The following is a 49,786-nucleotide window of genomic DNA, read 5'->3' as shown; positions in this document are numbered from 1 at the left end:
GCCGGCGACGACGCGGCGAGGAACTGCAGCGCGAGCATCCCGAGCGTGCCGGCGCCGACGACCGCGACGGTCTCGCCCGGACGCGGCGCCGCGTGCCGGACGGCCCCGGCGATGACCGCGGCCGGCTCCAGCAGCGCCGCCGCGCGCAGGTCGGCGCCGGGCGGCAGCACGTGCAGCAGCCGGGCGGGGACCAGCAGGTGGTCGGCGAACGCGCCGGGCCGGGTGAAGCCCGTCTCGTCGTAGCGGCTCGCGCACAGGTTCGGGGCGCCCTCCCGGCAACGCCCGCACGTCATGCAGCCGCGGAACCCCTCGCCGACGACGGCGGCGCCGACCAGCGACGGGTCGGTGTCGGGGCCGACCGCCTCGACCGTGCCGGACCACTCGTGCCCGGGGACGACGGGGTACCCGGCGAACCCCTCGGGGCGCGCGCCGTCGAACAGCTCGCGGTCGCTGCCGCACAGCCCGGCGGCGGCGACCCGGACCCGGGCCTCGCCGCGGCCCGGCTCCGGCGGGTCGCCGGCGTCGATCCGCCAGCGGCCCGGCGCCTCCACGACCACCGCGCGGCTCAACGGCGCGTCCCGCGGAAGTGCCAGCCGTCGGCGTACAGGTCGAAGTCGGCGTGCTGCTGGGGGAAGGCGGCGACCGCGTCGAGGTCCAGCTCGACGCCGAGGCCGGGCGCGTCCGGCAGGGCGAAGTGGCCGTCGACGACCTGCGGGGCGCCCTTCGCGACGTCCTTGACGGCGGCGTCGGCGAAGTCGTTGAAGTGCTCCAAGATTTTGAAGTTGGGGGTGCAGACGCCGAGCTGGAGGCTCGCGGCGGTCAGCACCGGCCCGCCGACGTTGTGCGGCGCGACCTGCACGTAGTAGGTCTCGGCGGTCGCGGCGAGCTTGCGGACCTCCGCGATGCCGCCGCTGTGCCCGACGTCGGGTTGCAGCACGTCGGCGGCCTGCAGTTCCAGCAGCTCGCGGAACTCGATGCGGTCGTGGACGCGCTCGCCCGTCGCGATGGGCAGCCCGGTGTGCGCCGCCACCTTGGCGAGCGCCTTGAGGTTCTCCGGCGGGACGGGCTCCTCCAGCCAGGCCGGGTCGAACGGGGCGAGCAGGCCGGCGAGCCGGATCGCGGTCGCGGGGGAGAAGCGGCCGTGCATCTCGATGAGCAGCTCGACGTCGGGGCCGACCGCGTCCCGCACCGCCTCGACCAGGTCGATGGCCAGCACCGTCCCGGCGTGGTCCAGGTCCATCCGGCCGGCGCCGAACGGGTCGAGCTTGAGCGCCCGGTAACCGCGGTCGACGACGCGCCTCGCCGCCGCGTGGAAGTCGTCCGGGGTCCGGTCGACGGTGTACCAGCCGTTCGCGTAGGCCTTGACCCGGTCGCGCACCTTGCCGCCGAGCAGCCGCCACACCGGCTGGCCGAGCGCCTTGCCGATGATGTCCCAGCACGCCATCTCGACGCACGCGATGCCGGACATGACGATCTCGCCCGCGCGGCCGAAGTCGCCGTACTTCATCCGGCGGACGAGGTCCTCGACGTCGAACGGGTCGCTGCCGGCGATGTGCCGGCGCTCCGCCTCGGCGAGGTAGCCGGCCAGGGCGTCGGTGCGGCCGAGCATCCGGGCCTCGCCGACGCCGGTGAGGCCCTCGTCGGTGCGGACGGTCACGAAGGTGAGGTTCCGCCACGGTGTCCCCAGGACATGGGTGCCGATCTCGGTGATGCGCAACGTGTGCCGCCCCTCTCGAATCAACCTGGCACTAGCTTGTGTTAGCGCTAACATTCGCGCCGCGCGATACGGGCCCCTCCCGCGGCCGGCGTCAGCGGCCGCCCGGCCGCACGGCCGTGCTCTCCCGCACCACCAGCTCCGGTTCCACGGTGCGGCGCGCCGGCGGGCCGGCGCCCTCGCCCGCGGGGTCGTCGACGCGTTCCAGCAGCAGCTGGAACGCGTGCCGCCCGACCTCGCCGAACGGCTGCCGGACGCTGGTCAGCGGCGGCGCGAAGTAGGGAGCCTCCGGAACGTCGTCGAAGCCCACCACGCTCACCTCCTCCGGGACGCGGCGGCCCGCCTCGCGCAGCGCGCGCAGCAGGCCGAGGGCCATCGGGTCGTTGGCGGCGAACACCGCGGTCACCGCCGGGTCGGCGGCCAGCCGCCGGCCGAGCTCGTACCCCGACCGGGCGCTCCAGTCGCCGGACAGCGGCTCGGGGGCCTCCCGGCCCTCCTCGGCGAGCACCGAGCGCCAGCCGTCCACGCGGGCGCTGGCGTCGATCCAGTCCGCCGGGCCGGCCATGTGCCACACCGTCTCGTGGCCGAGGCTCAGCAGGTGCCGGACGGCCCGCACCGCGCCCGCGCGGTGGTCCACCGACGCGACCGGCACCGGCAGGTCGTCGCCCGCGCCGACCGCCACCACCGGCATGTCCGGCGGCAGCCGCCGCAGCCCCTCGGCCGCCGACTGGTGCGGCGCGATGATGACGATCCCGTCCACCGACTGGGCGCGCAGCCGCTGCACGCCGTCCTCGATGGAGCGCCGGGTGAGCGAGCCGAGGCTGGCGATGTTGATCATGTAGTCGGCGCTGCGCGCGGCCCGCTCGATCCCGTACAGGGTCGAGGCGGGCCCGTACAGCGTCGTGTCGAAGCTGACCACGCCGAGCACCCCGGACCGGCCGGTCGCGAGGACGCGCGCCGCCGAGTTCGGCCGGTAGTCCAGCTCGCGCATGGCCGCGAGCACCCGCTCGCGGGTGCGCGGCGCGACCTTGCCCGGGTCGTTCAGCACCCGCGACACCGTCATCGCCGACACGCCCGCGAGCGCCGCGACGTCGTCCATGACCGCCGCGCGGGACCGCCCGCCGCCCGGGCCGGAACCGGACGGGCCGGTGCCGGACGGGGGAGGGGGCGCTGCGGTGGTCACTGTGATCTGCTCCACATCGGTCGGGTGTCCTGAATGTTTGCGCTAACGCCGACCCATGTCAATACCCAGTAAGCAATCGTGATAGCGCAAACATAGGCCGGTGCCATTGCGCGGGGATCACGGCTTCCGCGCAAGCCCGGCGCGACCCGTTTCAGCGGGCGGTCCGGCCCCCGCCGGCGGCGGGCGTCCGGCGGCGTGCGTCGCGATCGGGTAACGCCCTTCTCCCGGACGGGCCGGGCCGGGGACACTTCCGGTGCGTCCGGGAAAGCACGGTGCCCGCCCCCGTGGGATCCCGGTACCGGCGGACCGGCCCGGGCCCGAGCATGGAAAGGATGGTCGTGGTGATATCCGCCCCGCGGAGGCGCAGGTCGCCACCGTGGTTCGGCGCGGAGACGAGGCGCGCCCTCGCCGCCGGCCTCGCGGTGGCCGCGCTCGCCCTGGCAGCGGGGTGGCCGTACTGGCGCGACCACGCCGCCGCCGCGGCCCTCTCCCTGGCCAGCACCGGCGGGATCGCGGTCGTCGGCGTGCTGCTGGCGACCGGCGCCCGCACCCGGCGGACGGGCCTGCTGTTCCTCGCCGCGTCCCTGTCCTGGGCGGTGAACTGGCTGGCGAGCTGGGACGCCGGGCCGGGACCGGTGCTGTCCCCGTACGCCCAGGCCGACTTCTACCTCGCCCTCGCGGTGGGCGTGCTGCTGTACCCGGCCGGGCGGCTGGAGTACCTCGCCGACCGGATCTGGACGGTGTTCGCCTGCGCGGTCCTGTGGGGCTGCCCGACCGCGCTGTGGGTCACCTCGCGTCCGGAGTGGGCGGCGTTCCGGGGCCGGCACGTGTGGTGGCCGGCGCCGTTCCCCGACCACGCGGCGTTCCGCGCCGTCCTGGAGGTCGCCGCCGCGCTGTACATCGTGCTCGCGCTGTCCTTCGCCGTCGTCCTGCTGCTGCGGCTGCCGAGGATGAGCCGGATGCGGCGGGCGGTCACGCTGCCGGTGACCGTGGCGCTGGCGTTCGTCGGGATCTCCGCGGCGCTGACGCAGCGGCCCATCATGGAGGAGTCCATCTCGCTGGACGCGCTGCTGCGGGTGTACGCGGTGCAGGGCGCGGTGTCCGCCCTCATCCCGTTCGCGCTGCTGGCGTCGGGGCTGCGGATCCGGCTCGCGGAGCTGGCCGTCGCCGGCCGGATGCTGCGGCTGACCGCCCCGGTGTCGGTGGAGCGGATCCGCGACGCGCTGCGCGACGTCCTGCACGACCCCTCGCTGCAGTTGTGGTTCTGGGCGCCCGCCGAGCAGGTCTACGTCGACATCTCCGGACGCCCCGTCGCGATGGACGCCGAGGACGAGGTGCCGGCGGGCGAGGACGCCGGCGACCCGGCCGTGGGGGACGGGGGCCGGTGGCGCCGCCGCGTCGAGACCGCCGCGGGCGAGCCCCTCGCGATCGTGGAGCTGGGCGCGGCGCTGCGCGACCACGGGTCGCTGGTCGAGGCGGCGCTGGAGGCCGGCGGCCGGGCGCTGGAGACGGCGCGGCTGCAGTCCAACGTCCAGGCCGGCCTGGAGCAGGTGCGCCAGGCGTACGAGCGGCTCGTGCGCGCCGAGGCCGTGGAGCGCGAGCGGCTGGCCCGCGACCTGCACGACGGCGCGCAGCAGCGGCTGCTCGCGCTCGGCGCGATGCTCGGCACCCTGGAGGCCCTCGCCGAGGACCCGGACGTCAAGGAGCGGGCGCGCACGTGCCGCGCGGAGCTGATGGCGGCGCTGGCCGAGCTGCGCGCGCTCGCCCGCGAGGTGCAGCCGGCGCTGCTCGTCCAGGACGGCCTCGGCCCGGCGCTGGAGGTCGTCGCCGAACGGCTCGGCACCCGGGTGCTGCTGGACGTGACCGCCGAGCGCTACTCCCGCGAGATCGAGTCCACGCTTTACTCGGTGCTTTGCGAGGCATTGTCGTACGCTGTCGAGCGCGCGCGTGCGACCCGCGTGACCGTCCGGGTGCGCCCGGACGGTCACCTGCTGGTGGCCGAGGTCAGCGACGACGGGGAACGCCCGGGCGGGGAGTCCGGCGCGGTGCCCGGCGGGCTGGCCGGGCGGATCAGGGCGCTGCGCGGACACGTGGAAATCGACGGCGAGCCCACCCGGGGCACGACGGTAAGGATGGTCTTGCCATGCGAGTAGCCGTGGCGGAGGACAGCGGGATCTTCCGGCAGGCCCTGGTCACCCTGCTCACCACGGTCGGCGTCGAGGTGACGGTGTCCGCGGCCTCGGGCGAGGAGCTGCTCGCCCGCGTCGCCGAGGACCCGCCGGACGTCGCGGTCGTCGACCTGCACATGCCGCCGACGCACACCAACGAGGGCGTGGTCGCGGCGCGCGAGCTGATGCGGCGCCACCCGGGGATCGGCGTGCTGGTCCTGTCGGCCTACAACGAGACGCCGCAGGCGATGGAGCTGTTCCGCGACCAGCCGCGCCGCGTCGGGTACCTGCTGAAGGACCACGTCACCGACGTCGACAACCTGCGCGGCGCGCTGGAGCGGGTGGTGCGCGGCGAGGTCGTCATCGACCCGGACGTGGTGAGCCGGCTGGTCGAGGCCCGGCACCGGGAGCGGGAGCTGGCCCGGCTGTCCGGCCGCGAGCGGGAGGTGCTGGGCCTGATGGCCGAGGGGCACTCCAACGCCGGGATCGGCAAGCGGCTGCACCTGTCCGCCCGCACCGTGGAGGACCACGTCCGGGCCATCTTCACCAAGCTCAAGATCACCTCGTCGGGCGGCCCGCCCGGCCCGCAGGACAGCAACAAGCGGGTGCTGGCGGTGCTCACCTGGCTGCGCGCCGCCGAGACCCGGTGATCCCGGGGGCCCGGTGACCCGGCCGTCCCGCGCATCGATCGGGTAACGGCCTTTCGCGCACGGCGCCGCGCCGGAGAGAATTCGGCGTACGAGTCCGGTCGCGGAACGTGATGCCGGTGGTGGCCCCCGCACGCCACCGTGCCGCGCCGCGGGCCGTGCCCGTGGCCGTCCGGCGTACCCATCCTCCCGCCGCCGCGCCCCGGGCGCATCCGGGGAAACCCGAGGCCCGCCCGGTGGTTTCCCGGATCGCGGCCGCCGGCTCGCCGTGTGCGCGGTCGCGGCGCGGGCCCGCAGGGCCCCGACGAGGAAAGGGACGGCTGTTGAGGTCGGTGCGCGTGCGGGCGCCGTCGTGGTTCGGCGCCCCGCTGCGCCGCGCCGCCGCGGGGGGCGCGGCGGTGGCGGCGGGAGCGCTCGCCGCGGGCTGGCCGTACTGGCGCGGTCATCCCGCCGCCGCGGCGGTCACCCTGGCGTGCTGCGGCGGGTTCGCCGTCGCGGGCGGGCTGCTGGCGGCCGGGCCGCTCGGCCGCCGGACCGGCGCGGCGTTCACCGCCGGCGCGGCGGCGTGGGCGCTGACCTGGACGGGGAGCTGGAACGCGGGCGCCGGCCCGGTGGTGTCGGTGTTCGCGCAGTCGGTGTTCTTCGTCGCGATCGGGGTGGGCGTGCTGCTCTACCCCGGCGGCCGGCTCGACGGCGCCGTCGTCCGGCTGTGGACCGGTGCCACCGCGGTCGTCATGATCGGCGGCCAGGCCGCGCTGTGCGCGCTGTCGCGGCCCGCCTGGAACGGGTTCGGCGGCGCGGTCGCATGGCCGTCCGTCACCCCCCACCGGGAGGCGTTCGACTGCACGTACCGGGCCGTCACGACCCTGGAGGCGGTGCTGGCCGGGGTGCTCGTCATCATCCTGCTGCTGCGGCTGCCGGGGACAGGCCGGCTCGACCGCCGGTACACGGTGCCGGTCGCCGCCGCCGTCACGGTCGGCGTCGCCGGGGCGCTCGCGGTGCAGAACTCGCTCATCGGCCGCCACGTGACCCTGGACGACGTCATGGAGGTGTACCTCGTCCAGGGCGTGTTCGCGACGGTGCTGCCGCTGGCGTTCCTCGCCGCGGCGCTGCGCGCCCGGCTGGCCGAGCTGACCGCCGCCGAGCGGATGCAGCGCCTCACCGACCCGGTCTCGGTGGAGAAGGTGCGGGACGCGCTGCGCCGCGTCCTGCGCGACGGCACCCTCGACCTGTGGCTGTGGGCGGAGGACGGGTACGTCGACGTCGCCGGGCGCCGGGTCGCGGGCGGTGCCGGGCGGGCGCCGGGCCGGTGGCGGCACGAGGTGCGCACGTCCGCGGGGGAGCCGCTCGCGGCGGTGGACGCCGACGACCGGCTGCGCCGGCACGCGCCGCTCGTCGACGCGGCGCTCATCGCGGGCGGGCGGGCGCTGGAGACCGTCCGGCTGCAGGCCGCGGCGCGGGCGAACCTGGAGCGGGCGCGCGACGCGCGGGAGCGGCTCGTCCGCGTCCAGGCGGCGGAGCGCGAGCGCCTCGCCGGCGAGCTGCAGCGCAGTGCCCAGCAGCGGCTGCGCGCGCTGGAGGACCTGCTCGAAGGGCTGGAGGAGGCGGCCGGCCCGCGGGCCCGCGAGCAGGCGCGCGTGTGCCGCCGGGAGTTGGCGGAGGCGGCCGCCGAACTGGACGGCCTGGCCCGCGGCGTGCACCCGGCGATCCTCACCGACGCGGGGCTGGCCGCCGCGATGCGGCTCGTCGCCGCGCGGTCCGCGGCGCCCGTCCGGCTCGACCTGCCCGACCGCCGGTACCCGCCGGAGATCGAGTCGACGCTGTACTTCGCGCTCTGCGAGGCGCTGGCGAACGCGGCCAAGCACGCCGGCGCCGCGGAGATCCGGGTGGCGGTGCGGGACGAGGACGGCCGCGTGGTCGCCGAGGTCCGCGACGACGGCGCGGGCGGCGCGGGCGCCGTCCCCGGCGGCGGTCTCGCCGGCCTCACCGACCGGGTCCGCGCGCTGCGCGGCCGGGTCGACGTCGACAGCCCCCGCGGCGCGGGCACCACCGTCCGGATCACCCTCCCGGCGCCCCGGTGACCGGCGGGCGCGGCCGCCCGCCCGCTCCGGCCTCGCCGCGGACGTGACGTGGGGGTCCGTGCTTCTGGGACACTGGAACGCGCCGCCGCGACCCGGACCGCCGGGCGGCGGCGGGCGAAGAGGTGCGGACAGGGAGACATGGGCGAGCGGGTACGGGTGCGCAAGGACCGTGACGAGCGGCGCGAGCAGATCCTGGTGTGCGCGCGGGAGCTGTTCAGCGAACGGCCGTACGAGGAGGTCTCCAACACCGAGATCGCGGCGGTGGCGGGCGTCAGCCGGGGTTTGCTGAACCACTACTTCGGCACCAAGCGGGAGCTGTACCTCGCGGTCGTGGAGCGGATGCTGGACATCCCGCCGGTGCCGGTGCCCGCCTACGAGCCCGGCGCGAGCGTCCGCGAGCGCGTCACCGAGAGCATCACCGGCTGGCTGGAGCTGCTGGAGCGCAACGCCGGCACCTGGCTCGTCGCGCTGGACATGGCCGCCGGGACGGCGGGCGACGACGACCTCGCCCGGCTGGTGGACGCGGCGCGGGAGGGCGCGGTCGACCACATCACCGAGGTGGTGGGGCTGGCGCGGCTCGCCGCCGAGCACCCGGAGGTGCGCTCGGCGCTGCGCGGGTTCAGCGGGATGGCGGAGGCCGCCACCCGCGAGTGGCTGCGGCACGGCCGGCTCACCCGGCCGCAGGTGCACCTGCTGCTCGAAGAGACGCTCATGCACCTGATCGGCGAGACCGTGCCGAAGATGACGGCGCGAGTCTGAACCGGCCTGAGCGGCCGGGGCGGCGGTCAGAGCTCGACGCACTCCATCGACGCGTCGGCGATGCGGCGGGCCGGCGCCTCCCAGCGGCGGCGCAGCTCCATCAGCACCCGCTGGCCGCGGACGGCGGGCCAGCCCTCCGGCAGGTGCTCCACCGGAAGCCGCGGGTCGGCGCGGACGAGCTCCAGCCACTCGGCCGACATCCACAGGTAGCGGGCCAGGGCGTCGGGCGCGTCCGGCAGCGGGTCGGGGCGGTCCCAGCGGCGCAGGAAGGCCCGGTGGCCGGCGGCGAGGGGGCCGAGGTCGAACGCCTCGCGGAGCATCGCCGGGACGTCGGTCGGCGGCCGCGCCGGGCCGGTGAACACCTTGAGGCGCCCGTCCAGGCCGAGCCCGCCGACGAGCGCGGGGACGTCGACCGCCGACGGCGCGATCCAGGTGCCGTTGCCGAGCGACCCGAACCCCGCCCAGGCCAGCCGGGCGCGCAGGTCGTGCCGGACGCGGCGCCAGGACTCCGGCAGCGAGAACGCCAGCACCGTCCACGTTCCGTCCCAGTCGGTGTTCAGCACGCCGCGCCGCCAGACCCGGTCCTCGCCGTCGAGCAGGATCGCCTCGCAGCGCGGAGTGAGGCCGAAGTGCATGCGGCGGCCCGCGCGGTGCCGCGCCAGCAGCCCGCGGCCGACCATGCGGGCCAGCGTCGAGCGGACGGCGTGCTCGCCGACGCCGAGCCGGGCGAAGGCGTCGATGAAGCTGCCGGAGAACACCGCGACCCGGCGGCCGAGCACGTAGTTGCCGAGGTAGGTGAGCATCAGCGTCCGGGGCCGGAGCCGGGGCGGCGCCTGCTCGCCGTCCAGGGCGTCCGCCGCCGCGTCGCCCTGTCGTCCCATCCGCCCGGCTCCCGTCGTCCCGCCGCGCAGCGCGGCCCCGGAGGCCCGGGACCTCGATGTTCGGCACAAGCTTGACCGCTGTGAAGCCTACGCCTAACTTCAGGCCTGATGCCCGAGAGGACGGCCCGCATGCCCGACGACGCCTCCGGCGCGGCGTCGCAGGAGCACGGCGCCGTGCCCGCCGGCCGCGCCGTGCCCGGTCGGCGCCCCACCGTGACCAGCCGGGTCCTCGGCATCCTCGGCGCGTTCACCCCCGAGCGCCCGGCGCTGACCATCACGCAGCTCGCGCGCCGCGCCGGGCTGCCGCTGTCCACCGCCCACCGGCTCGTCGGCGAGCTGGCCTCCTGGGGCGCGCTCGAACGCGACGACGCGGGCCTCTACCGCGTCGGGCTGCGGCTGTGGGAGGTCGGCGCGCTCGCGCGCGGGCCGGCGCTCCGCGAGGCGGCGATGCCGTTCCTGGAGGACCTGTACGAGGCCACCCACGAGAACGTCCACCTCGCCGTCCTGGACGGCCTGGACGTCGTCTACATCGAGCGGATCTCCGCCCGCGACGCCGTGCACGTGTTCTCCCGCGTCGGGGGCCGCTGGCCCGCGCACGCGACCGGCGTCGGCCTCGCCATGCTCGCGCACTCCGACCGGGACCTGCAGGAACGGGCGATCGCCGGGCCGCTGCGCCGCTTCACGCGACGGACCATCGCCACCGGGCCCGAGCTGCGCCGCGCCCTCGCCGAGGTCCGGCGGACCGGGGCCGCGGTCAGCGACGGGCAGGTGGAGACGTTCGCGATGTCGGTCGGCGCGCCGGTGTTCGGCCCGGACGACGCGGTGGTGGCGGCCGTCGCGGTCGTCGTCCCGGCGTCCGGCTGGGAGGCGCGCTCGCTCGTCCCGGTCGTGCGGGCCGGCGCCCGGGGCATCTCCCGCGCGCTCGGCGCGCCGCGCGCCCTGCGGCCGCCGGAATCGGCGATGCGCGAGGTCTGACCCACGTCCGGGCGGCCCGCCCGCGGGTTCTTCCGCTGGACGGAATCGGGGTGGCCCGGGCTCACGGGCGGCGGCGAGGGTCGTCCCCACGATCCTTCGCCCACCCCGAAATGGAGCAGCCCATGGCCGTCGCACGCGACCAGTGGTACGTCGCCGCCTACAGCGAGGAGGTGGGCGAGGGACTGCTCGCCCGGACGATCTGCGGGGAGCCGCTCGTCATGTACCGGACGGGGGCGGGCCGGGCCGTCGCGCTCGCCGACCGCTGCGTGCACCGGCGCTTCCCGCTCTCGCGGAGCAACCGCGACGGCGACCGGATCGTCTGCGGCTACCACGGCTTCACCTACGCGCCCGACGGGGCATGCGTCGCGGTGCCGGGGCAGACCCGGATCCCGCGCACCGCCCGCGTCCCCGCCTACCAGGTCGTCGAGCAGGACTCCCTGGTCTGGGTGTGGATCGGCGACGGGACGGGCGACGCCGCCGCGATCCCGCGCGCCCCCTGGCTGACCTCGCCGGACTATGTGACCGTCCGCGGCATGGAGCCGCTCGCCGCGCGGTACGAGCTGCTCGTCGACAACCTGCTCGACCTGTCCCACGAGACGTACCTGCACGCCGGGTACATCGGCACGCCCGAGGTCGCGCAGACCCCGATCACGACGGAGGTCGACGACGAGGCCGGGATCGTCTACGTGAGCCGCCGCATGAAGGACGTCGAGTGCCCGCCGTTCTACGCGACGTCGACCGGCATCGAGGGCCGCATCGACCGGTGGCAGGACATCGAGTACCACCCGCCGTGCTTCTACCTGCTGCACAGCCGGATCGCGCCGGCCGGCGTGGAGCCCGGACCGGACGGCGACGACCCGCGCGCCTTCCACGTGGAGGTCGGGTACGCGATCGTCCCGGAGACCGGCACGACCACCCACGACTTCTGGTGGGTCGCCCGCGACTTCGCGCTGGACGACGCGGAGGTCTCGCGGTTCCTGCGCGACAGCAACCGGACCGTCGTCCTCCAGGACGTCGATGCCCTGAACGTCCTGGAGACGGTGATCGCCGCCGAGCCCGAGGGCTACCAGGAGCTGTCCATCAACATCGACACCGGCGGGCTGGCGGCCCGGCGCGTCCTGCAGCGGATCACGGGCGCGCGATGAGCGCGGGCCGCCTGCGGGTGGAGTGGTCGCCGGGCTCGGACCGGCTCACCGGCATCTGCCACTGCGGCGCCCGGCGCACCGCGGAGGACCCGGCGGCGATCTGGGCGTGGCTGCTGTCCCACCCCGACCACGACGCCTCATAAGCCGGGGTACCGGGACCGGCCCGGTACCCCGGCTCAGCCGATGTCGCGGCGCCGGAAGCCGAGCAGCGCCGCCGCGGCGACCGCGACCGCGACGGCGGTCAGGGCGGCGACCGGCAGGACGCCGAACCCGCCGCCGGGCAGCTTCGGCGTGTGCGTGAACGGCGAGACGTCCATGACCGCCTGCGGCAGCTTCAGCAGCGGCCCGACCTGCCCGAGCAGCAGGCAGGCGGCGAGCACGCCCCAGCCGGCGGCCGTCGCGCGGGGGAGCAGGCCGAAGACCAGCGCGGTGACCGCGGCGACGACCCACACCGCCGGCAGCTGCACGAGCGCGGCGCCGAGCTGCCGGGGGAGCTGGCCGCCCAGGTCGTGCGTGCGGGCGCCGTGCACCAGCCCGACGGCGAGCCCGCTGAGGCCGAGCAGCACCGCCGTGCCCGCGACGGTGACGGCGAGGTTCGCAGCGGCCCAGCGGGTCCGGCCGACGGCGGCCGCGAGCACCGGCTCGAGGCGCCCGCCGCTCTCCTCCGCCCGCATCCGCAGCACGCCCTGCACCGTGAAGGCCGACGCGAACAGGGCCATCAGGCCCATGGCGGTGGCGAGGAACGCGTCGGCGAGGTCCTGCTGCCCGCCCATCTCGCGGATGTCGTCGAGGACGGCGTCGCTGCCGTTGACCAGGTCGCCGACGCCGTCGGCGACGCCGCCGATGGCGAGCCCGTACACCAGGAACGCGGTGGACCAGCCGAGCAGCGTGCCGCGCTGCAGCCGCCACGCCAGCGAGAGCGGGCCGCGCAGCGACGCCGCCGCCCTGGCGGGGCCCGCCGACGGGGAGATGATCCCGGCGCCGAGGTCGCGCCGTCCGGCCAGCGCGTACGCGGCGGCGGCCAGGACCGCGAACGCCAGGAGCGAGAGCAGCAGCACGGCCCACTGCTCGCCGGCGTGCGGGCGCACCCGCTGGGCCCAGCCGATCGGGGACAGCCAGGACAGCCAGTGCGCGGAACCGGCGTCCGCCACGCCCCGGACCAGGTACGCGGCGGCGAGCACGCCGAACGCCAGCCCGTTGGCCAGCCGGGACGTCTCGCCGAGCTGCGCGGTGACGGCGGCGACCCCGGCGAACACCAGGCCCGCTCCGAACCAGGACAGCCCGAACGCGACCGACCCGGCGGCCGGCAGCCCGAACAGCAGCATGACGATCGCGGCCAGGGCCGCCGCCGTCGCGGCGGCCGTCACGGCGGCGGCGAGCGCGGCGGTCAGCGGGGCGCGGCGCCCGACGGCGGCGGCGCCGACCAGCTCCAGCCGGCCCGTCTCCTCCTCGGCGCGCGTGTGCCGGACGACGAGCAGCACGCACATCACGGCGGTGAGCGCGGCGCCGGTCGTGCCGACGCGCCACGCGCTGACGCCCGCGGCCGTGTGGCCGTTCAGCACCGGCCCGTACAGCGCCCGCATGGACGGGTTGCCGTTGATGCCGCGCGCGAAGCCCTCCAGCGAGGCGGGCGTGTCGTACCCGTTCTTGAAGCTGTAGACGGTGCTTGCCACCAGCGCGGTCAGCAGGTAGAGCCAGGACGGCACCATCACGCGGTCGCGGCGCAGCCACATCTTCAGCAGCGTGCCCGCGCCCGCGAGGCCGCCGTCCCCGCGGGCGGCCCGCGCCCGGGGCCGCAGCGTCGTGGCGGTCATGCCACGCCGCCTTCCTGCAGGGCCGCACCGTCTTCCCGGAGCGCCCGCCCGCCGTGGTCGTCCTCGTAGTGCCGCAGGAACAGCTCCTCGAGCGTGGGCGGCCGGCTGGTGAGGGACCGGACGCCGATCTCGGTGAGCTGCCGGAGCGCGGCGTCCAGCTCGGCCGTCTCGACCTCGAAGGAGATGGTGTCGCCGTCGATGCGCACGTCGTGCGCGCCGGGCAGCGGGACGCCGTCGGGCGGCCCGGCGAGCTCCGCGCGGATCGACGTGCGGGTCAGGTGGCGCAGCTCGGCGAGCGTGCCGGTCTCCACCGTGCGGCCCTTGCGGATGATGGTGACGCGGTCGCAGAGGGCCTCCACCTCGCTGAGGATGTGGCTGGACAGCAGGACCGTCCGGCCGGCGCGCCGCTCCTCCCGCACGCACTCCTGGAACGCCTCCTCCATGAGCGGGTCCAGGCCGGACGTGGGCTCGTCGAGGATGAGCAGCTCGGCGTCCGACGCGAACGCCGCGACGAGCGCGACCTTCTGCCGGTTGCCCTTGGAGTAGGCGCGGCCCCGCTTCCTCGGGTCCAGCTCGAAGCGGTCGAGGAGGTCGGCGCGGCGGCGGTCGTCCAGCCCGCCGCGCAGCCGCCCGAGCAGGTCGATGACCTCGCCGCCGGACAGGTTCGGCCACAGCGTGACGTCGCCGGGGACGTAGGCGAGGCGCCGGTGCAGGGCGGTCGCCTCCCGCCAGGGGTCCCCGCCGAGCAGCGCGGCGGTCCCGGCGTCGGCGCGCATCAGCCCGAGCAGGACGCGGACGGCGGTGGACTTCCCGGCGCCGTTCGGGCCGAGGAAGCCGTGCACCTCCCCGGACGCCACGCGCAGGTCGAGCCCGTCGAGCGCGCGCGTCCGGCCGAACGTCTTGACCAGGCCGTCGGCCCGTACAGCGTCAGTCATCCCAGCCTTCTTTCATGGGCCTTCCTCGGTGGGAGCGCCGTTCCCGGCGCGGGCGGTGCGCCCGAAACCTTCGCTCTCGTACGCCCGCATCGCGGCGCGGGCGCGCGCCGCGAGGTCCCGGCTGAGCAGGCGGTCGTCGATGATCTCGAAGAGGGCGTGGCGCAGCCGCAGCGAGCCCTCGGGGGTGAAGGTGTCGACGCCGAGCACCCGCGACAGGTGCTCGTGCAGCACCTCCATCCCGATCGTCATCGCGACGAGGGCGGCGGAGTAGGCGTGCACGTCGGTGGTGGCGGGCGCGTTCACCCCGGGTGGCAGGTCGGCGGCGAAGTAGGCCTCGGTGGTGTCGACCAGGTCGTCGAACACCCGCGCGGCGGCGGGGGAGCCGTCGACGAGCGCGCGGGCGAGGTAGCGGCGCACCGGCAGGTCGATCCGCATCGCCTTCGCCAGGAACCCCGGGTCGCCGATCCCGTCGATCTTCTCGGCGCTGAGCCGGCGGATCGTGTCGAGCGCGTAGGCGTCGCACGCCTCGCGGAGCTCCTGCTTGGAGCCGAAATGGTGCTGGACGAGCCCGACCGAGACGCCGGCGGCCTCGGCGATGCCGCGGAACGTGGCGCCCTTCATGCCGTGCTCGGCGAACATCTCCAGCGCGGCGTCCCTGATCCGCGCCCGCGCCGTCAGATCCTCCGCCGCGGGGCCCGGCTCCGTCACGCTCCACCTCCCATACAAACGTTCAGTCTCCAATACGCATGTATACCATACGCGTGTATTGGTGCGGGCTCCGGGTCGGAAGATGGGAGGGGTGGAAGCGGTGAGTTAGCTTAGGCTAGCCTTATTAACTGTGCTGTCCCTCGCGCGGAGAACCCCCCGCACACCCCCGGCGGAGGAGGCCGCCGCGCCTCCCGCCCGGCGTCCGGCGGGCCGCTGGGCCGGGCTCGGCGCCCTCGCCGTCCTCCTGCTGCTGGCGGCCGCGGCGAGCCTCGCCGTCGGCGCCGAGCACGTCCCGCTCGGGAAGGTCGCGCCGGCCGTGCTCGCGCCGGACGGGTCGCGGGACGCGCTGATCGTGCACGAGCTGCGGCTCCCGCGCACCCTGCTCGGGATCGGCGCCGGCGTCGCGCTCGGCCTGGCCGGCGCGGTGATGCAGGCGCTCACCCGCAACCCCCTCGCCGAGCCCGGCCTGCTCGGCGTGAACGGCGGCGCCGCGCTCGCGGTCGTCATCGTCATCGGGGCGCTGCGCGCCGACGACGTCCTGGTCTACGTGTGGGCCGCGTTCATCGGCGCCGCCGGCGCCGCGGTGCTCGTCCACACGATCGGCGCGCGCGGGCGCGGCGGTGCCTCGCCCGCCCGGCTGGTGCTCGCCGGCGCCGCCGTGAACGCCGTGTTCAGCGCGCTGACGGCCGGCCTGATGCTGCTCAGCCCGCGCGCCTTCAACGGCTTCCGGTTCTGGCAGGTCGGCACCCTCGCCGGGCGGGACACCGCGGTGTTCGTCCGCGTCCTGCCGTTCATCGCCGCCGGGACGGTCCTCGCGCTGCTGCTCGCCCGGCCGCTGAACGCCCTCGGCCTCGGCGACGAGGCGGGCCGCGCGCTCGGCGCGCACCCCGGGCGGACGCGGGGGCTCGGCGCCCTCGCGGTCGTGCTGCTGTGCGGGTCGGCGACCGCGGCCGTCGGGCCGATCACGTTCCTCGGCCTCGCCGTCCCGTACGCGGTCCGCGCGCTCGTCGGGCCCGACCAGCGCTGGGTGCTGCCGTACTCGATGCTGCTCGCGCCCGTCGTGCTGCTCGCCGCCGACATCGCCGGACGCGTCGCCGCGCCGGGCGAGCTGCAGACCGGGATCGTCACCGCGTTCCTCGGCGCGCCGCTGTTCATGCTGATCGTCCGGCGGGGAAGGACGCGTGAGCTGTGAGCCGCGTGGTGCGGGCCGGCGGGGTGTCGGTGCGGTGGGAGCCGCGGGCGGCGCTGGTGTGCGGGCTGGTGGCGCTGGTCGCGGCGGGTGCCGCGGTGCTCGTCGTCGGCTCCGGCGAGTTCCCCGTCCCGCCCGCCGACGTGGTGCGCTCGCTCATCGGGCAGGGCGACGCGGCGACCGACTTCATCGTCCGGACGCTGCGGCTGCCGCGCGCCGTCACCGGGCTGCTGGCCGGGCTGGCGCTCGGCATGAGCGGCGCGATCTTCCAGAGCATGTCCCGCAACCCGCTCGGCAGCCCCGACCTCATCGGCTTCACCACCGGATCGGCGACCGGCGCGCTGCTGCAGATCCTGGTGTTCGGCGGCGGCGCGGTCGCGATCACCGTCAGCTCGGTCGCGGGCGCCTTCCTCACCGGGGCGGGCGTCTACCTGGTCGCCTACCGGCGGGGCGGCGGCGTGCACGGCGTCCGGCTGGTGCTGGTCGGCGTGGCCGCCGCCGCGATGCTGGAGGCGGCGAACTCCTACCTCATCACCCGCGCCGAACTGCGCGAGGCGTACGAGGCCGCGTTCTGGCTGACCGGGAGCCTGAACGGGCGCGGCTGGGCGCAGGCGACGCCGCTCGCCGCCGCGCTCGCGGTGCTCGTACCCGCGGCGCTGCTGCTGTCCCGCCCGCTCGGCATGGGGGAGATGGGCGACGACGCGGCGCGCGCGCTCGGCGTGCCCGTCCAGCGGACGCGGGCGCTGCTGACGGTCGTGGGCGTCGGCCTCGTCGCGGCGGCGACCGCGGCCGCCGGGCCCGTCCCGTTCGTCGCGCTCGCGGCGCCGCAGCTCGCGCGGCGGCTGACGCGGCGTCCCGGTGTGCAGCCGCTGCCCGCCGGGCTGACCGGCGCCGCGCTGCTGGCCTGCGGCGACCTGATCTCGCTGCACCTGCCGGTGGCGATGCCGGTCGGGGTGGTGACCGGCGTGCTCGGCGGCGCCTACCTGGCCTGGCTGCTGCTCGCGGCCGGGCGCCGGACGGCCGCCTGACCGCCCCGCGTTGACGCCGGACCGGCAATCAAATTAGGTTAGCCTTACCTAAGTTGAGGGGGTTCCGTGCTGACGCGAGAAGAGCTGCACGCCGCATTGACCGAGGTGCTGGGCGAGGAGGCGGGACCGGGCGACAACCTCATCGAGCTCGGGATGGACTCGATCCGGCTCATGCAGCTGACCGGCCGGCTCCGCCGCCGCGGCGTCGAGGTGCGCTTCGCCGAGCTGGCCGAACGGCCCACCCTCGCCGGCTGGTGGGATCTGCTCGCCGAGCGGGGCCAGATGGAGGCCCGCCCGCCCGGACCCGCGCCCGAGCCCGACGAGGGCGCACCCGGCGAGGGCGAACCCGACGGCCCGTTCCCGCTCGCCCTCATGCAGCACGCGTACTGGATCGGCCGCGACTCCGGCCAGTCGCTCGGCTCGGTCGCCGCGCACCTCTACGTCGAGCTGGACGGCCGCGCCATCGACCCGGACCGGTTCGAGGCGGCCGTGCGCGCGCTCGCCGGACGGCACCCGATGCTGCGCGCCGCGTTCGGCGACGACGGGACGCAGCGGATCCTGCCCGAGCGGCCCGGGCCCGCCGTGACCGTCCACGACCTGCGCGGCGCCGCCGACCCGGGCCCCGAACTGGACCGGATCCGAGCCGAGATGTCGCGGCAGCGGCTGCCCATCGAGGACGGCCGCGTCTTCGACGCCCGCCTCAGCCTGCTCCCCGAGGGCACCGCCCGGCTCCACCTGGACGTCGACATGGTCGCCGCCGACGCGATGAGCTACCGCGTCATGCTGGCCGACCTCGCCGCGCTCTACGCGGGCGAGACCCTCCCCCCGATCCGCTACGGCTACGCCCGCTACCTCGCCGACGACCCGCGCGCCGCCGCCCGCGAGCAGGACCGGCGGTGGTGGGCCGAGCGCCTCGCCGACCTGCCCGGCCCGCCCGAGCTGCCGGTCGTCCCCGAACCGGGCGACGAGGTGGAGCGGCTGCACCACTGGCTGCCGCCGGAGGGCAGGGCCCGGCTGATCGCCCGCGCGCACGCCGCGGGCGTCACCCCCGCGATGGCGCTCGCCGCGGTGTTCGCCGAGGTCATCGGCGCGTGGTCGGCGACGCCGCGGTTCCTGCTGAACCTGCCGCTCTTCCACCGCGAGCCCGTCCACCCGGACGTGGACTCCGTCGTCGGTGACTTCACCGGCTCGATCATGCTGGAGGCCGACCTCACCGAGGAGCTGCCGTTCGCCGCGCGCGCCCGCGCGCTGCAGGCGAACCTGCACACCGCCGGCGCGCACAGCGACTACTCCGGCCTCGAGGTGCTGCGCGACCTGTCGCGGCTGCGCGGCGAGCAGGTCCTCGCGCCGATCGTCTACACCAGCGCGCTGAACCTCGGCGAGCTGTTCGGCGACGCGGTCCGCGAGCGGTTCGGCGAGCCCGCCTGGATCATCTCGCAGGGCCCGCAGGTGCTGCTGGACGCGCAGGTCACCGAGGTGTCCGGCGGCCTGCTGCTGAACTGGGACGTCCGCCGCCCCGCGTTCCCCGACGGCGTCGCCGAGGCGATGTTCGCCGCCTACACCGCCGCGATCGCCCGGCTCGGCGCGGACGGCGCCGACTGGGACGTGCCGCTGCGCATCGGCGCGACGCCGGAGCAGATGCGCGTCCGGCGCCGCCTCAACGCCACCGAGGCACCGCCGCCCTCGACCCTGACCAGGGGCTTCTTCGAGCACGCCCGCCGCACCCCTGACGCCCCCGCGCTGCACTGGGGCGACGGCGGCACCCTCACCTATGCCGAACTCGCCGACCGGGCGCTGCGCATCGCCGCCGCACTGGCCGCGCAAGGCGTCCGCCCGGGGGACCGGGTGTCGATCGAGCTTCCCAAGGGCCACGGGCAGGCCGCCGCCGCGCTCGGCGTCCTCGCCGCGGGCGCCGCCTACGTGCCCATCGGACCCGAGCAGCCGGCGGCCCGCCGCGAGCGGATCCGCGCGGGCGCCGCCGTCGCCGCGTCCATCACCCCGGCCTTCGAGCCCGCCGCCGAGCCGCTGCCGGAACCGGTCGCGGTCCAGCCAGGCCAGATCGCCTACGTGCTGTTCACGTCCGGTTCGACGGGCGAGCCGAAGGGGGTCGAGGTCTCGCACGGCGCCGCGATGAACACCATCGGCGACCTCGTCGGGCGCTTCGCCCTCGGCCCGGACGACGTCGCCCTCGGCGTCTCCGCGCTCGACTTCGACCTGTCGGTGTTCGACCTGTTCGCCCCCTGGACGGCGGGCGGCGCCGTGGTCGTCCCGGACGAGGACGAGCGGCGCGACGCCGCCCGCTGGCACGCCCTCGCCGCCCGGTGGTCGGTGACGGTGCTGAACAGCGTCCCGTCCGTGCTGGAGATGCTGCTGCGGTCCGGGCCCGTCCCGTCGCTGCGGCTGGTGCTGCTCGGCGGCGACTGGGTCGGCACGCACCTGCCCGGGCTGCTCGCCGAGCGCGCGCCGGGCGCCCGGTTCGTCGCGCTCGGCGGCACCACCGAGACCGCGATCCACTCCACGGTGCAGGAGGTCGCGGGCGAGGTCCCGGCCGACTGGCGCGCCGTCCCGTACGGGGTGCCGCTCGGCGGCGTCGCCTGCCGCGTCGCCGACGACCTGGGCCGCGACCGCCCCGACTGGGTCGCGGGGGAGCTGTGGATCGGCGGCGCGGGCGTCGCCGACGGCTACACCGGCGACCCGGAGCGCACCGCCGACCGGTTCGTCGTCCGCGACGGCGTCCGCTGGTACCGGACCGGCGACCTCGCCCGCTACCGCCCGGACGGCACGCTGGAGTTCCTCGGCCGCCGCGACCAACAGGTGAAGGTCCGCGGCTTCCGCGTCGAGCTCGGCGAGGTCGAGGCGGCGCTGGCCGACCACCCGGCCGTCGGGCGCGCCGTCGCGCTGCTCGCCGGGAACCGGCTGTGCGCCGCCGTCACCCCCGGCGGCGTCCCCGCCGACGCGGTGCTGGCGCACGCCCGCGGCCTCGTGCCGCCGCACATGGTGCCGGAGGTGCTCGTCCCCGTCGCCGAGCTGCCGCTCACCGCGAACGGCAAGGTGGACCGCAAGGCGCTCGCCGCGCTCGCCGCCGCCGAGGCCGGCGAGGACGCCGCCCCCTACGCCGAGCCCGCGACGTCCCTGGAGAAGGTGCTGGCCCGGATCGCCGCCGAGGTCCTGGGGAGGGAGCGCGTCGGCGCGGACGCCGACTTCTTCGCCCTCGGCGGCGACTCCGTCCTCGCCACGACCGTGGTCGCGCGGCTGCGCGAGGCGCTGGACACCTCCGTGCTGCCGGTCCGGGTCCTGTTCGCCGAGCGGACGATCGCGCGCATCGCCCGCCGCTTCACCGAGCTGGAGGACGCGCCCGGCCGCCTGGAGGCCGCCGCCGCCATCCGCCTGAAGATCGACGCGATGTCCGACGACGAGGTCGAAGCCCACCTCGCCGCAACTCAACGTTCGGGGGCGGGGGTGAGGGTGGCGGTGCGGAGGGCGGTGAGGGCGAGGGCGAACGCCAGGGCCAGGACGGCGCTGACCGTGCCGTAGACGACGATCGCCGAGCCCGGGGCCAGGTAGTCGCCGAGGGCGCCGGCGCCGAGCGACCCGATCGCGGTCCCGCCGGTCTCTTGCGCCGCCCACAGGGAGTTCACGCGGCCGAGGTGCGAGTCGGGTGTGTGCGACTGGATGAGGCCGTAGCGCAGGATCTCCTCGACGGACGCGGCGAACCCGTACCCGAACAGGATCGCGACGGCGACCGCCGGGTGCCGGGCGAGGCCGGTGCACGCCAGCGCGGCGAACCCGGCGACGGACGCGGTGAGCAGCGCGAGGCCGGGGACGCGGACCGTCCCCGCCCAGCCGCTGGTGAGCGAGGCGAGGACGGCGCCGCAGGCGGGCGCGGCGTACAGCAGCCCGACCGTGGTGGGCCCGCCGCCGAGGCCGTGCTCGGCGAACGCCGGCATCAGCACGGGGATGCCGCCCGCGACCATGAACAGCAGGCCGAGCAGCATCAGCGAGCCGACGACGCGGTGGGACGCGACGAACCGCACCCCGCCGCCGATCGACTTCAGCGGATGGGCGTCCGTCCCGTCCCCGCGCGCGGGCTCGAGCGCCGGCAGCGAGGTCAGCAGGCCGAGCGTGCCGAGGGTCCCGGCGGCGGCCGCCGCGTAGTTCCAGCCGACGCCGAACGCCGACACGACGAGGCCGCCGAGCGCGGGCGACAGCATCGACCCGAGCCGGACGGTCAGCGCGTTCAGCGCGCCCGCCGCGACGAGCTTGTCCGGGCCGACGAGGGCGGGCGTCGCGGCGAGCAGCGCGGTGACGGCCACGCCGGTGGCGAGCCCGTCCCAGGCGGCGAGGACGTACAGCGCCGCGGACGACGGGGACGGCAGGAACGCGTTCAGCGCGAGCAGCGCGAACGCGATCCCGGAGGCGGTGCGGGCGCGCAGCATCAGCCGCCGCCGGTCCCGCCGGTCGGCGAGCACGCCGCCCCACAGGAACCCGGCGAGCAGCGCGAGGCCCTCGGCGGCCGACACGGCGCCGACCTGCACGGTGGAGCCGGTCAGGTCGTAGACCTGCACGGGGACGGCGACGGCCAGCATGCCGATCCCGAAGACCGAGACGGTGCGGGCGATGAACACGTTGCGGAACGGCCGGCTGTCGCGCAGCGGGCCGATGTCCAGGGCGAGGCGCCGGAGCATCGTCGGGGGTTCTCCTCGGATGGGGGAATAGCTAAGGTAAGCCTATCCTTAGTTGATCGTGAGAGAAGGGGCCCTCCCGGTGCAGCGCACGCTGATGAACGGAAAGATCCACCGAGCGACCGTGACCCAGGCCGACCTGCACTACGTCGGATCGCTGACGATCGACGCCGGGCTGATGGAGGCGGCCGGCATCGTCGAGGGCGAGCAGGTCCACCTCGTCGACATCACCAACGGCTCCCGGCTGGTCACCTACGCCATCACCGGCGAGGCGGGCAGCGGCGTCATCGGCGTGAACGGCGCGGCGGCGCGCCTGGTCCAGCCCGGCGACCTCGTCATCGTCATCACCTACGCCGCGCTCGACGACGCCGAGGTGGCCGCGCACCAGCCGCGCGTCGTGCACGTCGACGCCGCGAACCGGATCGTGGCGCTCGGCTCCGACCCCGCCGAACCCGTCCCCGGCGCCCCCGCCCAGCTCGCCGGACGCTGACCGATGGCGGACACCACTCCGGCCGTCATGGACGGCTTCACCCCCTGGCCCGCCGAGCTCGAAGAGCGCTACAAGGCGGAGGGCTACTGGACGGACCGGGTCCTCGGCGGCGTCCTGCGCGGCGACCCGGACCGGACCGCGCTCGTCGCCGGCGGCGACCGCCTCACCTACGCCGAGCTCGACCGGCGCGCCGAGCGGACCGCCGCCGGATTCCTGCGGCTGGGCGTCCGGCGCGGGGACCGCGTCGTCGTCCAGCTGCCCAACACGGCCGGCTTCGTGGTGGCGTTCCTGGCGCTCGTGCGGATCGGCGCGGTGCCCGTCCTCGCGCTGCCCGCGCACCGCGAGAGCGAGATCCGGTACCTGTGCGAGCTGGCGGAGGCCCGCGCCTACGTGTGCGGCGAGACCGACGCCGGTTTCGACTACCGCGCGATGGCCCGGACGCTGCCCGTCGAGCACGTCGTCGTCGACGGCGACGCGCAGGAGTTCACCGCCCTCGCCGACCTGGACGCCGACCCCGCCGGGTACCCGCGCCCCGATCCCGCCGACGTCGGCGTCATGCTGCTGTCGGGCGGCACGACCGGGCTGCCGAAGCTGATCCCGCGCACGCACCGCGACTACGTCTACAACCTGGAGGCCAGCGCCGAGCTGTGCGGCTTCAGCCGCGACACGGTCTACCTCGTGGTGCTGCCCGCCGCGCACAACTTCGCGCTCGCCTGCCCGGGGCTGCTCGGCGTGTTCGCGACCGGCGGGACGGTGGTGCTGGCGCCGTCCGGGGCGCCGGACGAGGCGTTCCCCCTCATCGAGCGCGAGCGCGTCACGGCCTGCGCGGCCGTCCCGCCGATCGCGCTGCTGTGGCTGGACGCGGCGACCTGGGCCGAGGACGACCTGTCCTCGCTCGAGCTGCTGCAGGTCGGCGGCGCGAAGCTGGCCGCCGAGCGCGCCGCCGAGGTGCCCGGCGTGCTCGGCTGCCGCGTCCAGCAGGTGTTCGGGATGGCGGAGGGCCTGCTGAACTTCACCCGGCTCGACGACCCGCCCGACCTGGTCGAGCGGACGCAGGGCCGCCCGCTGTCCCCGGCCGACGAGATCCGGATCGTGGACGCCGACGGCAGGACGGTCCGGCCCGGCGAGGTCGGCGAGCTGCTCACCCGCGGCCCGTACACGCTGCGCGGCTACTACCGGGCGCCCGCGCACAACGCCCGCGCGTTCACGCCGGACGGCTACTACCGCACCGGCGACCTCGTCCGCGCGCTGCCGTCCGGGCACCTCGTCGTGGAGGGCCGCGAGAAGGACCAGATCAACCGGGGCGGCGACAAGGTGTCCGCCGAGGAGCTGGAGGACCACCTGCTGGCGCACCCGGCGGTCCACGACGCGGCCGTCGTCGGCGTCCCCGACCCGGTGATGGGCGAGCGGACCTGCGCGGTCCTCGTCCTGCGCGACGCGGCGAAGGGCGCGCCGCCGACGCTGCGCGACGTCAAGGACTTCCTCCGCGAGCGCGGCCTGGCCGCCTACAAGTGGCCCGACCGCCTGGAGACCGCCGACTCCTTCCCCCGCACCCCTGTCGGCAAGGTCAGCAAGAAGGCCCTCGCCGCCCGCCTGCGGTAGAGAGCGGGCGCGCCGCCCTCCCGGAGGTCCCCGGGAGGGCGGCGCGGGCGGGGCGTTCAGGCCAGCGGGACGACGTACGGGGCGATGCTGGAGAGCTTCTCGCAGGTCTCCTCGTACTCGCGGTCGGGCGTCGAGCCGCTGACGATGCCGGCGCCGGCGCGCAGCCAGGCCCGCCCGTCCCGGTTGTAGAGCGCGCGCAGGACGAGCGCCGAGTCGAGCGCGCCGGTGTGCGACACGGCGGCCACCGCGCCCGCGTACAGGCCGCGGCGCTCCTCCAGCCCGCCGATCGCCTCGACCGCGTCGGCCTTCGGGATGCCGGAGGCCGTCACGCCGGGGAACAGCGCGTCCAGCGCGTCCCAGCAGGTGCGGCCGGGCGCGAGGACGCCGCCGACGCTGGAGCCGAGATGCTGGACGCTGCCGCGCTCCTTCACCGTCATGAAGCCGGTCACGTGGACCGAGTCCGGGTCGCACACCCGGTACAGCTCCTCCTGCGACGTGCGGACCGACACGGCGTGCTCGAAGATCTCCTTCGGGTCGGTCTCCAGCTCGCGGCGGGTCCGCGCGTCGGCGTCGCCGCCGAACCCGAACGCGCGGGTGCCGGCGAGCGGCTGCGTCAGGACGCGCCCGTCCTCGTCCACGCTCGCGAGGACCTCGGGGCTGAAGCCGGTGGCCTGGAATCCGCCGAGGTCGAGCAGGAACGACCGCGCCGGGGTGTTCGCCGCCCGCCCGCGCGCGTACGTGGCGACGACGTCCACCGGGTAGGGGACGTCCAGCCGCCGGGACACGATGACCTTCTGGTAGCGGCCCGCCGCGATGTCGCCGACGGCGCGGGCGACGCGCGCGCGGTAGACGTCGCCGCCCCGCCGCACGTCCACCGGCGACGGGTCGGGGAGGCGGGACGGGACGTCCGCCGCCAGCAGGTCCGCGACGCGCTCGACGTCGCGGGGGTCGGCGCCGGTCACGCGGGCCTCGCCGTCCTCCACGTGCACCTCGACGCGCGGGACGACGAAGTGCGCGAGGCGTCCGGACGGGCGGGCCGCGGCGAACTCGAACGCGATCCAGCCGTAGGCGTTCCAGGCCGGGAGCGGCGCGGCGGCGAACGCCTCGCGCAGCGCGTCGGCGGGCCGCCCGGCGCGGGGCGCGGTCGCCGGCTCGCGGCCGGGCCAGCGGGTGCGGACGGCGCCGTCGTCGAGGACGACCTCGCCGAGGACGCCGCCGGCGAACGTCCAGCGGCCGGGCCGCTCGTAGACGACGTGGTCGGTGAAGAGGCCGGACCCGGCCAGCCGGGTCATCAGGTCGAGCGGCGCGCGGGCGGCCTCGACCACCCGCTCCGTGGGCTTCTCGTCAGTGCGCAGACCGATGGACAAGGCAGTGGGCTCCCTTTGGACGACGGCGTCCGGCTCCGCCGGATTCGAGCCGAACTTAGGTAAGGCTAACCTTGTGCGTTTTTAATAGGCAAGGCTAACCTAACTTCGGTCGATCAAGCCGATGACGACGGAGCTGAGGCGTGCAGGAGCAGACGACGACGGCGCGGAGCCCGGAGCGGCGGCGCGAACTGATGCGGCGGATGATGGCGGAGGCCGGGCTCCCGGCGGACCGGCCCGGACCCGGCGCCGGCCGCCTCGCCCCCCGCGAGGACGCCGGACCCGCCCCCCTGTCCTACGCGCAGCAGAGCATGTGGCTGCACCACCGCGCCTTCCCGGCGAGCCCCGCCTACAACGTGTGCCTGCTCGTCCGCATGTCCGGCCCGCTCGACGCCCGCGCGCTCCGCGACGCGCTGCGCGGCGTCATCCGGCGCCACGCCGTCCTGCGCACCGTCTACGCCGACGGGCCCGGCGAGAGCGCCGTCCAGATCGTCACCGGCGACGACGCCCTCGACCTCGACCCGGTCGGCTGCGCCGACCCCGACGCGCGCGCGGCGGAACTCGCCGCGACGCCGTTCGACCTGCGCGCGCAGCGGCCGATCCGGCTGGAGCTGCTGCGCACCGGCGCGGACGAGCACGCGCTGGTCCTGGTCGTCCACCACATCGCCTGGGACGGCATGACCTGGGGCTCGATCTCGCGCGACCTGTCGGCGCTGTACCGCGCGGCCGTGACCGGCGAGCCGGACGGCCTGCCCGCCCTGGGCGTGCAGTACGCCGACTTCGCCGACTGGGAGCAGAAGCGGCCCCTCGCCGGAGACGACCTGGCGTACTGGCGCACCCGGCTCGACCCGCCGCCCGCCCCGCTCGACCTGCCCGCCGACCGGCCGCGCGCCGCCGCCGCGTCCGAGCGCGGCGGCCGCCGCGCCCGCCGCTTCGGCGACGACGTGACCGAGGGCCTGACGCGGCTCGCCAAGGAGGAGAACGTCACCCCCTACACGGTGATGCTCGCCGCCTACTCCGTCCTGCTCCACCGCTACACCGGCTCCGCCGACATCGCGGTCGGGTCGTCGGTGATGAACCGCGAGCACGCCGAGGTGGAGCGGCTCGCCGGCAACTTCGGCAACACCCTCGTCATGCGGACGGACCTGTCCGGCGCGCCGACGTTCCGCGACGTGCTGCGCCGCACCGGGCGGACGGTGACCGACGCTTTCGCGCACCAGGCGCTGCCCTACGACGCGCTCGTCCGCGAGCTGCGGCCCGCGCGCGGGCACGGCCGCTCGCCGTTCTTCGACACCATGCTGCTGTTCCTGGCCCAGGAGATCGGCGAGCTGGAACTGCCGGGCCTGACCACCTCGTGGACGCACGTCCACAACGGCATGACGCACTTCGACCTGTCGCTGGAGGCGTTCGTCCGGCCGCAGGGCATGACGGTCGAGGCGACCTTCCGCCGCGAGCTGTTCGACGACGAGCGCATCGACGCGCTCCTCCGCCACCTGGAGACGCTGCTGCGCGACGCGATCGCCGACCCGGACCGCCCGGCCGGCGCGCTCGCGCTCATGGACGCCGAGGAGGCGGCCCGGCTGGAGGCGCCCAACGCCACCGACCGGGACGCCACCGGCCCCGGCATCGCCGCGCTGTTCGCCGAGCAGGCCGCCCGCACGCCCGGTGCGACCGCCGTCGAGACCGAGTCCGGCGAGACCCTCACCTACGCCGAGCTGGACCGGCGGTCGTCGTCGCTGGCCGGCGTGCTGCGGGCCCGCGGCGCCGGGCCGGACGCCGTCGTGGCGCTCGCGCTGCCGCGCACCGCCGGCCTCGTGACCGCCGTCCTTGCGGTGCTGAAGTCGGGCGCCGCCTACCTGCCGCTCGACCCCGACCATCCGCGCGACCGCGTCGCCTACATGCTGGAGGACGCGGGCGCGCTCTGCGCCGTCGCGGCGCCCGAGACGGCCGGTCTGCTCCCGGACGGCACGGATGTCGTCCTTCTGGACGACGACCTGGGCGCCGTCGGTCCCGTCGTCCGCGAGCCCCACCCCGACGACCTCGCCTACGTCATCTACACCTCCGGCTCGACGGGGCGCCCCAAGGGCGTCGCCGTCCCGCACCGCGCCCTGGCGAACCTCGTCGCGCGGATGCGGGCCGAGCACCCGCTCGGCCCCGGCGACCGGTGGGCCGCGGTGACGACCATCGCGTTCGACATCGCGACGCTGGAGGTCTGCCTGCCGCTGACTACCGGCGCGACGATCGTGCTCGCGTCGCGCGAGACCGTCCGGGACCCGGCGGCGCTCGCGCGCCTGCTCGGCCGCGGCGTCACGCACCTGCAGGCCACGCCGTCGCTGCTCGGCTCCCTCGACCCGGCCGCGCTCGACGGCCTGCGGATCATCACCGGCGGCGAGGCGCTGCCCGCCGCGCTCGCCCGCGAGCTGGCCGCGCGCGCCCGCGGCGCCGCCAACATGTACGGGCCGACCGAGACGGCCGTCTACGCGACGGCCGCCGACCTGCCGGAACCCGGCATCGGCCGCCCGCTCTGGAACACCCGGGCCCGCGTCCTCGACGCGTCGCTGCGGCCCGTCCCGGCCGGGATCCCCGGCGAGCTCTACCTGTCGGGGGCGCAGCTCGCCCGCGGCTACACCGGCCGCCCCGACCTGACCGCGGAGCGGTTCGTCGCCGACCCGTACGGACCGCCCGGCACCCGCATGTACCGGACCGGCGACCTCGCCCGGTGGACCCGGGACGGCTCCCTGGAGTACCTCGGCCGCACCGACGACCAGGTGAAGATCCGCGGCTTCCGGATCGAGCCCGGGGAGGTGCAGGCCGTGCTGGCGGCGCGGCCGGGCGTCGCGCAGGCCGCCGTCGTCGTCCGCGAGGACCGGCCCGGCGAACCGCGCCTCGCCGGCTACTACGTCGCCGGCCCCGAGGCGCCCGCCGAGGACGCGCTGCGCGCCGCGCTCGCCGCCGAACTGCCCGCCTACATGGTCCCGGGCGCCCTCGTGCGGCTCGACGCGCTGCCGGTGACCGCCAACGGCAAGCTCGACCGCCGCGCCCTCCCCGCGCCCGGCGCCCGCGCGGACGGCCGCGAGCCGCGCGACGCCCGCGAGGCCGCGCTGTGCGCGCTGTTCGCCGAGCTGCTCGGGTACGAGCGGGTCGGCGTCGACGACGACTTCTTCGCGCTCGGCGGCCACTCGCTGCTCGCCGCCAAGCTCGCCGCGCGCGTCCGCACCGTCCTGGACGCGGAGTTCTCCATCGCCGACGTCTTCGAGGCGCCGACCGTCGCCGCGCTCGCCCCGCGCCTGGTCGCGCGGCACGGCGTCCGCGTCCGGGACGTGGAGCGGCCGCGGGTCGTGCCCGCCTCCGCGGCGCAGCGCGGCATGTGGCTGGAGGAGCGGCTGCGCGGCCCGTCGGCGTCCTACGCCCTGCCGTTCGGCCTCCGGCTCACCGGCGCGCTCGACCCCGGCGCGCTGCGCGCCGCGTTCGCCGACGTCGTCGCCCGGCACGAGGCGCTGCGCACGCTGCTGGTCGAGGGCGACGACGGCCTGCCCGTCCAGCGGATCCTGGACCCCGGCACGCCCGTGGACTTCACCGTCGCCGACGCCCGCGCCGAGAGCCCGGAGCGCCGCGCGGCCATCGAGCGGGACGCCGCGTCGCACGTCTTCGACATCGCCGCCGACCTGCCCGTCCGCGCCACGCTCGTCCGGACCGGCGACGAGGAGTGGTCGCTGACCCTGCTGCTGCACCACGCCGCCGCCGACGAGTGGTCGTTCACTCCGCTGCTCGCCGACCTCGCCCGCGCCTACGAGGCCCGCCGCGCCGGGGAGGCGCCCGGCTGGGAGCCGCTGCCCGTCCAGTACGCCGACTACGCCGCGTGGGAACGCGCGGCCTCCGCCGACCTCGACGAGGGGCTCGGCCACTGGGAGCGGGCGCTGTCCGGGCTGCCGCAGGAGACCGTGCTGCCGTTCGACCGGCCGCGCCCCGCCGAGCCGAGCCACCGCGGCGGCCTCGTCCCGTTCCGGCTCCCGGCCGCGGGGGCGCGGCGGCTCGCCCGCGCGACCGGCACCAGCGTGTTCATGGTCCTGCACGCCGCCGTCGCCGCGCTGCTCCAGCGGTCCGGCGCCGGCGACGACGTCGCGCTCGGCACGCCCATCGCCGCGCGCGCCGACGAGGACCTCGCCGGGCTGGTCGGGGTGTTCGTCAACCCGCTCGTGCTGCGCACCGACCTGTCCGGCGACCCCGCGTTCACCGAGCTGCTGGAGCGGGTCCGCGCCGCCGACCTCGCCGCGTTCTCCCGCGCGGACGTCCCGTTCGAGCGCGTCGTCGAGCGCCTCGCGCCGGAGCGGTCGCTGGCGCGCAACCCGCTGTTCCAGGTGATGATCGTCCACCAGCGGCTGGACGACGTCCGGCTCGCGCTGCCCGGCGTGCGCGCCGAGCCGTTCCTGCCCGAGACGGGCGGCGTCAAGTTCGACCTCGACCTGTACTTCGCCGAAGGCCCCGCCCGCGCGGACGGGGGCCCGGACGAGATCGAGGGATTCGCCGCCTACGCCGAGGACCTGTTCGACGCCGCCACGGTCGAGGGCCTCCTGGACGACCTGGCCCGCCTCCTCGACCAGGTCACCGAGGACCCCGGCCGCCGACTGTCCGCGCTCGGCGCGCCCGTCGAGCACCCGGACACGGCCCGCGGCCTGCCGGCCCGGACGGTCGCGCGGCTCTTCGAGACGCAGGCCGCCCGGACCCCCGACGCCATCGCGCTGGTGTCCGGCGGCACCGCCGTCACCTACGCCGAACTGGACCGCCGCGCCGAGGCCCTCGCCGACCGGCTCGCGGCGGCCGGCGCGGGACCCGAACGCGTCGTCGGCATCGCCCTGCCGCGCTCCGACGCGTTCGCGGTCGCGCTGCTGGCCGTCCTGAAGACCGGCGCGGCGTACCTGCCGATCGACCTGGCCTACCCGCGGGCGAGGGTCGACGCGATGCTGGCGGCCGTCCGCCCGCTGCTCGTCCTCGGCCGCGACCAGCCGCCCCTGCACGCGCCGCCCAGGGCCCGTCCGGACGTCCGGCCGGGCCATCTCGGCTACGTCGTCTTCACGTCGGGCTCGACCGGCATGCCCAAGGCCGTCGCCGGCACTCAAGGGGCCCTCGCCAACCGGCTCGCGTGGGGCGCCGGGCTCACCGAGCCCGGCGTCCGCGTCGCCAAGAGCTCGCCCGCGTTCATCGACGGGACCACCGAGCTGCTCGGCGGCCTCGTCGCGGGCGACACCGTCGTGATCGCCGACGACGCGACCGCCGTGGACGCCGTCGCGCTCGGCGACCTCATCGAACGGCACGAGGTGCGGACGGTCACGCTCGTTCCGAGCCTGCTCGCCGCGCTGGTGGAGCGCGGGCTGCCGCCGTCCGTCACGACCTGGATCAGCAGCGGCGAGGCGCTGCCCGCCGCCCTCGCGGCGAAGGTCCCGGCCCGGCTCGTCGACCTCTACGGCTGCTCCGAGGCCGCCGGCGACAGCCTGGTCGCGGAGGGCGGCGGCCTCGTCCCGATCGCCAACACCCGCGCGTACGTCCTCGACGCCGCGCTGCGCGAGGTGCCCGCCGGCGAGCTGTACCTCGCCGGCGACGGCCTCGCGCGCGGCTACCTCGGCGACCCGGCCCGCACCGCCGAGCGGTTCGTCGCCAACCCGTTCGGCCCGCCCGGCTCCCGCCTCTACCGCACCGGCGACCGGGTGCGGCGCCGCCGCGACGGCGGCCTGGACTTCCTCGGCCGCGCCGACGACCAGATCGCGCTGCGCGGCTTCCGGATCGAGCCGGGCGAGGTCGAGGCGGCGCTGGCCGCGCAGGACGGCGTCCGCCGCGCCGCCGTCGCCGTGCGCGGGTCCCGGCTGGTCGGCTACGTCACCGGCGACGCCGACGCCGGCGCGGTGCTCGGCCGGCTCCGCGAGACCCTGCCCGCCCATCTCGTCCCCGCCGAGCTGATGGTGCTGGACGAGCTGCCCGCCACCCCGAACGGCAAGACCGACCGGCGGGCGCTGCCCGACCCGGGACGGCCCGAGGCCGGGCGCGCCCCCGCGACGGAGGCCGAGCGCGTCCTCGCGCGCCTCGCCGCCGCCGTCCTCGGCCGCGACGCGGTCGGCGCCGACGACGACTTCTTCCGCTCCGGCGGCGACAGCATCGGCGCGGCGCTGCTCGTCGCCCGCGCCCGCCGCGCCGGGCTGTCGTTCACCGTCCGCGACGTGTTCCGGCTCCGGACGGTCGAGGCCCTCGCGCGGGCCGCCGGCACGGCGGCGCCCGCCGCGGCGGCCGAGGACGCCACCGCCGGCGAGCTGCCGCTGTCGCCGCTCCAGGAAGGCCTGCTCTTCCACCTGATGCTGGCGGGCGAGGGCCGGGACGTCTACGTGCAGCAGGCCGTGGTGTCGCTGTCCGGCCCCGTCGACCCGGCGCGGATGGCGGACGCGGCGCACGCCGTCCTGGAGAAGTTCCCCAACCTGCGCGCCGGGTTCCGCACCGACGGCGACCGCGCCGTCCAGTTCGTGCCCGGCGCGTGGCGGACGCCCTGGACGCACGCCGAGGTCTCCGGTGCGGACGGCCTCGACGCGTTCGTCGACGCGCAGCGCGCCGAGCCGTTCGACCCGGCCGCGCCGCCGCTGATCCGGTTCGCGCTCGCGAGCCTCGGCGAGCACGATCACCGCCTCGTCCTGACCTCCGAGCTGATCCTGCTGGACGGCTGGTCCGGCGGCCTGCTCGTCACCTCGCTGCTGAACGCCTACACCGACGCCGCCGCCGAGGCCGCCCGCCCCGTCCCGCCGTTCCGCGCGTACCTGGACTGGATCGGGCGGCGGGACCGCGGCGCCGCCGTGGACGCCTGGCGCCGCGCCCTCGACGGGTTCGACGAGCCTGCGCTCGTCCGCCCCGGCCTCGACGGCCGTCCCGCCGACCTCGCCGCCGCCGGAGAGGTGCACCGCGCGCTGCCCGCCGCGCTCGCCGCCCGCCTGGACGCGGTCGCCCGCGACCTCGGCGTCACCCCCGGCACCCTCTTCGAGACGGCGTGGGGCCTGACGCTGATGGGCATGACCGGACGCGACGACGTGGTGTTCGGCGCCTCGGTGTCCGGCCGCCACCCCGACGTCGAGGGCGTCGAGTCCATGGTCGGCCTGCTGTTCAACACCGTGCCGGTCCGCGTGCAGGCCGGTCCCGCCGACCCGGTCGCCGCCGTCCTGGAACGCGTCCAGGCCGCGCAGTCGGAGCTGTTCGACCACTCCTACGTCGCGCTCGCCGACGTCCAGCGCGCCACCGGCCTCGGCACGCTGTTCGACACGCTGTTCGTGTTCCAGAACTTCCCCGGCATGCCCACCGACCGCGGGTTCGGGCCGGACGGCGCGCTCCGCGTCACCGGCCGCGAGGTCCGCGACGCCACCCACTACCCGATCACCATGGTCGTCGACCCGGGCGCCGCGCTGCGCGTCATGTACCGGGGCGACGCGTTCACCGAGGCGGAGGCCGAGCGGGTCACCGACCGGTACGTGCGGGTCCTCGCGCAGATCGCGGACGCGCCGGACGCGCCGTGCCACCGCCTCGACCTGCTCCTGCCCGAGGAGCACGACCGGCTCCGCCGGGACTGGGACGAGGCGTGGCACCCCGTCCCCGAGCAGACCGTCGCCGAACTGCTCGCCGAGCGCGCCGCCGAGCGGCCGGACGACACCGCGCTCGTCTCGCTCCCGGACGTCCGCCTCACCTACGGCGAGCTGAACGCCGAGATCAACCGCCTCGCGCGGTTGCTCCTGGCGAACGGCGCCGGCCCGGAGCGCGTCGTCGCGCTCGCGCTGCCCCGCTCCGCCGAGATGGTCGTCGCGCTGTTCGCCGTCCTGCGCACCGGCGCCGCCTACCTGCCGCTGGAGCTCGACCTCCCGGCCGACCGGCTCGACTACATGATCGCGGACGCGGCCCCGGCGGTCCTCGTCTCGCACCGCGGCATCGCCGCCGGCCTGACCTTCGGCGGGACCGTGCTCGCCCTCGACGACCCCGGCACCGCGCGGGCGCTCGCCGCGCTGCCCGGCAGCGACGTCGGACCCGGCGAGCTGCCCGGCTTCGAGCCCGGCACCCCCGGACGCCTCGACCACCCCGCCTACGTCATCTACACCTCGGGCTCCACGGGCCGCCCGAAGGGCGTCGTCACCCCGTACCGGGGCCTGACGAACATGCAGTTCAACCACCGCGCCAACATCTTCGACCCCGTGGTGAGGGCGGCGGGCCGGCGGCTGCGGATCGCGCACACGGTGTCGTTCTCCTTCGACATGTCGTGGGAGGAGCTGCTGTGGCTCATCGAGGGCCACGAGGTGCACGTCTGCGACGAGGACCTGCGGCGCGACGCCGAGGCGCTCACCGCCTACCTGCGCGAGCACCGCGTCGACGTCATCAACGTGACCCCCACCTACGCGCAGCAGCTCCTCGACGAGGGGCTCCTGGACGGCGGGCACCGGCCGCCGCTCGTCCTGCTCGGCGGCGAGGCCGTCCCCGCGTCCGTCTGGGACCGGCTCGCCGAGGCGGACGGCGTCCTCGGCTACAACCTGTACGGGCCGACCGAGTACACGATCAACACGCTCGGCGGCGGCACCGAGGACAGCGCGACGCCGACCGTCGGAAAGCCGATCTGGAACACCCGCGCGCACGTTCTCGACGCGTGGCTGCGGCCCGTCCCGCCGGGCGCGCCCGGCGAGCTGTACATCGCCGGCGCCGGCCTCGCCCGCGGCTACCTCGGCCGCCCCGACCTCACCGCCGAGCGCTTCGTCGCCGACCCGTTCACCGGCGGCCGCATGTACCGGACGGGCGACCTCGTCCGCGTCCGCGACGACGGGAACATCGACTTCCTCGGCCGCACCGACGACCAGGTGAAGATCCGCGGCTACCGCGTCGAGCTCGGCGAGATCGAGACCGCGCTCGCCGCCGAGCCCGGCGTCGGGCAGGCCGCCGTCACCGCCGCGGACACCGGCGTCCCCGGCGTCAAGCGGATCATCGGCTACGTCGTGCCGGACGGGTCCCGCCACGGCGCCGCCGACGAGCAGCTCGCCGAGTGGCGGCAGATCTACGACGCCGAGTACACCGAGGTCGGCACGGTCGTCCACCACGAGGAGTTCGCCGGCTGGGACAGCAGCTACGACGGCGCGCCGATCCCGCTCGACGAGATGCGCGAATGGCGCGACACGACCGTGGAGTGCATCCGCGCGCTGCGGCCCCGCCGCGTCCTGGAGATCGGCGTCGGCGCCGGCCTGCTGCTCACCCGGCTCGCACCGGACAGCGAAGAGTACTGGGGGACGGACTTCTCCGAACCCGTCATCGCCAAGCTCCGCGCCGACCTCGGCTCGGACTCGCCCGTCCGGCTGAGCCACCGCCCCGCCCACGACACCGAGGGCCTGCCCGAAGCGCACTTCGACACGATCGTGATCAACTCGGTCGTGCAGTACTTCCCGGGCGCCGCCTACCTCGAGGACGTCGTCGCCAAGGCGATGCGGCTGCTCGCCCCCGGCGGGAGGCTGTTCCTCGGCGACGTCCGCGACCTGCGGACGATCCACCACCTCCACGCCGCGATCCGGCTCGGACGCGGCGCCACCGACCTGCGCGCCGTCGAGCGCGCCGTCCGGATGGAGAAGGAGCTCCTCCTCGACCCGGCCTTCTTCGCCGCGCTGGACGGCCCCGCGCGCGTCGACGTCCTCACCAAGCGGGGCGTCCACCACAACGAGCTGACCCGGCACCGCTACGACGTCGTCCTCTGGAAGCCGGGCCCCGGCGTCCCGCCGGTTCCCGAGACGCCCGCAGTGGAGTGGGCCGCGCTGGACGGCGCCGCCGCGGCTCCCGGATCCCCCGGCGGGCCCGGCGGCCGCCGCCTCGCCGCCCTCCGCGCGCTCGCCGACGCGGCACCGGGCGGGCCGTTGCGGGTGCGGGGGATCCCGGACCCGCGGCTGTCCGGGGAGGCGGCGGCGCTCCGGGTGCTCCGCGACGGCGGATCGTCGGACGAGGCGCGCGAGGCGCTCGCCGCCGCGCCGGAAGGCGTCGCTCCCGAGACGGTCCGCGCGCTGTGCCCCGACGCCGTGCTGACGCCGTCGGCGGAGGCCGGGTACTACGACGCCGTCTTCGGCGGGGGAGCGGCGAGCCTCCCGGCCGAGCCCGGCCGTCCGCCCTCGGCGTACGCGAACGATCCGGTGGCGGCCCGCGACCACGGCGTGCTCGGCGCGCGCGTCCGGGAGAGCCTGAAGCGGCGGCTGCCCGGCTACATGGTGCCGAGCGCCATCGTGACGCTGGACGCGCTCCCGCTGACGGTGAACGGCAAGCTCGACCGCCGCGCCCTGCCGGACCCGGCCCGGGACGCCCCGCGCCGCGCGGGCGGGCGCCCGCCGCGCACGCCGGTCGAGCGGGTGCTGTGCACGCTGTTCGCCGAGCTGCTGGACGCGCCCGGCGTGGGCGTCGACGACGACTTCTTCGAGCTGGGCGGGCACTCGCTGCTCGCCACGCGGCTCGTCGGCAGGGCGCGCGCGGCGCTCGGCGCGCGGCTCGCGATCCGCGACCTGTTCGAGGCGCCGACCGTGGCGGAGCTGGCCGGACGGCTGGGCGCCGGCGAGGACGAGGCGCCCCGTCCCGTCCTCGCGCCGCGGGAACGCCCCGAGCGGATCCCGCTGTCGCCGGCGCAGCGCCGCCTCTGGCTGCTCGACCAGCTGCTCCGCGAGGACGACGGGCCGCGCGACGCCTACCACCTGCCGCTCGCCGTCCGGCTGCGCGGCGAGCTTGACCTGGCCGCGCTCGAAGCGGCGATCGGCGACGTCACCGCGCGGCACGAGGCGCTGCGGACGGTCTTCCCCGAGCACGACGGCACGCCCTACCAGCGGATCCTCGACCCGGACGAGGCGCGTCCCGTCCTGGAGGTCGCGGCGGGCCGCCCCGAGGACGTCATCGCCCGGCCGTTCGACCTGGCGCGCGACGTCCCGCTGCGCGTCGCGGTGTTCCCGGAGGGGGAGCGGGAGCACCTGCTGCTCGCGGTCTTCCACCACATCGCCTTCGACGAGTGGTCGTTCGGGCCGTTCGCCCGGGACGTCGCCGAGGCGTACGCCGCGCGGCTGGACGGGACGCCACCGGACTGGGAGGCGCCGCCCGTCCAGTACGCCGACCACACGCTGTGGCAGGCCGAGCTGCTCGGCGACCCGCTCGACCCGGGCAGCGCGCACGCGCGGCAGCTCGCGCACTGGGTGCGGGCCCTCGCCGGCGCGCCGGAGGAGATCGCGCTGCCGGCCGACCGGCCGAGGTCCGGCGCGGCGGGGCAGCGCGGCGGGACCCTCACCGCGGACCTGCCGCCCGGCCTGACCGGACGGCTGCGCCGCGTCGCGCGGGACGCGGGCGCGAGCGTGTTCATGGTCTGCCAGGCCGCGGTCGCGGCGCTGCTGCACCGGATGGGCGCGGGCGACGACATCCCGCTCGGCACACCCGTCGCGGGACGCACCGAGGAAGCCGCGGCGGACCTCGTCGGCTTCTTCGTCAACACGCTGGTGCTCCGCGCCGACCTGTCGGGGGAGCCGACGTTCGCCGAGCTGCTCGGCCGCGTCCGCGAGGCCGGGCTGGCGGGGCTCGCCCACCAGGACCTGCCGTTCGAGGCCGTCGTGGAGGCGCTGCGCCCGAGGCGCGTGCCGGGACGCAACCCGCTGTTCCAGGTGATGGTCGGCCACGAGAACCAGGACCCGGGCGAGGTGCGCTTCCCCGGCCTGGAGCAGCGGGAGGCCTCGTTCGGGCCCTCGGCCGCGAAGTTCGACCTGGACTTCATCTTCCGGGAGCGCGGCGACGACCTGCGCCTGATCGTCGACTACTCCGCCGACCTGTTCGACCGGCGCACCGCCGAGACGATGGCCGCCGGGCTGGTCGCGCTGCTGGAGACCGTCGCGGACGACCCCGGCACACCCGTCGGCGCCCTGCCCGCCGTGCTCACCGCCCGCGCCGTCGAGCGGGCGGGCGCCGCGCCGGCGCCCGCGGGCGAGCGGCGCGGGGACGACCGGGAGGCGGCGCTGTGCCGCCTCTTCGCCGAGGAGCTCGGCGTGCCCGAGGTGGGGCCGGACGACGACTTCTTCGACCTCGGCGGGCACTCGCTGCTCGCGATGCGGCTCGTACGGCGGATCCGGCGCGAGCCCGGCTGCGCCGGCGTGCGGATCGCGGCGCTGATGGCGGCGCCGACCGTGGCGGGCCTGCTGGCCCGGCTGGACGCGGCCGAAGAGGAGGGGTGAGGCGGGTCATACCGCGCAGGCCATTGATTGGTAAGGTAAGCCTAACCTAAGATCACTCCCCGACACCCCCTGGACCACCTGGAAGGACACCGGCCCCATGCGCACACTGACGCGGCGTCTGGCCGCCACCGGCGCGCTCGTCCTCGGTCTCGCCCTGACCGCGGCATGCGGCGGCGACGACGAGCCGGCCAAGGCCTCCTCCGGCGGCGCGGCCGGATCGTTCCCGGTCACCGTCACCGACAAGCTCGGCACCGCCACCGTCAAGTCCGCGCCGAAGCGGATCGTCGCGCTCGGCGAGGTCGACCAGGACGCGCTCCTCGCGCTCGGCGTCCGGCCCGTCGGCATGGTCGAGCTCACCGGGATCCAGAAGGACGGCCTCGCGCCGTGGAGCGCGCCGAAGGTGACCGGCGGCAGGCCCGCGCTGCTCACGGCCGGCGACTCCGGCTTCGACCTGGAGAAGATCGCCGCGCTGCGGCCCGACCTGATCCTCGCCGCCGGCGACTTCACCATCGACAAGGAGTACGGCAAGCTCTCCAAGCTCGCGCCGACCGTCGCCTACCAGACCGGGCCCGCCGAGGACTCCTGGCAGCAGATCACCCGGCAGGTCGCCAAGGCCGTCGGCCGCTCCGCCGACGGCGAGAAGGTCGTCGCCGCGGCGGAGGCGAAGATCGCGTCGGTCAAGACCGCCCACCCCGAGCTGCAGGGCAAGGGCTTCGCGCTGACCAGCGTGTTCCCGAGCGGCAACATCGGCGTGATGAAGTCCAAGGACGACACCAGCGTGAAGCTGTTCGAGCAGTTCGGGATGGTGCTGCCGCCCAAGCTGAGCGGCCTGCCCGGCGACGGGTTCGCCGCGGAGCTGAGCATGGAGAAGCTGTCCGTGCTCGACACCGACGTCCTGCTGAGCTACTACAACGACGACCCGGCCACCCAGAAGAAGTTCGAGGGCAGCAAGCTGTTCTCCGGCCTGCCGGTCGTCGAGCGCGGCTCCTACGTGCGCCTCGACCTGAAGTCGTTCTGGCCGCTGCGCACCCCGACCGCGCTGTCCGTCCCGTACGTCGTCGACCAGGTCGTCCCGCAGATCGCCAAGGCGGCGGCCGCGGCGAAGGCGGCCTGATGCCGGACGACCGCACCGCGGAGCGGGCCGACCGGCGCGTCCGCGACGTCATCGGCATCGGGTTCGGCCCGTCCAACCTCGCGCTCGCCGTCGCGCTGGAGGAGGCGCACCCGTCGGCGGACGCGGTGTTCTTCGAGAAGCAGCCCGCGTTCGGCTGGCACCGCGGCATGCTCATCGACGGCGCGACGATGCAGGTCCACTTCCTCAAGGACCTGGTGACGCTGCGGAACCCGGCCAGCCCCTACTCGTTCCTGTCCTACCTGCACGCCAAGGGCCGCCTCGTCGACTTCGTCAACCACAAGACGATGTTCCCGACGCGGGTGGAGTTCCACGACTACCTCGAATGGACCGCGGCGGCGTTCGCCGGGCGCGTCCGGTACGGGGCGGAGGTCGTCGCGCTGCGTGAGCACGACGCCGGGACGCTGGAGGTCGTCGTCCGCCGCGCCGACGAGCTGGAGACGCACCTCGCCCGCAACGTCGTGATCGGCGCCGGCCTCGACCCGGTGCTGCCGGAGGGCGTCCGGGCGGGGGAGCGGATCTGGCACACCGAGGACCTGCTGACCCGGCTGGACGAGCGCCCCGGCTGGCGGCCGCGGCGGCTCGTCGTCGTCGGCGCCGGGCAGAGCGCGGCCGAGGCCGTCGAGCACCTGCACCGGACGCACCCGGCGGCGGAGGTCTGCGCGGTCTTCGCCCGCTACGGCTACTCGCCCGCCGACGACAGCGCGTTCGCCAACCGGATCTTCGACCCCGCCGCCGTGGACCACTACTACGCGGCGCCGGACGAGGTGAAGGAGATGCTGTTCGGCTACTCCCGCAACACCAACTACTCCGTCGTGGACCTCGACCTCATCGACGAGCTGTACCGGCGCGCGTACGCCGAGAAGGTGGCCGGCGCGGAGCGGCTGCGGATCCTCAACGTCTCCCGCGTCCTCGACGTCCGCGAGGACGCCGGGTGCGTGCGGGTGCGGGTCGCGTTCCTGCCCACCGGCGAGACGACGGACCTGGACGCCGACGCCGTCGTCTACGCCACCGGCTACCGCGAGCGCGACCCGTTCGACCTGCTCGGCGAGGCCGGCGCCCGGTGCCGGACGCGCCCGGACGGCCGGCCGGTCGTGGAGCGCGACTACCGCATCGCCACCGAGCCCGGCCGCGCGTGGGGCGTCTACCTGCAAGGAGCCACCGAGCACAGCCACGGCATCGCCTCGTCGCTGCTGTCGATGACGGCGGTGCGCACCGGAGAGATCGTCCAGTCCATCGCGCGGCGCTCGGCGCGCCTCGCGAGCGTCCCGCAGGAGGCGTGATGACCAACCCGTTCGACGACCCCGACGGCGTGTTCGTCGTCCTGGTCAACGCCGAGGGCCAGCACTCGCTGTGGCCGGAGTTCGCCGGCGTTCCGTCCGGCTGGACCACGGTGTTCGGACCCGGCGCCCGGGACGACTGCCTGGCCTACATCACCGAGCACTGGACGGACCTGCGTCCGCGGAGCCTCACCGCGTGACGCGGCGACCCGAGGGCGGGCCCGGGGGTGGGCCCGCCCTCGATCCGCCGGCGGCGGGCCGGCGGAGTGCGCGCGGTGCGCGTCAGTCCGCCGGCTTCGGCAGCGACGGGCGGGCCGCGAAGAACTCGCCGATCAGCTTGCTGGCGTAGTCGGGCCATTCGTGGCCGCCCTGCTGCTTGGTGCACAGCGCGACCTCGACGGGCCCCGGCCCGGTGCCCACGCAGCCTTCGGGGCCGTCCGGCACGGGCCACGAGAGGGCGGGCAGTTTGTCCACCCATCTCCAGAATTCCATGAGTAATTGCACGCCGATGAACGGGAAATGCACGTCGGCGTCCATGTTCCCGCCGCCGGTATAGGGAACGGACGGATCCCACGTCCCGTGGAAGGCCAGTACCGACACGGGCCGTTTCGGCGTGCAGCCGATGGCGAGCGCGCCGGACACCACGGCGATCCCGGCGACCCTGTCGGCCCGCTCGCACGCGTACCGGTAGGCCATGCCGCCGCCGTTGGAGAAGCCGGTCATGAACACCCGGCGGCCGTCGGCGACGCCCTGGTCCACCAGGGTGTCGATGAGCTTGTCGAGGAAGCCGACGTCGTCGACGCCCGCCCAGCGGGCGAACCAGCAGCAGGCGCCGGCGTTCCAGGTGCCGAGCAGCCCGTCGGGGTAGGCGACGGCGTAGCCGTCCTGGTCGGCGACCTTGTCCAGGCCGCTCTGGTTCTCCACGTACGCGGCGTCGTTCAGGCCGCCGTGCAGCGCGACGATCAGCGGGAGGCGCGCGCCGGGCTTCGTGCCCGGCGGCAGATGCAGCAGGTAGGGGCGGTTCCAGTCGCCCATGGCGATGGAGTGCTCGGTCGTTCCGGGAGCGTCCTGTGCCGCTCCGGCGGGCAGGGGGTGGGCGACGAACGCGGCGAGCACCGCGGCCACGATCATCGCCGCCCGCACGGCGATCTTCATGAGGCGAATCAAACCCGCTCGCCGCGCCCGCGGCTACGCATCCGGGCGCACAAAAGATCACGGTCTTTTGTGCCCCCGGGGACAGCGGTCACGAAGCGCTACGACCCGGATCCGGAGCCGGCCTCCGCGGCCTCCGTGACCTCCGCGCCGTCGCCGCCCCGCGCCGCCTCCGCGTCCACCTCGGCCTGGTTGCGCTCCGCGCGCGCGAGGTCGCGGTGCCCGATGGCGAGGACGCCGATCCCGAGCACGATCGCGGCGGCGCCGATGGCGAACGGGACGTGGATGTTGGCGTGCTCGGCCAGCTTGCCGGCCGCGTAGGGGGCGAGACCGCCGCCGATGAAGCGGACGAACCCGTACGCGGCGGACGCGACCGGGCGCTCCACCGGCGCCACCATCATCACGGCCTGCGTCGTCACCGTGTTGTTCACGCCGATGAACACGCCCGCGACGATCACCGCGACGATCAGCGTGGCCTGCGAGTTCACGAAGATCGCGATGACCAGCACGTCGACGGCGAACAGCGCGAGGTTGAAGTACAGGGTGCGGGCGAGGCCGAGCCGGCGCTGCAGCCACGGCGCGCCGAACACCGCGAACACCGCGACGAGCAGGCCCCAGCCGGTGAACACCAGGCCGAGCCTCAGGGCGCTCAGGTGCATCGGGAACGGCGCGTAGCCGAGGACGGTGAAGAAGCCCCAGTTGTAGCAGAGCGCGGTCAGGCTCATCACCAGCAGGCCGCGGTGCCGCAGCGCCCTGATCGGGTCGGCGATCGAGGTCTTGCGCGCCGGTTTCGGCTGCGGCTTCACCAGCGTGATCGTCGCGATCAGCGCGATCGCCATCAGCACGGCGACGCCGTAGAACGGGCCGCGCCAGCTGATGTCGCCGAGCAGCCCGCCGAGCAGCGGTCCGACGGCGATGCCGAGGCCGAGCGCGGACTCGTAGGCGATGATCGCGCCGCCGAGCCCGCCGCTCGCGGACGCCACGATGACCGCCAGCGACGTCGCGATGAACAGCGCGTTCCCGAGGCCCCAGCCGGCCCGGAAGCCGATGATCCCGGAGATGCTGCCGGACGTCCCGGCGAGCGCGCTGAACACCACGATCAGCACCAGCCCGGCGATGAGCGTGCGCTTGGCGCCGATCCGGCTGGACACGAAACCGGTCACCAGCATCGCGACCGCGGTGACCACCAGGTAGCTGGTGAACAGCAGCGTGACCTGGCTGGGCGAGGCGTGCAGGTCCTCCGAGATCGCGGGCAGGATCGGGTCGACCAGGCCGATGCCCATGAACGACACCACGCACGCGAACGCCACGGCCCACACGGCCTTCGGCTGCTTGAAGGGGCTCTGCGCGCCCGCGGACGGCTGACTCATTCGCACTCTCCGGAAGCTGGTGGTTCGGGGACGCCGAGGGCGGCGCCGGCCAGCCGGTCCAGGGCCGGCAGGGCCGCGGCGATCGCCGCCCGGTCGGACGCGGGCAGCCCCGCCAGCAGCTCGGCCAGCCGCTTGGCCTGCCCCGCCCGCCGCAGCGCCAGGTCGGCGCGGCCGGCGTCGGTGAGGTGCACCGCGACGACCCGGCGGTCGCCGGCGGGCGCGCGGCGCTCGGCGAGCCCCTGCCGCTCCAGCCGGGACACCAGCTGCGTCATCGCCGGCTGCGTGACGCCCTCCAGCGCGGCCAGCTCCGTCACCCGGCACGGGCCGCGGCGCTCGAGCGAGGCCAGCGTCGACACGGCCGTCATGGACAAGTCGCGGGGCAAAGACAGCGAGCGCATGAGCGAGTAGAGGCGGCCGAGACCGGCCGCCAGCTCCAGCTCGTCGAGCGGGGGCCGCGCATCCATGTCCCGATATATATCACTTGCTTCTATAAGGCGCCTATAGGTTTGCCTGGCTAAGTTCTTGTGATCTGCCGGACAAGCGGCGATCCACCGGCCGGGACGTCCCGGCCGGTGGATCGGTTCGAGCGGTCAGCGCGGTGCGGCTCAGCTGAGCTGGGCCATCTCCTTCTCGATCGCCCTCTGGTGCGCCTCGGCGTCCTCGCGCGCCTTCCGGGGGCTCCAGCGCCCGCTCATGATGAAGATGAACGGGATGAACACGACCTGGCCGCCCAGCGCCACGTACCACCAGGTCTGCCACTGCCCGGGTCCGTCCTTGGCCGCCTTCTGCACCTCCGCGCCGTGCTCCTTGAGGATCTTCAGCTGCGGCTGCGCCTTCGCGACCGTCTGCAGGCCGGCGACGCCGACCTCCTTCGCCGCCCGCGCCTGCAGCTCCGGCGGCGCCTGCCCGGCCGGGTACTTGGAGAGCTCGGCGAAGATCTGCGGGTGCGCCGTCGTGATCGCCAGGGCCTGCTGCGCCTGCGCGGACGCCACCTTCACCTCGGTGCCGTGCTCCACGATCGGCGTCACCGAGTCCACCACGATCGGCACGAACAGCGCCGAGCACGCGATCACGATCCGCAGGATCCAGCCCCACACGGCCAGTCCCGTCGCGGTCGCCGCCGGGTTGTGCTTCTCGACCGTCTCGGTGAAGCCCGCCATCCACGGCGCGTACGCCAGGCCGCCGAAGACCCCGATCCCGACGAACAGCCAGGCGAAGTCGTAGTAGCCGGTCTTCGGCTCGGTCGCCCACGCGGCGAAGATCGCGGTGCAGACCACCGAGCCGATGCCGCCGATGAGCATCAGCGGCTTGCGGACCTTCAGCCGGTCGGAGATCAGGCCGGCCACCACCAGCGCGATCGCGTTCGCCGCCCAGTACCAGTTGCCGAGCGCGTTGGTGCGCTGCTCGCTGTAGCCGAACGTCGCGGAGAAGTAGACGACGAAGTTGCCGACCGCCGCGTAGTACAGCAGCAGGTAGACGCTGATCGCGAAGGCCGAGCCGAGGACGTCCAGCCGCATCATCTGCCGCCAGCTGCCCTTCAGCTGCGCCTCGGGGTCGATGCCCCGGGCCCGCGCCTCGACCAGCGCGCGGTCGCGCATGGACACCATGACCTGGTCGCGCAGCGCCGGGGACAGCTCGCGCAGCCCGAACAGCGCGATGACGAACACCACGAGCGCCGCGATGCCCGAGTAGGTCAGCTCGTCCTGCCAGCTGGAGCTGTCGAGCGTGTGGCTGGTCACCGTGGTGACCACGAGGCTGCCGATGACCGGGCCCATGGTCCAGTAGCCCATGGCGGTGGCGCGGCCGAGCTGCGGGGAGAAGTCGCGGATCAGCGCGGGGGTGGCGACGAGCACGATGCCCTCGATGAGGCTGAGCACCGCGAACAGCGCCAGGTACACGCCCTTGTTCGGGGAGTGCGGCAGCACGAGCACCATCACGCCCGCGACGAGCAGGCCGTACACGACGAGGTTCGCGCGCCCCCACCGGTCGGCGAGCCCGGCGAACAGCGAAGCGAACGCGCCGATCGCGTTGCCGACCACCGACAGCATGATGAAGTAGCCGAACGTCATGCGGTAGTGCTCCATGATGGAGGTCGCCACCGCGTACTGGATGTAGAGCAGGTAGTACAGGACGATCGTGGTGATCACCACGATGCCGAGGTACAGGTAGCGGCGTCCCGTCTCCGGGTAGTGCGGCAGGTCCCGCCGCCACAGCCGTGCCGCGAGGCCGGGCGGTGCGTCGGCGCCGGGCGCGACGCCGTCGTTGGTGGACGATGAAACGGACATGTCAGGGACTCCTCCGGGCGCTGGTCTCCCCCGAGAACCGGTCCTGGGTAGGGCGCGGGGCGGCGGCGAACGCGGCGGCGCGTTCCCGGTCGTCCGCCCGCGCCGTGCCGGGCGCCCCGTGCGGGGCGCCGCCGGCGATGGCGGGTGCCCCGTCGGCGCCGCCGCCGTGCGGGACGGCGGGGCCGACAGGGCCGAAGACCTCCTCCTGCTCGATGCTCGTTCGGGCCGGCCGGACGCCCTCGTCCGGCGCGGTGCCGATGCGGCCGCGCGCCCGGCCGCGGGCGGGCCGGGGGTCGGTCGTCGTCATCGGTCGGTCCTTCGGCCAGGGTGGCGAAGCTCACGCCGCTTCGCGTCGTGCGGCAAAAGTAATGCCGCCGACGGAGAATGGCAATGGGGATTCGGCTATTGCATACCAACTGGTCGGTATGGTGTCATCGGCGCACTACTGCCCGCCTGGTGGGGGCGCGACCCGGGGCCCTCCGGCCCTGGACGGCGAGGGTTCCCATCTCGCAATACTGCGCCATACCGACCGGACGGTACAAGGGTTGATCGGCGAGGAGGCGTGCATTGCGGGTATTCGAAGACGGCGACGTCCCGGGCCTGCCGCTGGACCGGTTCCGGCGCCACGTCGAACGCGTCCTCCCCGGCGTCCTGTGGCCGGCGGACGCCGGGCCGCTGCGCGCCCGCGTCGTCGCGGGCGGCCGCTCGAACCTGACCTACGAGGTGACCGACGGCACCCGCTCCTGGATCGTCCGGCGCCCGCCGCTCGGCCACGTCCTCGCGACGGCGCACGACATGGCCCGCGAGCACCGGGTCATGACCGCGCTGGCCGGCACGTCCGTCCCCGTTCCCGAGACGTACCTGCTCTGCGAGGACCCGGACGTGCTCGGAGCGCCGTTCTACGTGATGGAGATGGTCGAGGGGACCCCCTACCGGAGCGCGGACGAGCTCGTCCCGCTCGGCGCCGAGCGGGTCGCGGCGATCGCCGGACGGATGATCGACACCCTCGTCGACCTGCACCGCGTCGACCCCGCCGAGGTGGGGCTGGCCGATTTCGGGCGGCCGGAGGGGTTCCTCGAACGCCAGGTGCGCCGCTGGAAGAAGCAGCTCGACGCCTCCCGCAGCCGGGACCTGGACGGCGCCGACGAGCTGCACGCGCTGCTGGCGGCGAACGTCCCGCCCGGGTCCGCTCCGGCGATCGTGCACGGCGACTACCGGCTCGACAACCTCCTCGTCGGCGCGGACGACCGGGTCGCGGCCGTCCTGGACTGGGAGATGGCGACGCTCGGCGACCCGCTGACCGACCTCGCGCTCCTGCTCGTCTACATGAGACGGACGGCGCCCGTCCCGGGGCGGCCCGAGGCGACGCACGCGCCGGGCTTCCCCGCGCCTGACGAGGTGGTGGCCCGGTACGCCGAGCGCAGCGGCCGCGACCTGTCGGCGATCGGGTTCTACGTCGGGCTGGCCTGCTTCAAGCTCGCGGTGATCTCCGAGGGCATCCACTACCGCCACCTGCGGGGGCAGACCGTGGGGGAGGGGTTCGGCGGCATCGGCGACGCCGTCGAGCCGCTGCTGCGCTCCGGCATCGCCGCGCTCGAGGAAGCCTGAGCCGCCGGGCCCTCGCGTTGCATACCAACCGGTCGGTATGTTGTCATCATGGCGTCCACGGAGCGGGCGCGCACCCGGCGGAGGAGGTAACGCGATGAGGACGTTCCACGGCATCGACGAGTACGAGAAGGCCGTCGGCACCCATCTCGGCCACAGCGAGTGGCACACGGTCACCCAGGAGCAGGTGGACGGGTTCGCCGACGCGACCGGCGACCACCAGTGGATCCACGTCGACCCCGAGCGCGCGAAGGACGGCCCGTTCGGCGGCACGATCGCGCATGGCTACCTCACCGTGTCGCTGATCCCCAGGCTGATGTCGGAGATCTCCCGGGTCGAGGGCCTGACGATGGGCATCAACTACGGCTCGGACAAGGTCCGGTTCCCCGCGCCCGTCCCCGTCGGGTCGCGGGTGCGCGCCGGCGCGGAGCTCGTCGCACTGGACCGCACCGCGCAGGGCGCGCGGGCCAAGGTCCGGGTGACGATCGAGCGCGAGGGCGGCGACAAGCCCGTCTGCGTCGCCGAGGTCCTGTCCGTGCTGGTCGCCTGACCGCCCCCGCATCCACCCCCGGAGACACCGCCATGATCCCCAGCACCATGCAGGACTTCCCCCTGTCGGTCGCCGCGATCCTGCGGCACGGCCGCCGCGTCTACGGGCGCAGCGAGTGCGTGACGTGGACCGGCGGCGGCGAGCCGCGCCGCGCGACGTTCGCGCAGATCGCCGACAACGCCGAGCGCCTCGCCGCCGCGCTGCAGCGGCTCGGTGTCCGGCAGGGCGGCCGCGTGGCGACCTTCTGCTGGAACGACCAGGAGCACCTGGAGGCCTACTTCGCGGTGCCCGCCATGGGCGCCGTCCTGCACACCCTCAACATCCGGCTGTTCCCCGAGCAGCTCGCCCACATCATCAACCACGCCGACGACCAGGTGATCATCGTCGACGACAGCCTCGTGCCGCTGCTCGCCCGGGTGGTGGACGAGCTGCCCGCCGTCGAGGCGTTCGTCATCGTCGGCGACGGCGACGGCGCGCCGCTCGAGGCCAACCGCAACGGCGCCCCCGTCCTGCGGTACCACGAGCTGCTCGCCGCCGAGGAGCCCGGCTACGAGTGGCCCGAGGTGGACGAGCGGTCCGCCGCGTCCATGTGCTACACCAGCGGCACCACCGGCGACCCGAAGGGCGTCGTCTACTCGCACCGCTCGACGTTCCTGCACGCCATGGCCGTGCAGTCGGCGTCGCTGGTCGGCATCACCGAGGCCGACCGGGTGCTGACGATCGTCCCGATGTTCCACGTCAACGCCTGGGGCCTGCCGTACGGGGCGTTCCTGTCCGGCGCGACGCTGCACATGCCCGGACCGTTCATGCAGCCGCAGCACCTCACCGAGTTCGTCGCCCGGGAGCGCAGCACGCTCGCGTCCGCCGTCCCCACCATCTGGAACGGCATCCTCGCCTACGGCGAGGAGCACGAGCTGGACCTGTCGTCGCTGCGCGCCGGCACGTCCGGCGGCGCCGCCGCGCCCCGCTCGCTGCTGGAGGCGTTCGAGGAGCGGTACGGGCTGCGCATCATCCAGGGCTGGGGCATGACCGAGACCAGCCCGCTCGGCGGCATGGCGTTCCCGCCGCCGGAGGTGGAGCCCGGCACGCCGGAGGAGATGGACTGGCGGCTGAAGTCCGGCCGCGTCGCCGCCGGCGTGGAGATGCGCATCGTCGACGACGCGGGCCGCGAGCTGCCGTGGGACGGCGAGTCCGTCGGCGAGATCGAGGTCCGCGGCCCGTGGATCACCGGCTCCTACCACCGCGACCCCGCGCCGGAGAAGTTCGACGGCGGCTGGCTGCGCACCGGCGACATCGGCACGATCGACGACCGCGGCTTCTACCAGATCACCGACCGCGCCAAGGACGTCATCAAGTCGGGCGGCGAGTGGATCTCCTCGGTCGAGCTGGAGAACCACCTCATGGGCCACCCGGCGGTCGCCGAGGCCGCCGTCATCGGCATCCCCGACCCCCGCTGGGACGAGCGGCCGCTCGCCTGCGTGGTGCTCCGCCCGGACGCCACCGCGACCGCCGCCGAACTGGCCGACCACCTCGCCGGGAAGGTCGCCCGCTGGCAGGTCCCCGAGTACTGGACCTTCATGGACGAGATCCCGAAGACCACGGTCGGCAAGTTCGACAAGAAGCCCCTCCGCACCCGCCACCAGAGCAAGGACCTGAAGATCGAACACATCGACCGCTGACCATTCCTAGCGCCTTGTAGGCCCGGCTGAACACGCCGACGGAAGGCCAGACCCCAGCCCCCACACGGGCAGGCACGCGGAGCGAGTGCAGCGAGCGCAGCGGGCCTGCCCGGCGACGGAGGGGCCGTTTCGCGCGGAGCTCTTGCGGAGCGGGAAACAGCCTGTCAACCGTGACGGGGGGTTCCAGGGGGGGCGTCCCCCCTGGGAAACTCGCCCCCCTGGGTGATGCCGTTCAGGAACAGGTCGACGTAGTGCTCGGCGATGGTGCGGGTCTTGAGGCGGCCGCCGGGGTGGTACCAGGCGCCGATCTGGTGGACGGTGCCGAAGAAGAAGAGGACGGCGATGTCGGCGGGCATGCTCGTGCGGAAGGAGCCCTCGCGCTGGCCCTCCTCGACCAGGTCGCGGAACCGCTCCTGGTAGCGGCGCCGTTCCGCGCGGACGGCCTCGCGGCGGTCGCGGGACAGCAGGTGGGTGGAGCGGAAGAAGACGGTGAAGTCGTCGAGGTAGAGGAACGAGGTCTCCAGGACGTCGAGGGCGGCGGCGCGCAGCCGCTCCCCGGCGGGCCCGGGGCCGTCGGCGATCTGCTCGAGCCGGCGCATCTGCAGGCCGAGGAGCCGGTGGTAGATCTCGTAGAGGAGATCGTCCTTGGAGCCGAAGTAGTGGTACATGGCGCCCTTGGTGACGCCGGCGGCGTTGACGATCTCCTGGACCGAGGTGCCCTCGAAGCCCCGCTCGGCGAACAGCCGGGTGGCGACGGCGAGCAGCCGGTCGGGCAGGGGCACGTCGTCGGAGAGCCGCCCCACTGAGGCCTGTGTCAAGACTCCACCTCCGTCCGGGGCCGGGCCCCGCGCCGCAACGCCGTCGCCCCTGATCAGCCGTCAGCCTACCGGGCGGGAACCCGGTCCAAGAACGGCGGCCGCCGAGGCGGGGGGAATCCGGCTGTTGACGGCGCCGCCCCCCCGATTCTATCTTCAGGGAAATCCGACCAGTCGGTATGTGCAAATGGCCTCGGGGGAAGTCGAGCGTTATCGTCCGGCGAGATGAGGCGACATGTCCGGCGGCCCGTCCCAACCCTTGGAACTACGTGAGGTGACCGTCCGCTTCGGCGGGCTGGTCGCGCTGGAGAAGGTGTCGCTGT

Annotated in this window: 35 protein-coding genes (1 of these 35 only partly in view); 20 read left to right on the top strand and 15 right to left on the bottom strand. The window is 75.3% G+C overall.

All coding sequences use genetic code 11. From position 1 onward, the window contains the following. From F8568_RS34390 to F8568_RS34380, 3 genes are all read right to left on the bottom strand, one after another. The coding region (locus F8568_RS34390) for a zinc-dependent alcohol dehydrogenase (protein WP_151597832.1) at positions 1 to 569 on the bottom strand (569 nt) is incomplete at its 3' end. Continuing rightward, positions 566 to 1,717, bottom strand: a complete 1,152-nt coding sequence (locus F8568_RS34385) for a mandelate racemase/muconate lactonizing enzyme family protein (protein WP_151597183.1) — start codon at positions 1,715 to 1,717, stop codon at positions 566 to 568. The genes F8568_RS34390 and F8568_RS34385, both read right to left, overlap by 4 nt. Before the next feature lie 91 nt (positions 1,718 to 1,808). Then, the gene (locus F8568_RS34380) at positions 1,809 to 2,897 is read right to left on the bottom strand and encodes a LacI family DNA-binding transcriptional regulator (protein WP_328601099.1); all 1,089 of its coding nucleotides are present in this window, start codon (positions 2,895 to 2,897) and stop codon (positions 1,809 to 1,811) included. A 332-nt stretch (positions 2,898 to 3,229) separates the two neighbouring features. Here F8568_RS34380 and F8568_RS34375 point away from each other — a divergent pair, with 332 nt between their 5' ends. The 4 genes from F8568_RS34375 to F8568_RS34360 all read left to right on the top strand — a co-directional run bounded on the left by F8568_RS34375 (position 3,230) and on the right by F8568_RS34360 (position 8,552). Further along, positions 3,230 to 5,050 (top strand): sensor histidine kinase, encoded by a 1,821-nt coding sequence (locus F8568_RS34375; protein WP_151597184.1) that lies wholly within the window; start codon positions 3,230 to 3,232, stop codon positions 5,048 to 5,050. Then, a complete protein-coding gene (locus tag F8568_RS34370) occupies positions 5,041 to 5,715 on the top strand; it encodes a response regulator transcription factor (protein ID WP_151597185.1) in 675 nt (224 codons plus the stop codon). The genes F8568_RS34375 and F8568_RS34370 overlap by 10 nt, the downstream gene beginning before the upstream one ends. A gap of 329 nt (positions 5,716 to 6,044) precedes the next feature. Continuing rightward, positions 6,045 to 7,793, top strand: a complete 1,749-nt coding sequence (locus F8568_RS34365; protein ID WP_328601104.1) for an ATP-binding protein — start codon at positions 6,045 to 6,047, stop codon at positions 7,791 to 7,793. Between the two features lie 138 nt (positions 7,794 to 7,931). Further along, a complete protein-coding gene (locus F8568_RS34360; RefSeq protein WP_151597187.1) occupies positions 7,932 to 8,552 on the top strand; it encodes a TetR/AcrR family transcriptional regulator in 621 nt (206 codons plus the stop codon). Between the two features lie 26 nt (positions 8,553 to 8,578). On the opposite strand, the gene F8568_RS34355 is transcribed toward F8568_RS34360, so the two are convergent. Continuing rightward, the gene (locus F8568_RS34355) at positions 8,579 to 9,433 is read right to left on the bottom strand and encodes a PaaX family transcriptional regulator (protein ID WP_202125552.1); all 855 of its coding nucleotides are present in this window, start codon (positions 9,431 to 9,433) and stop codon (positions 8,579 to 8,581) included. A 108-nt stretch (positions 9,434 to 9,541) separates the two neighbouring features. Here F8568_RS34355 and F8568_RS34350 point away from each other — a divergent pair, with 108 nt between their 5' ends. The 3 genes from F8568_RS34350 to F8568_RS47175 all read left to right on the top strand — a co-directional run bounded on the left by F8568_RS34350 (position 9,542) and on the right by F8568_RS47175 (position 11,696). Continuing rightward, positions 9,542 to 10,408, top strand: coding sequence for an IclR family transcriptional regulator (locus F8568_RS34350; RefSeq protein ID WP_202125553.1), 867 nt, complete (start codon positions 9,542 to 9,544; stop codon positions 10,406 to 10,408). A gap of 122 nt (positions 10,409 to 10,530) precedes the next feature. Further along, complete coding sequence (locus F8568_RS34345) at positions 10,531 to 11,553, top strand: aromatic ring-hydroxylating dioxygenase subunit alpha (protein ID WP_151597188.1); 1,023 nt, start codon at positions 10,531 to 10,533, stop codon at positions 11,551 to 11,553. After that, positions 11,550 to 11,696, top strand: a complete 147-nt coding sequence (locus F8568_RS47175; RefSeq protein ID WP_202125554.1) for a hypothetical protein — start codon at positions 11,550 to 11,552, stop codon at positions 11,694 to 11,696. The genes F8568_RS34345 and F8568_RS47175 overlap by 4 nt, the downstream gene beginning before the upstream one ends. Before the next feature lie 33 nt (positions 11,697 to 11,729). Here F8568_RS47175 and F8568_RS34340 read toward each other — a convergent pair whose 3' ends face one another. From F8568_RS34340 to F8568_RS34330, 3 genes are read right to left on the bottom strand one after another with little or no spacing between them, the layout of a single operon-like run. Further along, positions 11,730 to 13,367, bottom strand: a complete 1,638-nt coding sequence (locus F8568_RS34340; RefSeq protein ID WP_151597189.1) for an ABC transporter permease — start codon at positions 13,365 to 13,367, stop codon at positions 11,730 to 11,732. Next, the gene (locus F8568_RS34335; protein WP_151597190.1) at positions 13,364 to 14,302 is read right to left on the bottom strand and encodes an ABC transporter ATP-binding protein; all 939 of its coding nucleotides are present in this window, start codon (positions 14,300 to 14,302) and stop codon (positions 13,364 to 13,366) included. Before F8568_RS34335 ends, F8568_RS34340 begins: the two co-directional genes overlap by 4 nt. A gap of 12 nt (positions 14,303 to 14,314) precedes the next feature. Next, positions 14,315 to 15,010 (bottom strand): TetR/AcrR family transcriptional regulator, encoded by a 696-nt coding sequence (locus F8568_RS34330; RefSeq protein ID WP_328601100.1) that lies wholly within the window; start codon positions 15,008 to 15,010, stop codon positions 14,315 to 14,317. Between the two features lie 130 nt (positions 15,011 to 15,140). Here F8568_RS34330 and F8568_RS34325 point away from each other — a divergent pair, with 130 nt between their 5' ends. From F8568_RS34325 to F8568_RS34315, 3 genes are all read left to right on the top strand, one after another. Further along, complete coding sequence (locus F8568_RS34325) at positions 15,141 to 16,202, top strand: FecCD family ABC transporter permease (RefSeq protein ID WP_328601101.1); 1,062 nt, start codon at positions 15,141 to 15,143, stop codon at positions 16,200 to 16,202. Continuing rightward, on the top strand, positions 16,199 to 17,227 hold the full coding sequence (locus F8568_RS34320; protein WP_151597191.1) for a FecCD family ABC transporter permease: 1,029 nt from the start codon (positions 16,199 to 16,201) through the stop codon (positions 17,225 to 17,227). Before F8568_RS34325 ends, F8568_RS34320 begins: the two co-directional genes overlap by 4 nt. Before the next feature lie 66 nt (positions 17,228 to 17,293). Continuing rightward, the gene (locus F8568_RS34315; RefSeq protein WP_151597831.1) at positions 17,294 to 20,761 is read left to right on the top strand and encodes a non-ribosomal peptide synthetase; all 3,468 of its coding nucleotides are present in this window, start codon (positions 17,294 to 17,296) and stop codon (positions 20,759 to 20,761) included. Here F8568_RS34315 and entS read toward each other — a convergent pair. Then, positions 20,668 to 21,912: an enterobactin transporter EntS gene (entS, locus tag F8568_RS34310; RefSeq protein ID WP_151597193.1), complete on the bottom strand. Its 1,245-nt coding sequence runs from the start codon at positions 21,910 to 21,912 to the stop codon at positions 20,668 to 20,670. The two genes, F8568_RS34315 and entS, sit on opposite strands and share 94 nt — an antisense overlap. Positions 21,913 to 21,991: 79 nt before the next feature. On the opposite strand from entS, the gene panD reads away from it, so the two are divergent. Together panD and F8568_RS34300 are read left to right on the top strand one after the other, a co-directional pair. Beyond that, positions 21,992 to 22,399, top strand: coding sequence for an aspartate 1-decarboxylase (gene panD, locus F8568_RS34305; protein WP_151597223.1), 408 nt, complete (start codon positions 21,992 to 21,994; stop codon positions 22,397 to 22,399). Between the two features lie 3 nt (positions 22,400 to 22,402). Further along, positions 22,403 to 24,001 carry a (2,3-dihydroxybenzoyl)adenylate synthase gene (locus F8568_RS34300; protein WP_236009471.1) on the top strand — a complete coding sequence of 533 codons (1,599 nt, stop codon included), beginning with the start codon at positions 22,403 to 22,405 and terminating at the stop codon, positions 23,999 to 24,001. A 56-nt stretch (positions 24,002 to 24,057) separates the two neighbouring features. Here F8568_RS34300 and F8568_RS34295 read toward each other — a convergent pair whose 3' ends face one another. Then, positions 24,058 to 25,368, bottom strand: a complete 1,311-nt coding sequence (locus F8568_RS34295; protein WP_236009473.1) for a salicylate synthase — start codon at positions 25,366 to 25,368, stop codon at positions 24,058 to 24,060. Positions 25,369 to 25,508: 140 nt separating this feature from the next. Between F8568_RS34295 and F8568_RS34290 the strand changes: the two genes are divergently transcribed. The 4 genes from F8568_RS34290 (at position 25,509) to F8568_RS34275 (ending at position 40,207) form a co-directional block, all read left to right on the top strand. Next, the gene (locus F8568_RS34290) at positions 25,509 to 37,595 is read left to right on the top strand and encodes a non-ribosomal peptide synthetase (RefSeq protein WP_151597194.1); all 12,087 of its coding nucleotides are present in this window, start codon (positions 25,509 to 25,511) and stop codon (positions 37,593 to 37,595) included. A 97-nt stretch (positions 37,596 to 37,692) separates the two neighbouring features. Further along, positions 37,693 to 38,709 (top strand): iron-siderophore ABC transporter substrate-binding protein, encoded by a 1,017-nt coding sequence (locus F8568_RS34285; protein WP_151597195.1) that lies wholly within the window; start codon positions 37,693 to 37,695, stop codon positions 38,707 to 38,709. Further along, positions 38,709 to 40,010, top strand: coding sequence for a lysine N(6)-hydroxylase/L-ornithine N(5)-oxygenase family protein (locus tag F8568_RS34280; RefSeq protein ID WP_151597196.1), 1,302 nt, complete (start codon positions 38,709 to 38,711; stop codon positions 40,008 to 40,010). Before F8568_RS34285 ends, F8568_RS34280 begins: the two co-directional genes overlap by 1 nt. After that, positions 40,010 to 40,207 (top strand): MbtH family protein, encoded by a 198-nt coding sequence (locus F8568_RS34275; RefSeq protein ID WP_202125555.1) that lies wholly within the window; start codon positions 40,010 to 40,012, stop codon positions 40,205 to 40,207. The genes F8568_RS34280 and F8568_RS34275 overlap by 1 nt, the downstream gene beginning before the upstream one ends. 82 nt (positions 40,208 to 40,289) lie before the next feature. Here F8568_RS34275 and F8568_RS34270 read toward each other — a convergent pair whose 3' ends face one another. From F8568_RS34270 to F8568_RS34250, 5 genes are all read right to left on the bottom strand, one after another. Beyond that, a complete protein-coding gene (locus F8568_RS34270) occupies positions 40,290 to 41,162 on the bottom strand; it encodes an alpha/beta hydrolase family esterase (protein WP_151597198.1) in 873 nt (290 codons plus the stop codon). A 98-nt stretch (positions 41,163 to 41,260) separates the two neighbouring features. Continuing rightward, a complete protein-coding gene (locus F8568_RS34265) occupies positions 41,261 to 42,529 on the bottom strand; it encodes an MFS transporter (RefSeq protein ID WP_151597199.1) in 1,269 nt (422 codons plus the stop codon). Beyond that, positions 42,526 to 42,993 carry a MarR family winged helix-turn-helix transcriptional regulator gene (locus F8568_RS34260; protein ID WP_151597200.1) on the bottom strand — a complete coding sequence of 156 codons (468 nt, stop codon included), beginning with the start codon at positions 42,991 to 42,993 and terminating at the stop codon, positions 42,526 to 42,528. Before F8568_RS34260 ends, F8568_RS34265 begins: the two co-directional genes overlap by 4 nt. Positions 42,994 to 43,134: 141 nt before the next feature. Further along, positions 43,135 to 44,814, bottom strand: a complete 1,680-nt coding sequence (locus F8568_RS34255) for an MFS transporter (protein WP_151597201.1) — start codon at positions 44,812 to 44,814, stop codon at positions 43,135 to 43,137. A gap of 1 nt (position 44,815) precedes the next feature. Then, positions 44,816 to 45,121: a hypothetical protein gene (locus F8568_RS34250; protein ID WP_151597202.1), complete on the bottom strand. Its 306-nt coding sequence runs from the start codon at positions 45,119 to 45,121 to the stop codon at positions 44,816 to 44,818. Between the two features lie 260 nt (positions 45,122 to 45,381). Here F8568_RS34250 and F8568_RS34245 point away from each other — a divergent pair, with 260 nt between their 5' ends. The 3 genes from F8568_RS34245 to F8568_RS34235 all read left to right on the top strand — a co-directional run bounded on the left by F8568_RS34245 (position 45,382) and on the right by F8568_RS34235 (position 48,648). After that, a complete protein-coding gene (locus F8568_RS34245) occupies positions 45,382 to 46,422 on the top strand; it encodes a phosphotransferase family protein (RefSeq protein WP_151597203.1) in 1,041 nt (346 codons plus the stop codon). Between the two features lie 94 nt (positions 46,423 to 46,516). Continuing rightward, positions 46,517 to 46,969 (top strand): MaoC family dehydratase, encoded by a 453-nt coding sequence (locus F8568_RS34240; RefSeq protein WP_151597204.1) that lies wholly within the window; start codon positions 46,517 to 46,519, stop codon positions 46,967 to 46,969. A 32-nt stretch (positions 46,970 to 47,001) separates the two neighbouring features. After that, on the top strand, positions 47,002 to 48,648 hold the full coding sequence (locus tag F8568_RS34235) for a long-chain fatty acid--CoA ligase (protein ID WP_151597205.1): 1,647 nt from the start codon (positions 47,002 to 47,004) through the stop codon (positions 48,646 to 48,648). A 164-nt stretch (positions 48,649 to 48,812) separates the two neighbouring features. Here F8568_RS34235 and F8568_RS34230 read toward each other — a convergent pair whose 3' ends face one another. Next, entirely contained in the window at positions 48,813 to 49,466 is a 654-nt protein-coding gene (locus F8568_RS34230) for a TetR/AcrR family transcriptional regulator (protein ID WP_236009475.1), read from the bottom strand. Positions 49,467 to 49,722: 256 nt separating this feature from the next. Between F8568_RS34230 and F8568_RS34225 the strand changes: the two genes are divergently transcribed. After that, on the top strand, positions 49,723 to 49,786 hold the 5' end (the start) of the coding sequence (locus F8568_RS34225) for an ABC transporter ATP-binding protein (RefSeq protein ID WP_407924499.1). It continues 695 nt past the right edge of the window; only the first 64 of its 759 coding nucleotides appear in the window; its start codon is at positions 49,723 to 49,725; the stop codon falls past the right edge of the window.

Source organism: Actinomadura physcomitrii (assembly GCF_008923205.2).
Taxonomy (GTDB): domain Bacteria; phylum Actinomycetota; class Actinomycetes; order Streptosporangiales; family Streptosporangiaceae; genus Spirillospora; species Spirillospora physcomitrii.
This window is presented reverse-complemented; position numbering and strand designations above follow the sequence as displayed.

Coding starts and splice junctions, on each gene's coding strand:
- F8568_RS34375 (WP_151597184.1), top strand. CDS start 3,230: ATGGTCGTGGTGATATCCGCCCCGCGGAGGCGCAGGTCGCCACCGTGG.
- F8568_RS34370 (WP_151597185.1), top strand. CDS start 5,041: ATGCGAGTAGCCGTGGCGGAGGACAGCGGGATCTTCCGGCAGGCCCTG.
- F8568_RS34360 (WP_151597187.1), top strand. CDS start 7,932: ATGGGCGAGCGGGTACGGGTGCGCAAGGACCGTGACGAGCGGCGCGAG.
- F8568_RS34355 (WP_202125552.1), bottom strand. CDS start 9,433: ATGGGACGACAGGGCGACGCGGCGGCGGACGCCCTGGACGGCGAGCAG.
- F8568_RS34350 (WP_202125553.1), top strand. CDS start 9,542: ATGCCCGAGAGGACGGCCCGCATGCCCGACGACGCCTCCGGCGCGGCG.
- F8568_RS34345 (WP_151597188.1), top strand. CDS start 10,531: ATGGCCGTCGCACGCGACCAGTGGTACGTCGCCGCCTACAGCGAGGAG.
- F8568_RS47175 (WP_202125554.1), top strand. CDS start 11,550: ATGAGCGCGGGCCGCCTGCGGGTGGAGTGGTCGCCGGGCTCGGACCGG.
- F8568_RS34340 (WP_151597189.1), bottom strand. CDS start 13,367: ATGACCGCCACGACGCTGCGGCCCCGGGCGCGGGCCGCCCGCGGGGAC.
- F8568_RS34335 (WP_151597190.1), bottom strand. CDS start 14,302: ATGACTGACGCTGTACGGGCCGACGGCCTGGTCAAGACGTTCGGCCGG.
- entS (WP_151597193.1), bottom strand. CDS start 21,912: ATGCTCCGGCGCCTCGCCCTGGACATCGGCCCGCTGCGCGACAGCCGG.
- F8568_RS34300 (WP_236009471.1), top strand. CDS start 22,403: ATGGCGGACACCACTCCGGCCGTCATGGACGGCTTCACCCCCTGGCCC.
- F8568_RS34285 (WP_151597195.1), top strand. CDS start 37,693: ATGCGCACACTGACGCGGCGTCTGGCCGCCACCGGCGCGCTCGTCCTC.
- F8568_RS34280 (WP_151597196.1), top strand. CDS start 38,709: ATGCCGGACGACCGCACCGCGGAGCGGGCCGACCGGCGCGTCCGCGAC.
- F8568_RS34275 (WP_202125555.1), top strand. CDS start 40,010: ATGACCAACCCGTTCGACGACCCCGACGGCGTGTTCGTCGTCCTGGTC.
- F8568_RS34270 (WP_151597198.1), bottom strand. CDS start 41,162: ATGAAGATCGCCGTGCGGGCGGCGATGATCGTGGCCGCGGTGCTCGCC.
- F8568_RS34265 (WP_151597199.1), bottom strand. CDS start 42,529: ATGAGTCAGCCGTCCGCGGGCGCGCAGAGCCCCTTCAAGCAGCCGAAG.
- F8568_RS34260 (WP_151597200.1), bottom strand. CDS start 42,993: ATGGATGCGCGGCCCCCGCTCGACGAGCTGGAGCTGGCGGCCGGTCTC.
- F8568_RS34255 (WP_151597201.1), bottom strand. CDS start 44,814: ATGTCCGTTTCATCGTCCACCAACGACGGCGTCGCGCCCGGCGCCGAC.
- F8568_RS34250 (WP_151597202.1), bottom strand. CDS start 45,121: ATGACGACGACCGACCCCCGGCCCGCCCGCGGCCGGGCGCGCGGCCGC.
- F8568_RS34240 (WP_151597204.1), top strand. CDS start 46,517: ATGAGGACGTTCCACGGCATCGACGAGTACGAGAAGGCCGTCGGCACC.
- F8568_RS34235 (WP_151597205.1), top strand. CDS start 47,002: ATGATCCCCAGCACCATGCAGGACTTCCCCCTGTCGGTCGCCGCGATC.